This window comes from Streptomyces sp. NPDC042100, from assembly GCF_055582325.1.
On sequence record NZ_JBVJDK010000019.1, the window covers coordinates 1 to 57,671 of the forward strand.

44 protein-coding genes (1 of these 44 running past the window's edge) are annotated in these 57,671 nt (G+C 75.0%); 20 read left to right on the forward strand and 24 right to left on the reverse strand.

Going from position 1 to position 57,671, the window contains the following annotated elements; all coding sequences use genetic code 11:
• A partial coding sequence (locus ACZ6J5_RS31930; protein ID WP_469397287.1) for an HSP90 family protein occupies positions 1-1,143 on the forward strand: 1,143 nt, incomplete at its 5' end.
• Complete coding sequence (locus ACZ6J5_RS31935) at positions 1,140-4,283, forward strand: tetratricopeptide repeat protein (RefSeq protein WP_469397288.1); 3,144 nt, start codon at positions 1,140-1,142, stop codon at positions 4,281-4,283. The genes ACZ6J5_RS31930 and ACZ6J5_RS31935, both read left to right, overlap by 4 nt.
• Positions 4,284-4,566: 283 nt before the next feature.
• Here ACZ6J5_RS31935 and ACZ6J5_RS31940 read toward each other — a convergent pair whose 3' ends face one another.
• The 5 genes from ACZ6J5_RS31940 to ACZ6J5_RS31960 all read right to left on the reverse strand — a co-directional run bounded on the left by ACZ6J5_RS31940 (position 4,567) and on the right by ACZ6J5_RS31960 (position 12,893).
• Entirely contained in the window at positions 4,567-5,772 is a 1,206-nt protein-coding gene (locus tag ACZ6J5_RS31940) for a hypothetical protein (RefSeq protein WP_469397289.1), read from the reverse strand.
• A 41-nt stretch (positions 5,773-5,813) separates the two neighbouring features.
• Positions 5,814-7,097: an ATP-grasp domain-containing protein gene (locus ACZ6J5_RS31945; RefSeq protein ID WP_469397291.1), complete on the reverse strand. Its 1,284-nt coding sequence runs from the start codon at positions 7,095-7,097 to the stop codon at positions 5,814-5,816.
• Between the two features lie 189 nt (positions 7,098-7,286).
• A complete protein-coding gene (locus ACZ6J5_RS31950; protein WP_469397292.1) occupies positions 7,287-10,685 on the reverse strand; it encodes a helix-turn-helix transcriptional regulator in 3,399 nt (1,132 codons plus the stop codon).
• Positions 10,686-10,764: 79 nt separating this feature from the next.
• Positions 10,765-11,592: a phosphoenolpyruvate hydrolase family protein gene (locus tag ACZ6J5_RS31955; protein ID WP_469397294.1), complete on the reverse strand. Its 828-nt coding sequence runs from the start codon at positions 11,590-11,592 to the stop codon at positions 10,765-10,767.
• Between the two features lie 32 nt (positions 11,593-11,624).
• A complete protein-coding gene (locus ACZ6J5_RS31960) occupies positions 11,625-12,893 on the reverse strand; it encodes a Tm-1-like ATP-binding domain-containing protein (RefSeq protein WP_469397407.1) in 1,269 nt (422 codons plus the stop codon).
• 119 nt (positions 12,894-13,012) lie between these two features.
• On the opposite strand from ACZ6J5_RS31960, the gene ACZ6J5_RS31965 reads away from it, so the two are divergent.
• Positions 13,013-14,479, forward strand: coding sequence for an aminotransferase-like domain-containing protein (locus ACZ6J5_RS31965; RefSeq protein ID WP_469397296.1), 1,467 nt, complete (start codon positions 13,013-13,015; stop codon positions 14,477-14,479).
• Between the two features lie 178 nt (positions 14,480-14,657).
• Here the strand turns inward: ACZ6J5_RS31965 and ACZ6J5_RS31970 are convergent, their stop codons facing one another.
• Entirely contained in the window at positions 14,658-15,359 is a 702-nt protein-coding gene (locus tag ACZ6J5_RS31970) for a VC0807 family protein (RefSeq protein ID WP_469397297.1), read from the reverse strand.
• Positions 15,360-15,664: 305 nt separating this feature from the next.
• Here ACZ6J5_RS31970 and ACZ6J5_RS31975 point away from each other — a divergent pair, with 305 nt between their 5' ends.
• From ACZ6J5_RS31975 to ACZ6J5_RS31990, 4 genes are all read left to right on the forward strand, one after another.
• Positions 15,665-17,308, forward strand: a complete 1,644-nt coding sequence (locus ACZ6J5_RS31975; protein WP_469397298.1) for an FAD-dependent monooxygenase — start codon at positions 15,665-15,667, stop codon at positions 17,306-17,308.
• A gap of 244 nt (positions 17,309-17,552) precedes the next feature.
• On the forward strand, positions 17,553-18,350 hold the full coding sequence (locus tag ACZ6J5_RS31980) for an SGNH/GDSL hydrolase family protein (RefSeq protein ID WP_469397300.1): 798 nt from the start codon (positions 17,553-17,555) through the stop codon (positions 18,348-18,350).
• 36 nt (positions 18,351-18,386) lie between these two features.
• Entirely contained in the window at positions 18,387-19,016 is a 630-nt protein-coding gene (locus ACZ6J5_RS31985; protein ID WP_469397301.1) for a GNAT family N-acetyltransferase, read from the forward strand.
• The gene (locus ACZ6J5_RS31990) at positions 19,013-19,918 is read left to right on the forward strand and encodes a PaaX family transcriptional regulator C-terminal domain-containing protein (protein ID WP_469397303.1); all 906 of its coding nucleotides are present in this window, start codon (positions 19,013-19,015) and stop codon (positions 19,916-19,918) included. Before ACZ6J5_RS31985 ends, ACZ6J5_RS31990 begins: the two co-directional genes overlap by 4 nt.
• 33 nt (positions 19,919-19,951) lie before the next feature.
• Here ACZ6J5_RS31990 and ACZ6J5_RS31995 read toward each other — a convergent pair whose 3' ends face one another.
• Genes ACZ6J5_RS31995 through ACZ6J5_RS32015 form a run of 5 tightly spaced genes read right to left on the reverse strand, consistent with a single transcriptional unit; the run spans position 19,952 to position 25,240 of the window.
• A complete protein-coding gene (locus tag ACZ6J5_RS31995) occupies positions 19,952-20,755 on the reverse strand; it encodes an ABC transporter ATP-binding protein (protein WP_469397409.1) in 804 nt (267 codons plus the stop codon).
• 11 nt (positions 20,756-20,766) lie between these two features.
• Positions 20,767-21,759, reverse strand: a complete 993-nt coding sequence (locus ACZ6J5_RS32000) for an ABC transporter ATP-binding protein (RefSeq protein ID WP_469397304.1) — start codon at positions 21,757-21,759, stop codon at positions 20,767-20,769.
• 3 nt (positions 21,760-21,762) lie between these two features.
• A complete protein-coding gene (locus ACZ6J5_RS32005) occupies positions 21,763-22,653 on the reverse strand; it encodes an ABC transporter permease (protein ID WP_469397306.1) in 891 nt (296 codons plus the stop codon).
• On the reverse strand, positions 22,650-23,603 hold the full coding sequence (locus tag ACZ6J5_RS32010; RefSeq protein ID WP_469397411.1) for an ABC transporter permease: 954 nt from the start codon (positions 23,601-23,603) through the stop codon (positions 22,650-22,652). Before ACZ6J5_RS32010 ends, ACZ6J5_RS32005 begins: the two co-directional genes overlap by 4 nt.
• An 8-nt stretch (positions 23,604-23,611) precedes the next feature.
• Positions 23,612-25,240 carry an ABC transporter substrate-binding protein gene (locus tag ACZ6J5_RS32015; RefSeq protein WP_469397307.1) on the reverse strand — a complete coding sequence of 543 codons (1,629 nt, stop codon included), beginning with the start codon at positions 25,238-25,240 and terminating at the stop codon, positions 23,612-23,614.
• A 227-nt stretch (positions 25,241-25,467) separates the two neighbouring features.
• Here ACZ6J5_RS32015 and ACZ6J5_RS32020 point away from each other — a divergent pair, with 227 nt between their 5' ends.
• The gene (locus ACZ6J5_RS32020; protein ID WP_469397309.1) at positions 25,468-26,556 is read left to right on the forward strand and encodes a LacI family DNA-binding transcriptional regulator; all 1,089 of its coding nucleotides are present in this window, start codon (positions 25,468-25,470) and stop codon (positions 26,554-26,556) included.
• A gap of 154 nt (positions 26,557-26,710) precedes the next feature.
• Here ACZ6J5_RS32020 and ACZ6J5_RS32025 read toward each other — a convergent pair whose 3' ends face one another.
• A complete protein-coding gene (locus ACZ6J5_RS32025) occupies positions 26,711-28,345 on the reverse strand; it encodes an amidohydrolase (RefSeq protein ID WP_469397310.1) in 1,635 nt (544 codons plus the stop codon).
• Between the two features lie 143 nt (positions 28,346-28,488).
• Here ACZ6J5_RS32025 and ACZ6J5_RS32030 point away from each other — a divergent pair, with 143 nt between their 5' ends.
• Together ACZ6J5_RS32030 and ACZ6J5_RS32035 are read left to right on the forward strand one after the other, a co-directional pair.
• Entirely contained in the window at positions 28,489-29,202 is a 714-nt protein-coding gene (locus tag ACZ6J5_RS32030; protein ID WP_469397311.1) for a TetR/AcrR family transcriptional regulator, read from the forward strand.
• A 132-nt stretch (positions 29,203-29,334) separates the two neighbouring features.
• Complete coding sequence (locus ACZ6J5_RS32035) at positions 29,335-30,723, forward strand: NAD(P)/FAD-dependent oxidoreductase (RefSeq protein ID WP_469397313.1); 1,389 nt, start codon at positions 29,335-29,337, stop codon at positions 30,721-30,723.
• Between the two features lie 50 nt (positions 30,724-30,773).
• On the opposite strand, the gene ACZ6J5_RS32040 is transcribed toward ACZ6J5_RS32035, so the two are convergent.
• Positions 30,774-32,045, reverse strand: a complete 1,272-nt coding sequence (locus ACZ6J5_RS32040) for a glycoside hydrolase family 6 protein (RefSeq protein ID WP_469397315.1) — start codon at positions 32,043-32,045, stop codon at positions 30,774-30,776.
• An 80-nt stretch (positions 32,046-32,125) separates the two neighbouring features.
• Complete coding sequence (locus ACZ6J5_RS32045) at positions 32,126-33,001, reverse strand: glycosyltransferase family 2 protein (RefSeq protein ID WP_469397317.1); 876 nt, start codon at positions 32,999-33,001, stop codon at positions 32,126-32,128.
• A 614-nt stretch (positions 33,002-33,615) separates the two neighbouring features.
• On the opposite strand from ACZ6J5_RS32045, the gene ACZ6J5_RS32050 reads away from it, so the two are divergent.
• From ACZ6J5_RS32050 to ACZ6J5_RS32085, 8 genes are all read left to right on the forward strand, one after another.
• A complete protein-coding gene (locus ACZ6J5_RS32050; protein ID WP_469397319.1) occupies positions 33,616-35,001 on the forward strand; it encodes a sugar transferase in 1,386 nt (461 codons plus the stop codon).
• A gap of 17 nt (positions 35,002-35,018) precedes the next feature.
• Positions 35,019-36,137, forward strand: coding sequence for a Gfo/Idh/MocA family protein (locus ACZ6J5_RS32055; RefSeq protein ID WP_469397321.1), 1,119 nt, complete (start codon positions 35,019-35,021; stop codon positions 36,135-36,137).
• Positions 36,134-38,272: an aminotransferase class I/II-fold pyridoxal phosphate-dependent enzyme gene (locus ACZ6J5_RS32060; protein WP_469397322.1), complete on the forward strand. Its 2,139-nt coding sequence runs from the start codon at positions 36,134-36,136 to the stop codon at positions 38,270-38,272. Before ACZ6J5_RS32055 ends, ACZ6J5_RS32060 begins: the two co-directional genes overlap by 4 nt.
• Complete coding sequence (locus tag ACZ6J5_RS32065; RefSeq protein ID WP_469397324.1) at positions 38,269-38,985, forward strand: acetyltransferase; 717 nt, start codon at positions 38,269-38,271, stop codon at positions 38,983-38,985. The genes ACZ6J5_RS32060 and ACZ6J5_RS32065 overlap by 4 nt, the downstream gene beginning before the upstream one ends.
• Positions 38,982-40,097: a DegT/DnrJ/EryC1/StrS family aminotransferase gene (locus ACZ6J5_RS32070; protein ID WP_469397325.1), complete on the forward strand. Its 1,116-nt coding sequence runs from the start codon at positions 38,982-38,984 to the stop codon at positions 40,095-40,097. The genes ACZ6J5_RS32065 and ACZ6J5_RS32070 overlap by 4 nt, the downstream gene beginning before the upstream one ends.
• A 129-nt stretch (positions 40,098-40,226) precedes the next feature.
• The gene (locus tag ACZ6J5_RS32075) at positions 40,227-43,409 is read left to right on the forward strand and encodes a DUF4082 domain-containing protein (protein WP_469397326.1); all 3,183 of its coding nucleotides are present in this window, start codon (positions 40,227-40,229) and stop codon (positions 43,407-43,409) included.
• A 66-nt stretch (positions 43,410-43,475) separates the two neighbouring features.
• Positions 43,476-44,522 carry a glycosyltransferase family 2 protein gene (locus ACZ6J5_RS32080; protein ID WP_469397328.1) on the forward strand — a complete coding sequence of 349 codons (1,047 nt, stop codon included), beginning with the start codon at positions 43,476-43,478 and terminating at the stop codon, positions 44,520-44,522.
• Between the two features lie 66 nt (positions 44,523-44,588).
• Complete coding sequence (locus ACZ6J5_RS32085) at positions 44,589-45,197, forward strand: acyltransferase (protein ID WP_362471383.1); 609 nt, start codon at positions 44,589-44,591, stop codon at positions 45,195-45,197.
• Here the strand turns inward: ACZ6J5_RS32085 and ACZ6J5_RS32090 are convergent.
• Positions 45,172-45,819 carry a YveK family protein gene (locus tag ACZ6J5_RS32090; RefSeq protein WP_469397329.1) on the reverse strand — a complete coding sequence of 216 codons (648 nt, stop codon included), beginning with the start codon at positions 45,817-45,819 and terminating at the stop codon, positions 45,172-45,174. The two genes, ACZ6J5_RS32085 and ACZ6J5_RS32090, sit on opposite strands and share 26 nt — an antisense overlap.
• Positions 45,820-45,875: 56 nt before the next feature.
• Between ACZ6J5_RS32090 and ACZ6J5_RS32095 the strand changes: the two genes are divergently transcribed.
• Positions 45,876-47,900 carry an O-antigen ligase family protein gene (locus tag ACZ6J5_RS32095; protein WP_469397331.1) on the forward strand — a complete coding sequence of 675 codons (2,025 nt, stop codon included), beginning with the start codon at positions 45,876-45,878 and terminating at the stop codon, positions 47,898-47,900.
• Positions 47,900-48,892 carry a glycosyltransferase family 2 protein gene (locus ACZ6J5_RS32100; protein WP_469397333.1) on the forward strand — a complete coding sequence of 331 codons (993 nt, stop codon included), beginning with the start codon at positions 47,900-47,902 and terminating at the stop codon, positions 48,890-48,892. Before ACZ6J5_RS32095 ends, ACZ6J5_RS32100 begins: the two co-directional genes overlap by 1 nt.
• Here the strand turns inward: ACZ6J5_RS32100 and ACZ6J5_RS32105 are convergent.
• The 9 genes from ACZ6J5_RS32105 to ACZ6J5_RS32145 form a co-directional block, all read right to left on the reverse strand.
• Positions 48,877-49,662: a glycosyltransferase family 2 protein gene (locus ACZ6J5_RS32105; protein ID WP_469397335.1), complete on the reverse strand. Its 786-nt coding sequence runs from the start codon at positions 49,660-49,662 to the stop codon at positions 48,877-48,879. The two genes, ACZ6J5_RS32100 and ACZ6J5_RS32105, sit on opposite strands and share 16 nt — an antisense overlap.
• Positions 49,662-50,324, reverse strand: coding sequence for a class I SAM-dependent methyltransferase (locus tag ACZ6J5_RS32110; RefSeq protein ID WP_469397337.1), 663 nt, complete (start codon positions 50,322-50,324; stop codon positions 49,662-49,664). Before ACZ6J5_RS32110 ends, ACZ6J5_RS32105 begins: the two co-directional genes overlap by 1 nt.
• 96 nt (positions 50,325-50,420) lie before the next feature.
• On the reverse strand, positions 50,421-51,599 hold the full coding sequence (locus ACZ6J5_RS32115) for a right-handed parallel beta-helix repeat-containing protein (RefSeq protein ID WP_469397339.1): 1,179 nt from the start codon (positions 51,597-51,599) through the stop codon (positions 50,421-50,423).
• Positions 51,589-53,148, reverse strand: a complete 1,560-nt coding sequence (locus tag ACZ6J5_RS32120; RefSeq protein WP_469397340.1) for a lipopolysaccharide biosynthesis protein — start codon at positions 53,146-53,148, stop codon at positions 51,589-51,591. The genes ACZ6J5_RS32115 and ACZ6J5_RS32120 overlap by 11 nt, the downstream gene beginning before the upstream one ends.
• A 16-nt stretch (positions 53,149-53,164) precedes the next feature.
• A complete protein-coding gene (locus tag ACZ6J5_RS32125) occupies positions 53,165-54,046 on the reverse strand; it encodes a YveK family protein (RefSeq protein ID WP_469397342.1) in 882 nt (293 codons plus the stop codon).
• Between the two features lie 111 nt (positions 54,047-54,157).
• Positions 54,158-55,297, reverse strand: coding sequence for a non-hydrolyzing UDP-N-acetylglucosamine 2-epimerase (wecB, locus tag ACZ6J5_RS32130; RefSeq protein ID WP_469397343.1), 1,140 nt, complete (start codon positions 55,295-55,297; stop codon positions 54,158-54,160).
• Between the two features lie 59 nt (positions 55,298-55,356).
• Positions 55,357-56,616 (reverse strand): nucleotide sugar dehydrogenase, encoded by a 1,260-nt coding sequence (locus tag ACZ6J5_RS32135; protein WP_469397345.1) that lies wholly within the window; start codon positions 56,614-56,616, stop codon positions 55,357-55,359.
• Positions 56,616-57,425: a WecB/TagA/CpsF family glycosyltransferase gene (locus ACZ6J5_RS32140; protein WP_469397347.1), complete on the reverse strand. Its 810-nt coding sequence runs from the start codon at positions 57,423-57,425 to the stop codon at positions 56,616-56,618. Before ACZ6J5_RS32140 ends, ACZ6J5_RS32135 begins: the two co-directional genes overlap by 1 nt.
• Positions 57,422-57,671, reverse strand: the end of a protein-coding gene (locus tag ACZ6J5_RS32145; RefSeq protein WP_469397349.1) for a hypothetical protein. It continues 899 nt past the right edge of the window; the window shows 250 of its 1,149 coding nt (coding positions 900-1,149); the start codon falls outside the window, past its right edge; the stop codon is at positions 57,422-57,424. The genes ACZ6J5_RS32140 and ACZ6J5_RS32145 overlap by 4 nt, the downstream gene beginning before the upstream one ends.

Here is a 57,671-nt window from a genome sequence, read left to right on the forward strand (position 1 = left end):
GACGCGATCGACCTGGACCTCCCGCTGGCGGGCGTACGGGGCGTGGCGTACGTCCTGCCGTCGGCGGTGAGCCCGGCCCACCGCGCGGGCCACCGGGTACACCTGAAGGGGATGCTGCTCACCGAGAAGGCCGACGGGCTCCTCCCCGACTGGGCCTTCTTCGTCCGCTGCGTCCTGGACACCGACACCCTCCGCCCCACCGCCTCCCGCGAGGCGCTGTACGAGGACGAGGCCCTGGCGGGCGTGCGAGACGCGCTCGGCCGGGAGATACGGGACTGGCTCGCGCGGCTCGCGGCGAGCGAGCCGGAGCGCCTGCGCGCCCTGCTCGCCGTCCACCACCTCGGCGTGAAGTCGCTGGCGCGGCACGACGACGGGATCCTCGCGGCGATGCTGCCCTGGCTGCCGTTCGAGACCACCGACGGGCAGCTCCCCCTCGACGCCTTCGCCCGCCGTCACCCCGTCGTCCACTTCACCCGCACCGTCGAGGAGTTCCGCCAGGTCGCCGCCATCGCCGCCGCCCAGGGCATCGGCGTCGTCAACGGCGGCTACACCTACGACAGCGCCCTCGTGGAACGCCTCCCCCTCGTGCTCCCCGGCGCCCGTGTGGCCGAACTCGACGCCGCCGCCGTCATCGACCGGCTCGACCCCGCCGACCCCGGGCAGGAGCTCGCCCTCAGCGGCTTCCTCTCCCTCGCGCGCGCCGCCCTCGACCCCCTCGGCTGCGACGTCGTCCTGCGCGCCTACCGGCCGCTCACCCTGCCCGGACTCCTCCTGGACGACCGGGCGGCCCGGCACGAGCAGGCCCGCGCGGAGGCCGAGGAACAGGCCGACTCCCTCTGGGCCGGCATCCTCGGCTCCCTGCGCGGCAGCACCCCCCGCGCCCGCCTCGTCCTCAACCACCACAGCCCCCTCGTCCGCCGCATCGCCACCCTCGACGACCCCCACCTCACCACCACCGCCGTCGAAGCCCTCTACGGACAAGCCCTCCTCATGGCCCAACGCCCCCTCCGCCCCGCCGACAACGCCCTCCTCAACCGCACCTTCCTCGGCCTCCTCGACCGGTCCGTGCGGCCGGACCACCCCGGAGGGCCGTCCCGTACGGCGGATCCGGCCCCCGAACACCCCTCCGGAGAAGACCGATGAGCCGCCGCTCACGCGACGAGATCCGTAACGACGTCTACCGCAACGGCGCGGAACCGTACGGCTCCGCCCGCAACGCCCGCGCCGAGCGGCTGGTCGCCGAGGCGGAGGCGACCGGCGACCGGCCGCTCCTGGTGGAGGCCCTGACCGGCCTCACCGTCGCCTACACCTCCAGCGCCGAGGGCGACAAGATGCTGGTGCCGTTCGCGCGGCTGCTGCGGATGTGGGACCAGAATCCGGGCGACTTCGACGAGGACGACATCCACGAGCTCTTCTGGATGTTCAAGTGGGTCAGCGGCAGCGCGCTCGACCAGCCGGACGTCCCGCTCGCCTCCATCGAGGGCTGGCTGGACGAGATGCGGCACCGCTACCGGCTCGCCGGCCACTCCGAACGCGCCGTGCACTCGCGGGACTTCGAGGTGGCCCGGCACCTGGGCGACACCCCGCGCGCCCAGCGCGCGCTGGCCGCGATGCTCGCCGCCGAGCGGGACGAGATGGCCGACTGCCCGGCCTGCGAGCTGCACGAGCGGGGCCGTTGGGAGACCGAGCGCGGCGAGGACGCCCGCGCGCTCGACGTCTGGCGGCCCGTGCTCGACGGGCGGGCCGGCTGCCTGCACGAACCCCACTCGGTCCTCGCCCTCTCGCTGCTGCCCCTGGTCCGCCTCGGACGGCTCGACGAGGCCCGCGCCCACCACCTGCGCGGCTACCGCATGGCGCGGGCCGAGGAGGGCCTGACCGTCGCGGTCGCCGGGCACGTCGAGTTCTGCGCGCTCACCGGGAACGAGCCGCGCGGCCTGGAGATCCTGGCCGAGCAGACGGCCCGCTGGGGGCTGCGCGGAGACGTCGGCCCCTACCTGCAATGGCTGTCCTGCGCGGCCCTGCTCACCGGTCGGCTCGTCGCCCTCGGCCGGGGCGGCGAGCCGGTGCCGGGACCGGGACTGGGACTGGGACCGGGTCTGGGACCAGAGCCGGAGCCGGGGCCGGGGCTCGGGCCGGGACCGGTGGGCACGCGGTGGACGGCGGCGGCGCTGCACGCGTACGCGACGGAGGAGGCCCTCACCCACGCGGCCCGTTTCGACGCCCGCAACGGCAACACCCGCGTGTCCGCGCTCGTACGGTCCCGGATGACGGCGACCCCGCTCGTCGCCGCCCTCCCGCTGGGACTCGGCCGGTCGGCCGAGGTGACGGCGGACGCGGGGGCGGGCCGGCCGGCGGCCGACGCCGTCACCCCCGCCGGGGAGCCGCTCGACGCGCTCCTGGCGCGCGCCCGCGCGCTGACGGCCGGCGGGCACCCGGCGGCTCGGGCGGCCTGGCAGCGCGCGCGGGCCGCCGCCGGGGCGCACGGCGCGGCGCCGACGCCCGCCGACGCCGCCGACGCGCTGGACGCCGAGGCCCTCGACCTCCAGCGCGCTGGGCAGGGCGGCCCCTCGGCGGCCGGCCTGTTCGCCCGCGCCGCGGAACTGCACGCGCGCGCGGGCCGGGAGGGCCGGGCCCTGGTGTCCCGCGCCCGCTCCCTCGTCGTCGGCGCGGACTGCGCTCCGGACGGGCCTGACGGCCCTGACGGCCCTGACGGCCTGGACGCGCTGTGCGTGCGGGCCGGTGAGCTCCACGCGGCCGGGCGCGCCACCGCCGCCGAGACGGTGACCGTCCTGCTGCTCCGCTGCCGGTCCCTGGTGGCGGGCCTGGGAGCGGAACTCGCACCGGCCGAGGGGGTCGGTCCGGGGCCGGGCCGCGCGTCGGACGACGGGGGGCGCGGGGACGGCGACGCCGGGCCGGCCGGAACGCACGGCCCCCGCCCCTCCGAGGGCGTCCGGCGGGCCCGGGCGGAGATCCACCGGCTGCTCGCCTTCGCCGAGGAGGCCCGGCAGGGGCGGGAGCGGCGGGAGGACCCGGAGCTGCTGAGCCGGATCGCGTCCGCCGTGGAGCTGCTCGCGCGGCTCACCGCGCCGGAGGACCCGCGCGCCGCCGCGCGGCTCGCGACGGCCGCAGTCGCCGACCATCGCGAGGCGGGGCGGCCCTGGCTCGCCACCCCCGCCGAACTGCTCCTCGCCAGCCTGCTGTCGGCCGTCGCGGACCACGCGGGGGCGGCGGCCGTGGCGCGGGGCGTGCTCGACGACGGCGCGCGCGTGGAGCTGCTGGGGCCGGGCGACCGGGCCCGGTTCTCGCTGGCGCTCGCGCAGGCGGTGACCGGTCTCGAAGGGCCCGGCCCGGAAGCGGAGGCGCTGCTGGTGGACGCCGACCACTTCGCCGGGGCCGCCGGCGAGGGTGCCGGGCTCGGCGCCCTGGTGCGGCTCCGGCTCGGCGGCCACTACTGTGCCCTCGGCCGCTTCGAGGAGGCCGCCACCGTCCTGGAGGCCGTGCTGCCGGAGCTGCGCGCCGGGCACGACCCGGCTGACCTGGTGCAGGCCCGGGTCTGGCTGGCGCACGCGCTGCGGGGGCTCGGCGAACCGCGCCAGGCCGCCGAGCAGTTCGCGCGGGCCGCGGCCGCGACGCGCGACTGGGCGGACGGGCGGCATCACGCCGTGCTGTCGCAGCAGTCGGCGGAGGCGCTGGCCGGGGCCGGGCTGACGGAGGAGTCGGCGCGCGCCTACGAGCGGGCCGCCGACCTGTGGCGGGCGCGCGGGGACCACTTGGGCGCGGTGCGGGCGCTGCGGGCGCGGGCCTGGGAGGCGCTGTACGCGTGGGGCCCGGCCGAGGGCGAGGTCGTCATGGAGGAGGCGCTGCGCGAGTGCGCGCGGGCGCTGGACTCGGCCCGTACACCGGAGGAGCTGCGGCTGGGCACGCTCGAACTCGGCCAGACGCAGCAGCAGTTCGCGCATCTTCTGGTGGAGAGGACGGAGGCGGCGCCGTTCGAGGAGGTGGAGTCCGCCGAGCGGTACGCGGAGCTCGTCGCGCTCTTCGAGCGGGCGCTGCGGCAGGCGGAGCGGGCGATCGGCACCCTGCGCTCCTGCGGAGAGCCCGCCCGCTCGGACCTGTGGCTGTGCGAACTCCTCGCCATACGTCTGGAATGGGGCCTGGGGCGGCCGGGCGCGGCCACCGGGCGGGCGCGGCGGGTGCACGCCGGGGTGCAGGACCTGCCCGACCCGGACGGCACCCTCGCCGAGGTCGCCGCCGAGTGCGAGGCCCTGCTCGGCGCCTTCTGAACCCTGGTACGGGCCAGGCTCCGGGTGGAGGGACCCGGGGCCTGGTCGACGCGGCCGAGGGGCGGGGTCCGCCCGGTGCGGGCCTGGGCCGGTGGGACCTGTCGGGCATCGCGGCCGTCGCCGGCGGGGTCCGCCCGGTGCGGGGTCGGCCGCTGCCGCCCGCCGCCCGGATGGCCGGCCTTCCCCGCCCAGGGCACCTCGCCCGCCGAGGAAGGCGAACGCCGCGGCCGGGGCGCGTCCTGGTGCGCCACCGGCGGCGGCCTCCTCTTCGAGGCCGCCCGTCTCACCCCGGCGCGGTGGTGACGCCCGGCGCGGGAGTCCGGGGCCTCGGCACCGGGAACGTCGCGTGGGAGTGCCGGACGAGTTCCCGCCGGACCCTGAGCAGCCGCTCCACGGAGCCGTGCAACAGCTCGGCCGCCGGGTGGCCTCCCGTACCCCGGAAGCCGCCGCTCCCCCCGTCCTCGTCGCCGACGGCCTCGGGGAGGCGGGACCGCACGATGGACAGGTGGGCGCGGCGGAACCCGAGGAAGCGGTCGAGCACCGGCAGCAGGGCGCGGGCCGCCTGGTAGGGGAGCAGGCCCGCGTCCAGCCGGTCGAGGAGGGTGATCCCGCGTTCGGCCGCCGCCCTGCGGGCCGCCACCAGGGGCCTGCCCTTCCTGGGGAAGGAGGGCAGGGCGGCGTCGAGGAACGCGGTGTGCTCGGGGTCGGGGCGGGCCCAGGCCAGGTCCAGGAGGGCCACGGCGGTCATGGCCGAGCCGCCCGCTCCGTACCCGCCGGTGTCGTAGCCGGCGAGATGCCGGCGGAGGTGGGCGAACGCCGGGGCGGGCAGGGCGTGGTAGCGGGTCATGAGGGCGCGGAAGGTGTCGAGGCGCCGGGCGGCCTCGTCCGTGGTGGCGGTCAGGTGGCGGCGGGCCTCGGCGGGGTGGGCGGCGAGGCCGTGGAGGAGGTCGGCGGCGACGCGGGCGTGGGGTTCGGCGAGGTGGTGGCCGAGGAGGAAGTCGCGTTCGTGACGGCCGTCGGCTCCGGGGGAGAAGACGCGCATCCCGGCGCCCGCGAGGTGGAGTCGGCTGTTGAGGTCGACGAGGGGTTCGTAGGCGAGGTGGGTGTCGACGTGGGGGTGGGCGCGGGCGCGGTCATGGACGAGGTCCAGCAGCCGGTGCACGGTGTCGCCGGGGGTGATGCGGTCGGCGGGGTGGTGCGGGGCGTGGGCGTGCAGGAGGAACAGCAGGTCGAGTTGGTGGACGGCGACCGTGTGGGGGTCGGAGGAGGAGCGGAGCAGGGGGGTGATCCGGTCGAGGAGGCGGGCGTGTTCGTCGAGCAGGGCGCGGTGGGTTCGCCCGCCGTGGTGGATCTCCCGTAATCGGTCGGGAAGTTCGTCGAGCACGTGGGCCGCGAGCCGGTCGGGACGGGGGCCGCTGGTGGCGTGCGGGTCGGGGGCGCCGGTGAAGAGGCTGCGGACGTCGAGCGCGCGTAAGGGAGGTCGTGGCATGACGGGCGTGGTCTCCGGGGGGGGTGGGACGGGGCGGGGAATCAGTGAGGTAACGGTTCTTCGGAGAAGGCGTACATGCCGGGTCCGTCGAGCCGCCGGACGGTGGCGAGGTCGCGCAGCAGCACGTCCTCCTCGGAGTGGGCGAGGGTGAGGACGGCGGGGTATCCGGAGTCGTCGACGGTGCGCGCGATCGGCTGCCCGGGGCTGACGTGCGGGGTGAGGTCCCGGAAGGCGGCGAGGGCGCGGATCGCGTCGAGGTGCCGGTAGTGGTCGAGCCGGCCGTCCCCCGGGCTGACGAGGGCCGCCCAGGCGATGGCCGTGCGGCGCCGGTAGGGGCGACCCGCGCGGGCGTGGAAGCGTTCGGGGCGCAGGAGGGCGTCGACGGTCCACTCGATCTGCCCTTCGCCGATCGCCTCGCGGGCGAGCAGCGGCAGTCCGCCGCCGGAGAGCCGGATCCCGGCCTCGATCAGCCGGGGGCCGCCGGGGGTGGCCCGCAGTTCCAGGTGGGCCGGGCCATGGCGGACGGCGAGGGCGTCCAGGACCCGGCGCGCATGGTGGAGCAAGGGCGGCAGGCAGGGGTCGGCCGCGTCGAGGAGCACGTGGGCGACGCACAGTTCCCGCACCCCGTTGGCGGCGATCCGCTCGGTGCGCCACGCGTCGGTGAGGTGGTGGACGCCGTCCCGGCTGACGGTGTTGAGGACGTACTCGGTGCCGACGAGGAACTCCTGGGCGAGGACGGGCCCGTGCGGGTCCTCGGTGACCAGGGGCAGCCGGCGCAGCTCCCGGAAGGCGGCCACGGCCGATTCCAGGTCCGGGCAGTACCGCACGCCCTGCCCGCCGGCGCCCCGCACCGGTTTGAGGATGGCCGGGCCGCCCAGGGATCGGTACCGGCGGCGCAGTTCCCGCTCGCCGGTGACGAGGAACTCCCGTGCGACGGGCAGCCCGTGCGCGCGCAGCCGCGTGGACTGGGCGTGCTTGTCCCGGCGCGCCGTGCTCGCCGCCGTGCCGTTGCCCGTGGGCAGGTCGAGCGCCCCGGCGAGGGCGTCGGCGAGTTCCACGCCGACCTCGGACCCGGCCACGACGGCGACGGTGCCGAGCCGGCGCAGCGTCCCGACGAGCCGGGCCCGGGCCGCCGGGTCCGCGTCGGCGTGCCCGAGGTCGTGAGCGTAGGGGTACGGGTCGGGGCTGTCGGAGAACGCGGCGAGCGGCGCGGGCGTGGACCGCACCCTGGCCACCTGGGCACCGGCCGCCTCCAGCGCCTCCGGCAGTCCCCGGGAGGCGGTGTACGGATCGACCAGGAGGACCGAGGGGCGGGCGGCGGGCACGAGTCGTCCTTCCGACGAACGAGGGGAACCTGGCCGGGCGGTGCTCCGGCACCACGGGCCCCGAGGCGTTTCCTTCCTGCCCCCGCATGCGCGCCGCCAACCCCCGCGAGCGCGCGAAACCGGCGGTCTGCCGAGGTCTGTTCAGCGGGGGGCTCACGGGGCGGCCCGGGTGCGCCGGCCGGCTCGTGATCAATACACCTGGGAGGTGGCGCGGGCCACCAGGGAGGCGAGGCCCGCGCGGGTGACGACGCCGGTCTTGCGGTAGACGCGGGCCACATGGCTCTCGACCGTGCGGGGGCTCAGGCAGAGGCGGTCGGCGACGGCCTGGTTGGTGAGGCCCTCGGCGACGAGGGCGGATATCTCGCGCTCGCGCGGGGTGAGCCCGGCGAGCGGTCCGCGCGGGTCGGTCGCCGTGGCGCCGGGGCCCGCCGGGTCGGGGCCGAGGGCCGCGGTCCTGGTGCGGTCGGCGAGGTCGGTGAGGAGCCGGGCGCCGCCCGCGGTGGCGAGGCCTCGGGCCCGGCGCCACATCGCGGCGGCCTCGGCGCCGTCCCCGGCGGCGCGGGCCACGGGGGCGCCGAGCAGCAGGGTGTGGGCCTCGCGCAGGCCGATGCCGGTGCGGGCGTACGCGTCGGCCGACTCGGCGAACAGCGCCGCCGCCGCGGCCTGTTCCCCGGCGTGCAGGAGCAGCCGGGCGCGGGCGCGCAGGGCGGCGGCGCGCTGGACGGGCAGGTCGAGGCGGGCGGCCTCGGTCTCGGCGAGGCCGGCCGCGCGGTCGGCCCCGGCGGTGTCGCCGGTGGCGAGGCGGGCGGCGACGAGGAGTTCGAGGAAGCCGGGGCGCACGGAGGGCTGGATCCGGGGCAGTCCCGGGCCGCCGCCCGCGGCGACGAGGACGTCCCGCACCCGGTGCGGGTCGGTGGCGAGGGGGATCGCGTGGGCGAGCAGGGCGCGGGCGAGGGTGGCCCACCAGCCGTCGGCGGCGCCGACGGTGGCGGCGGCCTCCTCGGCGGCGGCGAGGGCCTCGGGGTCGCCGAGGGGGCGGGCCTGGAGCAGGATCGTGGCCCTGATGGCCCGGGTGAAGCCGGCGACCTCGGCGCCGCCGAGCGTACGGGCGAGGGCCAGGGCCTCGTCGGCGAGGACGAGGGAGGTGTCGACACGCCCGGTGAGGGACTGCACGTACCCGGCGCACAGCAGCAGTTGGGAGAGGGCGAAGGGGCGTCCGGCGCGGCGGGCGAGGGCGATGCCACGGGTGGTGTGGCGCTCGGCGGCGGCGGGGTCGTCGAGGAAGAGCTCGCTCCAGCCGAGCCGGACCAGGGCCTCGAAGCTCCGGGAGAGCTCGCCGTCGGTCATCGAGTCGACGAGGACGGCGGCCTCGTCGGCGTGCGCCCGGGCGGCGCGGGTCTCGCCCTCGTACGCCTCGCCGAGGGCGCCGAGGGTGAGGGCGGAGAGGGTGCCGGTCTCGTCGCCGCGCGCGCGGGCGGCGGCCAGCGCGGCGGCGAGCTCGGCGCGGACCTCGGGGTAGCGGGCCTCGAAGAGCGCGCGGCAGCCCCATTCGACGACGAGCCGCAGGCGCAGGGCGGGGCGGGGGCCGGGGCCCCGGCGCAGCTCGCGGCGGATCAGGGCGTCGGCCTCCCGGTAGCGGCCGAGGTGCCGCTCCATGAAGGCGCACAGGAGCACGGCGGCGGAGCGGGGCTCCTCCTCCCCCGGGCTCGCGGGGCAGCGGGCACCCGTGCGGCGGCCCGGGGCGTCCTCGCGGCAGAGGGTGAGCAGCCGGTGGAGCAGGTCGCGGCTCTCCTCGACCCGGCCGGCGAGGCCGAGCGCGCGGGCGCGGCGCAGCTTGAGCTCCACGCGGGCCTGGCGGTGCTCCGGTGCGTCGGGCAGGACGTCGAGGACGGCGGCGAGCCGGCGGGCGGCGAGCGCCGGGTCGGTGGCCTCGGTGAGCTCGGCGGCCCGGACCAGGGCGGCGGCGGCCCCGGGCTCCCAGCGGGTCAGATAGCGCTCGATGTGCCGCGCGCGGCTGGTGGCGGGCGCCCCGGCGCGGGCGAGGCCCTCGGCCGCTCGGCGGTGGTACTCGCGGCGGCGCAGCGGGTCCATGGCGCGGCGGACCAGGCGCCCGAGGGCCGGGTGGCGCAGCTCCAGGGTGTGCCCGTCGGGGCGCGCGCGGACGAGGTCGAGCCGGACGAGCTCGCGGACGGCGTGGACGAGCTCGTCGCGGCCGGCGCCGGTCACGGCGGGCAGCAGGTCGGTGCGGGCGTCCTCGTCGAGCAGGGCGACGGCGTCGACGACCGCGCGGGCGGCGGGGCCGAGCGGCGCCAGTTCGCCGAGGAGCGCGGCAAGCGCGCCGCCACCCGCGCGCCCGTCGGCGAGGGCCAGGAAGTAGCCGGGGTTTCCGCCGCTGGCCGCGTGGAGTTCGGCCGCGCGGGCCGGGGACAGTCCGGGGGCGAGCCCTTCGGCGCACTCGGCCTCGGCGAGGGGGCCGAGCGCGATCCGGGTGAGCGCGCCGCTCTCGGCGGCGCGCGCGAGCACGGCGGCGAGGTCCGGCGGGGTGCGCCGCTCGCGGCGGGCCATGACCAGGAGCACGGGGGCGGGGACGGGGTGCCGGAGCAGGTGGTCGATCAGGTCGAGGGAGGCGCGGTCGGCGCGGTGCACGTCGTCGAGGACGAGGAGCAGTGCGGGCTGGGCCCGCCGCGCGAGGGCGTCCGCGACGCGCCGGAACACCCCGTACGGCTCGGGCCGGAGCTGCGGCGGGAGGCCCGTCACGGAACCAGCCGGGTGTCCGGGGGCCGGGTGCCCGGGGGCCGGGTGCCCGGGGGCCGGGTATCCGGCAGTCGGGTGCCCGGGAGCCGGGTATCCAGGGGTCGGGTATCCAGGGGTCGGATGTCCGGGAGCCGGGTACCCGGGGGGCGGGTGCCAGCCGGTCGCACCGTCCCAGCCGTCCCAACCGCTCGCCCCGTCCCAACCGCCCGCGCCGTCCCAGCCGCTCGCGCCGTCCCAGCCGGTGCCGCCGTCCCAGCCGTGTCCGACGGGGTCCGGCCAGGCTCCCGGGGCGACGGGGGCCCCGGCCTCCGCCGCGTACCGCAGCAGCCCGTACGCGGGCGGGAGGCCGGGGCCGGGGTGGTCGTCGCGCGCTGAAGGGGCGCCGGGCTCCTGGGTCGGGGGCGGGCTCGGGGCGGGGCGCTCGGGGCAGGGGGCCGCGGTGAGGTCGGGAGGTGTCCACGGCGGCCGGGGGCGGCCGCGGGCGGCCCTGCGGGGCGGGGTGCGGGCGGCGCCGCAGGGGACGGGGGCGGGGTCCTCGGCGGTGGCGGCGAGGTCCGCGAAGGCGTCCGCGAACACCTCGTAGGGCAGCGGCCGCTCACGCGCCGGGGCGCGGCCGTGCAGCACCGTGACACCGGCCCGGCGGGCCCGGGCGGTGAGCTCGGCGAGGAGGCGGCTCTTGCCGATGCCGGGCTCGCCGGTGACGTCGACGGCGCGCGGGGCGTCGGACCCGCACCGACCCGGCGCGCCCAGCAGCTCTTCCAGACGGGCGAGTTCGGCCCGCCGTCCGGCGAAGGGCGCGCGGTCGACGCTCCCCTCCCCTGTGATCCTGTTCATGACCGGTCCCCCACGGGCTTCGTTCCCCGGCATCCGTTGTACGGCACGCCTCTGACAGCCGTGCCGTCGCCCCTGGGGTTCAGTGGCCGGGCGACAGCGCCTTGAAGGCCCTCGTCTGCTCGGTGATCGCTCGCTCGGTGGGCAGCCGTTCCACCGAGGAGGCGCCGAAGAAGCCGACGACGCCCGTGGTGTGGGCCAGCACGTAGGCGGCGTCCTCCGGCTCGGCGATGGGCCCGCCGTGACAGAGGACCAGCACGTCGGGGTTGACCCGCTTGGCGGCGTCGTGCATCTCCTGCACCGCCTCGGCGGCGCCCTCCAGGGTGAGGGCGGTCCCGGCGCCGATGGCGCCCTTGGTGGTGAGGCCGACGTGCGGGACGAGGATGTCGGCGCCCGCGCGGGTCATGTCGGCGGCCTGCTCCGGGTCGAAGACGTACGGTGCGGTGACCAGGTCGCGTGCGCGGGCCGCGCGGACCATGTCGACCTCCAGGCCGTAGCCCATGCCGGTCTCTTCCAGGTTGACCCGGAAGGTGCCGTCGTAGAGGCCGACGGTGGGGAAGTTCTGCACTCCGGCGAAGCCCATGGCCTTGAGCTCGTCGAGGAAGAGGTCCATGCGACGGAAGGGGTCCGTGCCGCACACCCCGGCGAGCACGGGGGTGTCGCGGACGACGGGCAGCACCTCGCGGGCCATGTCCTTGACGATGGCGTTGGCGTCGCCGTAGGGGAGCAGTCCGGCGAGGGAGCCTCGGCCGGCCATCCGGTAGCGGCCGGAGTTGTAGATGATCAGCAGGTCGACGCCGCCGGCCTCGGCGCATTTGGCGGAGAGACCGGTGCCGGCGCCCGCGCCGACGATGGGGCGGCCCTGGGCGATCTGGGCGCGGAGCCGGGCGAGTACGTCCTGACGGTTCATGGGGTTCCTCCGGGGCGCGGTCGGGGCCGCGGTCACGGTCGGTGCGGGTAGGGGGCGGGCGCCGGCCGGGTGTGGCCGCCGATGAGCTGGTGCAGCCGGTCGGCCATGGCGACGGCGAAGGAGGCGTCGTTGACGTGGACGTCGAGCTCGTGGATGCGGACGGAGCTGCCGGTGACGGCGCCGCGCAGGGCGTCGAGTCCGGCGGCGTCGGCGGCCGGGTCGGCGAAGGGGCCGTCGGCGACGTCGACGGCCGAGATGCCTCGGCGGGGCCAGAACACCTCGGCGGGGCCCCGGGCGGCGACGAGCTTGCGGCCCATCGAGGCGCCGAGTTCGGCCATCTCGGCGGCGGTGGTCCGCATAAGGGTGACGGTCGCGTTGTGGACGAGGAGGCGGCGGCCGGCGAACCGCTCGGGGACACTGGCCTCGGGCCCGAAGTTGACCATGTCGAGGGCGCCGGGGGCGACGACCTGCGGGATCCCGGCGGCGCCCGCGGCGGTGAGGCGGCGCGGTCCGGCGCTGAGCACCCCGCCGACGAGCTCGTCGGCGAGTTCGGTGGTGGTCAGGTCGAGGACGCCGTCGAGGAGGCCGTCGCGGGCCAGCTTCTCCACGGCCCGTCCGCCGGCGCCGGTGGCGTGGAAGACGAGGACCTCGTAGCCGTGTTCGGCGAGCCGCGCGCGGGCGGTGTCCACGGCGGGTGTGGTGACGCCGAACATGGTGGCGGCCACGACCTTGCGGCCGAGACCGGCGGACCGGTCCTGGTTGCGTTCGTGGCGGCGGGCCATCCCGGCGGCGGCCGCGGCGGCGTTGCCGAGGACCTGGCGGGAGACGGAGTTGAGCCCGGCGATGTCGACGACGCTGTACATCATCGTGAGGTCGCTGCTGTCCACGTACGGCGAGACGTCGCCGCCGGCCATGGTGCTGACGAGGACCTTCGGGACGCCGATGGGCAGGGCGCGCATGGCCTGGGCGGCGATGGAGGAGCCGCCGCTGCCCGCCGCGGCGAGCACGGCGTGCGCGCGGCCGGTGCGGTGCAGGTCCAGGACGACGCGGGTGAGGCCGTCGGCCATGGCGGCGACGGCGGCGCCCCGGTCGCCGGAGGCGCGCAGGGCGGCGAGCTCGTGTCCGCCCGCGCGGGCGACGAGTTCGGCGGGGATGTCGGGGACCGGGGTGTGGACGGGGTGCGGCAGCACGCCCGTGTCGACGAGCAGGACGTCGGCCCCGTACTCGCGCAGCCGCTCGCGCAGCCAGGCGTACTCCTCCCCCTTGGTGTCCAGCGTCCCGACCAGCACCACCGTGGCCAATGCCCTCACGCTCCCTTTCTGTGGCGGTGTCATCGATCCTCGGCGGCGCGCGCGGTCGCGGCAACGACCAGTCGGGGCCGATTGGCCTGCGCGGACGCCGGGTGTCCAAGATGGGAGGCATGGCCAGGATTCCCTCGACGCGTTTGTCCCGACTGCTGACCGGATGGGCGTCGGAGGGGCCGGGGCCGCTGCCCCGGCGTCTCGCGGACGCGCTGCGGGAGCTCGCCGAGCGGGGGGACGTGCCGGCGGGCACGGTGCTGCCCTCGCAGCGGGAGCTGGCGACGGTGCTGGGGGTGAGCCGGTCGACGGTGACGGCGGCGTACGGCCTGCTGGAGGACGAGGGGCGGCTGGAGAGCGTGCGGGGCAGCGGCTCGCGGCTGCGGGGCGCGGGGGTGCTGGACCGGCATCCGATGGAGGGACGGCTGGCCAGTTTCGACGCCCGCGCGGGGACGGCCTCGGGCCTGACGGCCGATCTGTCGAGCGGGGCGCTGCCGGGGCTCGGCGACGTGGCGGCGGCGGTGGGGGCGCTCACCGCGCGGGACATGGCGCCGCTGCTCGGGGCGGACGGCTACCACCCGTACGGGCTGCCGGAGCTGCGGGAGGGGGTCGCCGCGTACTACCGGGCGGCGGGCGTGCCGACGGACGCCGAGGAGATCCTGGTGACGGCCGGCTCCCAGCAGGCGGTGTGGCTGGTGGCGCAGGCGCTGGTGGATCCGGGCGACACGGTGGTGGTCGAGGACCCCACGTACCGGGGCGCCTTGGAGGCGCTGCGGGCGCGCGGGGCGCGGCTGGTGCCGGTGGGCGGGGACGGCGGCGGGATCGGCGTGGCGGGGCTGCGGCGGCTGTGCGGTCCGGTGCGGCCCCGGCTGGTGTACCTCCAGCCGACCGCGCACAACCCGACGGGGCGGAGCCTGGACGAGCCGGCGCGCCGGGAGTGGCGGGCGGTGCTGGGCGAGCTGGGCCTGTTCACGGTGGAGGACACGGCGTGCGCGGAGCTGTCGCTGGACGGCGACGAGGCGGTGGTGCCTCTGGTGGCGGGGCTGCCGAGCGGTTCGACGGTGACGGTGGGCACCTTGTCGAAGCTGTTCTGGGGCGGGCTCCGGGTGGGCTGGGTGCGGTCGTCGCCGCAGGTGGTGGCACGGCTCGCGAAGATCAAGACCTCGGTCGACCTGTCGTGCTCGGTGGTGGACCAGCTGGTGGCGGTCCGGCTGCTCGCGGAGCTGCCGGGGGCGCGGGCGCGGCGGCGCGCGGTGCTGCGGGAGCGGCTGACGGCGGCGGAGGAGCTGCTGCGCGCGCGGGCGCCCGGCTGGGAGTGGACGCGGCCCGCGGGCGGTCCCGCGCTGTGGGTGCGGCTGCCGGGGGCGGACACGGAGGCGACGGCGCAGTTGGCGCGGCGGCGGGGCGTGTCGGTGGTGCCGGGTTCGGCGTTCTCGCCGGTGGACGGCTTCCGCGACCGGCTGCGGCTGCCGTACGCGCACGGGGTGGAGGCACTGGCGGCGGCGCTGCCGACGCTGCTGGACTGCGCCGCGAGGAGCGGGGCGGGTGGGGCGGGTCCGGCGGCGGGCGGAGGCGGCCCCGCGCGCTGAGGCGCGGGACCGCCCGGCGGGACCGCCCGGCGGGACCGCCCGGCGGGACCGACTGTCCCGGGACCGGCTGTCCCGGGATCAGCCACGGTGGGAGCGGCCGGCCAGGGCTTCGGACGCCTCGGGACCTCAGGGGTCTCGGGGACCTCAAGGGTCTCGGGGACCTCGGGGGCGCAGGGCCTCAGGCCTGTGCCCCGGCCTCGCGGGCGGCGGCTTCGGCCCGGTCGGCGGCGTGGGCGCGGCCGCGCCTGGCGGTGCGCATGGTCCACAGGACGAGCAGGCCGAGGGTGCCGTAGATGAGGACCGGGTTGACGACGACCATGGCCTCGACGGAGAACGTGTACGAGAGACCGACGCGGGCGGCGGCCTCCACCAGGTAGGCGGCGCCCCAGACGACGGTCATGCGGCGCATCACCGTGCGGAATCCCTCGAACTGCCAGAGGCCGTTCCACCAGGCGTGGCTCTCGGCGGTGCCGTCGGTGGAGAAGCGGCGCCCGAAGTAGAACATCAGGGGCCTGGGCGCGAGGAGCGTGGCCAGGCAGAGGGCGCCGAAGAGGCCCGTGACGAAGGAGTCCTTGACGAGCAGCGCGCGGGCGGAGTGGGTGCCGACGAGCGAGACGACCGCGGTGAGGACGAGGAAGAAGACCGTGACGACGGCGAACTCGTCCGTCTTGCGGTGCCACACGAGGTGGACGACGGTGTCGAGAACCGGCCAGACGCCGCTGAGGAGCAGCGCGGAGAAGTCGCTCCAGCCCCGGTCGGTGAGGGCTCCGAAGGTGAGGACGGGCGCGACGACGTTGAGTCCGATGGTGAGCGTCCAGCCGATGGCGGTGGCCGCCGCCGAGCGGGCGGGTGGGCCTGGGCGCGCGTCTGCCGTGGACATGATTCCCCCTGGATGAATGGCCTGTTCGATGCGGTTTCGCACGCTAGGGGGCGCGTCGGGTGCGGACAAGGCGACGGCACCCAAAATGATCTTCAAGTCTTATTGCGGCGTTCTTTATACGGCGTTCGTCACCCAAACCGATGACCTGATGCACAGGGAGTCATATTCGCAGGTCGAATGCTTCCTACGCCCTGCCGCACGCCCTGGCGAGAGGTGATCACCGCGCGCACTCTGGAGGGACATGCCGGACCGGCCGTTTCCGGCGATCGGCGCGGGACGACGGGGAGTTCGGGGACGGGGGCCGCATGGCGGGCGTGGACGTGTGTGTGATCGGGGCGGGACCGGTCGGGCTGACCCTGGCGATCGCGCTGCGCCGGCTCGGCCTGGGCGTCCGGGTGGTCGACCGCGCGCCCGCCGCCGGGCGCGGGGCCCGGGCGCTCGTGGTGTGGCCGCGCGCCGCCGAGGCCCTGGAGTCGCTCGGCGTCCTCGGCGCGCTCCGGGACCGGGCGGTGGAGCTCGGCGGGGTGACCGTGCACGGCCTCGGCCGGCGCCTCGGCGAGCTGGTCACCGGCTGGCACCGCTCCGCACACCGCCGCCCGCTCGCCATCGAACAGCACGACGTCGTGCGCCTGCTGGGCGGGGAGCTGGCCCGGCTCGGCACGAAGGTCGAGTGGGGCACGGAGGTCACGGACGTCGTGGTGCGCGACGACCGGGCCGAGTTCACCCTGCGCCGGCCCGACGCCTCGGCCGAATCCGGCACCGCCGGGTGGATCGTGAGCTGCGAAGGCACCGACGGCGTGGTCCGCGACCGGCTCGGCATCCCCCTGGAGCGGCGGCGCGGGGCCGGGACGCAGCTCGTCCAGGGGAACGCGGAGGCCGACTGGCCGCACGGCCGCCGCCCGGGGCACGGGCACGTCTTCCTCGCCCCCCGGCGCTCGCTGCTCGCCCTGCCGCTGCCCGGCGGGGGATACCGCTTCCTCTGCCTCCGCGACGACCCCGACCCCGCGCGGACCGAGCCGCCCACCCTCGACGAATTGCGGGACCTCGTCGCCGACACCGCGCGGGTGCCCGGTCTGCGGCTCTTCCCCACGGAGCCGCTCTGGCTGGACCGCGCGCGGTTCGGCGACCGGGTCGCCGCCCGGCTGCGCCACGGGCGGGGGCTGCTCGCCGGGGACGCCGCGCGCACCTGGGCGACGGCCGGCGGGCACGGGATGAGCCTGGGGATACTGGGCGCCCACAACCTCGCCTGGAAGCTGGCCGCGGTCCACTTGGGCCAGGCCGACGACTCGCTCCTGGACACCTACGACACCGAACAGCGCACGCTGGCGCGGAGATACGTCCGCGCGGCGCGCCGCGCCTTCCTGGAGCGGCCGCTGCCGTCGCTCGGCTACCGGGCCCTGGCCACCGCCCTGCCGCTCGCCCTCGCCGTCAGCCGCGTCCAGCAGCGCGTCGACCTGCGGTCGAGCGGCCTCGGGCACGACCACCGGCGCAGCGCGCTCTCCTGGCAGCAGGCGCCCCGGTCGCGGCGGGGCCGGGGGGCCAGGGCCGGCGACCGGATGCCCGACGCCCGCGTCACCACCGGGATCCCGGGCTCCCCCGGGGCGGCGGGCGGCGAGCCCGTACGGCTGCACTCCCTTCTCTCGTACGCGCGCTGGACCCTGCTCCTGGACGCGGCGCGGGCCGCCGACCCTGGTGTGCGCACGGCCCTGGAGGAGGCGTGCACGCGGGCCTCGGTGCCGCTGCTGGTCCTGCCGGTGAGCCCAGCGGAGCCCGCGGAGGCCCGGCTCCTCGGGCCGCCGGGCGAGCTGCGCCTGGTGCGCCCCGACGGCTACGTGGGCCTGGTCGCCCCCGTCGACCGGCCGGGACTCCTCGCCGCCTACCTGTCCGCCCTCGCCCCCGATCCCCCTTCGGGCGGGGCACCGGCCACGAGCCCGGGGGTGAGGCCGTAAGGGCACGGATGAGGCCGCGAGGGAGCGGGGGACGTCGCGGCCAGGGCGAGGTGGCCCTGGCCACGCGAGGTCCTGCGCGAGGCCGAACCGGACCGCGCCCGCCGGCCGTACGTCCACGTGGGCTGACCCCCTTCGGCCCTCCACCCCCTCCTCCTATACTCAACAAAGCGAATACACCCATTCGCGAGTATCAGAGTATTCGAGTACGCGAGGCGCGCCAGCGCCGAGGAAGGCGGTCGGTCGCATGGCGGCTCAGCCGGGCTCCCCCTATCTGCGGTACGTCGCCCTCGGGGACAGTCAGACGGAGGGCGTCGGGGACGGCGACGACACCCGGGGACTGCGCGGCTGGGCGGACCGCCTCGCCGCACTCGCCGGGCAGCACAGCCCGGACCTCCACTACGCGAACCTGGCCGTACGGGGACGGCTGGCCGGGCAGGTGCGGGCGGAGCAGCTCGGCCCCGCGCTCGCCCTGCGGCCCGATCTGGCCAGCGTGGTCGCGGGGGTCAACGACCTGCTCCGGCCGCGCTTCGACGCCGACGAGGTGGCCGGACACCTGGAGGCGATGTTCGCCGCGCTGACCGCCCAGGGCGCCCACGTCGTCACGCTCACCTTCCCCGACCTGACCCGGCTGATCCCGGCGGCCCGGCCGGTCGCGCCGCGCATCGCCGCCGTCAACGCCCGCATCCGCGAGGCCGCCCGCCCGCTCGGCGTCACCGTCGTCGAGACCGGGCACCATCCGGTGGTCACCGACCCGCGCCTGTGGAGCCCCGACCGGCTGCACGCCTCCCCGCTCGGCCACGCCCGGATCGCCGCCGCCGTCGCCCAGGCCCTCGCGCTCCCCGGCAGCGACGACTCCTGGACGCGCCCCCTGCCGCCACCGGCGGTCCGCCCGCCCACCGGCCCCCGCGCGGCCGTCGCCGAACTCGCCTGGCTCGGCTCCTTCCTGGCCCCGTGGATCGGCCGCCGGCTCCGGGGCCGCTCCTCGGGCGACGGCCGCGCCGCCAAGCGTCCGGACCTGAAGCCGGTCCGTTCGACTGATTAACGCTCGCTTTAGATACGAGCGTTTTACCATCGATAGATGAAACGCGATGCCGTCATCCGCAGAGGGGTCCCGCGCGGGGCCGAGGCCCGGGTCGCCGCGCTGTACTGGGAGGCGTTCGGCCGCAAGCTCGGGTCCGCGCTCGGGCCGCCCGACCGGGGGCGGGCCTTCCTCGCCGCCCACCTCCACCACGACCGCGGGCTCGTCGCCCTCGCCGACGGCACGGTGGCCGGGGTCGCGGGCTACGCGCTCGGCGGGCGCGGGCTCACCGGCGGCGGGGCGCGGGACGTGCTCACGGCGTACGGGTCGCTGCGCGGGCTGCCCCGGCTCGCGCTGCTGGCCCTCCTGGAGCGGCGGCCCGCGCCGGGCGAGCTGGTCATGGACGGGATCGCCGTGGACGCCGGGCGGCGCGGGCTCGGCATCGGCGGGCTGCTCCTCCGCGAGGTCGTGGCCGTCGCCGCCGAGCACGGATGCCGACGCGTCCGGCTCGACGTCATCGACGTCAACCCCCGCGCCCGCGCGCTGTACGAGCGGCACGGCTTCGTCGCCGTGCGGACCGAGAGCACCCCGTTCCTGCGGGAGCTGATGGGCTTCGGCGCCGTCACCACCATGCACCGGCCGGTCACCGCCGGGGACCGGCCCCAGCACGGCCCCGGAGGAGCGCGATGAGCACGCCGCCCGTCCCCACCCGGATGCTCGTCCACGCCCTCGTACGCGAGGACGGCACCGTGGACGCCGGAGAGCTGTACGAGGTCGGCGGGCTGCTCGGCATGAGCGACCAGCAGGTGCGGCTCTGCGTCAAACGCCTGGTCGCCGAGGGCCGGTTCACCCACGAGGGGCGCGGCCGCAAGGCCCTGCTGCGCGCGGTGGCGGACCCGGACGGCGAGCTCGCCCCGGACCTGGCGTTCATCCGCCTCGCCTACGCCCAGGACCGGGGCGCCGCGCCCTGGGACGGCACCTGGCACCTGTTCGGCTTCGCCGTGCCGGAGTCGGACCGGGCCGCCCGCGACTCCCTGCGCGCGTTCCTCGTACGGCTCGGCGCCGCGCCGCTGCAGAGCGGGCTGTACGTCAGCCCGCACGCGATCGGTCCGCTGGTCGGGGCCGAGGCCGAGCGCCTCGGCGTGGCCGCCGCGCTCACCCGGCTGACCAGCACCGACCTGCGGCGCGGCGAGCTCGCGGACCCGGCCGGGCTGGCCGCCGCGCTGTGGCCGCCGGAGCCGGCCGCCGAGCGGTACGGGCGGCTCGCCGCGCTCGCCCGGGAGGTGCTGGACCGGCTGGCCGGGGCCCGGCCGCTCCCCCGTGCGGAGCGGCTGGGGCTCAGCGTCCGGCTGGCGGCGGCCTTCGGCGAGGCGCTGGAGCCCGACCCGCTGCTCCCGCCCGAGCTGCTGCCCCGCCCCTGGCCGGGCGCCGGGGCCCGCGCGCTCGCGGCGGAGTGCTGGCACGTGCTGGCCCGCGCCGCCGAGGAGGAGGCGGAGGAGGAGTCGGCCGTGGAGGGCGGGGGCCCGGGGCCGTCCGGACGGGCGGGCGCGCCCCGGCTGTTCGCGCTCTACCGGGGCCTCCTCGACGAGTGACCCCCTCAGCCCCCCGCTGCCCCCTCAGCCCCCTCAGCCCACCGCCGCCCGCGCGTCCGCGATGCGGGCCGGGTCCCAGCCCCGGCGGGGCACCGAGTCCAGGAGCAGCCGGGTGTAGGGGTGTTCGGGGGCGGTGAGGACGCGGGCGGTCGGGCCGGACTCCACGATGCGGCCCGAGCGGAGCACGACCAGGTCGTCGGTGACGTGCCGCACGACGGCCAGGTCGTGGGTGACGAAGAGGTAGCCGACGCCGGCCTCACGCCTGATCCTGGCGAGGAGTTCGAGGATCTGGGCCTGGATGGAGACGTCCAGGGCCGCGACCGCCTCGTCCAGGACGAGGACGCGGGGCTCGGCCGCCAGGGCGCGGGCGATCGCGACGCGCTGGCGCTGGCCGCCGGAGAGGCGGCGGGGCAGCGCCTCGGCCTCGCGGGGGCCGAGGCCGACCTGGTCGAGGAGTTCGGCGACGCGGGCCCGGCGGGCCGCCGGGTCGAGCCGGAAGTGCAGCCGCAGCACCTCGTCGACGCACTCCCCGGCGGTGATCCGGGGGTCGAGGGAGAGGTAGGGGTCCTGGAAGACCATCTGTATCTCGCGGGCCCTGGCGAGGCGTTCGGCCCGGCCGCGGGGGCGGGCGGAGCGGTCCCGGCCGTCCAGGGTGACGGTGCCGGCGTCGGCGCGTTCGAGGCCGACGAGCATCCGGACGGTGGTGGTCTTGCCGCTGCCCGACTCGCCGACGATGCCGAGGGAGGAGCCGGGGGCGAGGGTGAAGGACACGTCGTCGACGGCGGTGTGGTCGCCGTACTCCTTGCGGAGACCGGTGACGACCAGGCCCTCTCCCATGATGGTGCCGGTCACAGCAGGATCCCTTCGTCGGCGCGGTGGCAGGCGGCGAGGCCCTCGCCGTGCGGGGCGAGCGCGGGCACCGTCTCCTCGCAGCGGGGCAGGGCGTGCGGGCAGCGGGCCGCGAAGTGGCAGCCGGGCGGGGCCTCCGAGACGGAGACCGGGCGTCCGTGGATGGGCCGGGGGGCGGGGGCGCCGGGTTCGATGCGCGGGGTGCAGGAGAGCAGGCCGGCGGTATAGGGGTGGCGGGGCGCGTCGAAGAGCTCGCCGGCGGCGCGGGTCTCGACGATGCGCCCGGCGTACATCACGTACACCCGGTCGCAGATGGCGGAGGCCAGTTCGAGGTCGTGGGTGACGAAGAGGAGGCCGGTGCCGCGTTCGGCCTGGAGGCGGGTGAGGATCGCGATGATCTCGGCCTGGGTGGTGACGTCGAGGGCGGTGGTCGGTTCGTCGGCGACGATCAGGGCGGGGTCGCCGGCGAGGGCCGCGGCGATGACGACGCGCTGGAGCATCCCGCCGGAGAACTCGTGCGGGCGGCGGCGCAGGGCGCCGCGCGGGTCGCGGATGCCGACGGCGGCCAGGAGTTCCTCCGCGCGGGCGGTGGCCTTCGCGGCGGGGACTCCGGCGGCGCGCAGGCCCTCGGTGACGAAGTCGCCGACGCGGCGCAGCGGGTTGACGGAGGCGCGGGGGTCCTGGAAGACCATGGCGGCCTCGCGGGCGCGGACGGCGGCGAGCCCGGCCCGGTCCAGGCCGAGGACGTCGCGGCCCGCGACGCGGACCTCGCCGGTGGTGCGGGCGCCTCGGGGCAGCAGGCCGAGGACGCTGCGGCAGGCGACGGACTTGCCGGAGCCGGATTCGCCGACGAGGCCGACGGTCTCGCCGGGGGCGACGGTGAGGGAGACGCCGTCGAGGAGGGGCCGGGCGGCCTGCCCCTCGGGCAGGCTCAGGGTCAGCCGGTCGATCTCCAGGACGGGCCGGGGGCCCTGGGGGGTGGTGGTGCTCATGGCTCAGCGCTCCCGCTTCGCGATCCGGTCGGCGATGCCCTCGCCGACGATGCCGAACGCCACGACGGCGAGGACGATGCAGACGGAAGGCGCGAGCGCGGGCAGCATCGCGCCCTGCTGGAGCGCCGACTGGCCCTCGTTGATCATGGCGCCCCAGTCGGCGGTGGGCGGCTGGACGCCGAAGCCGAGGTAGGACAGGGCGGCCAGGTCCATGAGGGCGTAGCCGAAGTTCATGGCCGACTGGGCGAGCAGGGTGGGGGTGATGTTGGGCAGCAGGTGGCGCAGGCAGATCGTCCCGCCGGACCAGCCCTGCACCCGGTACGACTCGATGTACGGGCGGGCCTTCTCCTGGCGGGCGATGCCCCGGACGAGGCGGCCGACGTACGGGGTGTAGGCGACGGCCATGGCGATCACGGGCGCGGTCATGCCGGAGCCGACGACCGCGACCAGCATGATCGCGAGGAGCAGGCCGGGGATGGCGAAGACGAGGTCCATGGACCGGGAGAGGAAGGCGTCCGCCCAGCCGCCGCGCCAGCCCGCGACGACGCCGAGGACGGTGCCGAGGAGCGTGGAGACGGCGACGACGAGCAGCGGGCCGAGGAGTCCGGTGCGGGCGCCGTACATGAGGCGGGACAGGATGTCGCGGCCGGACTGGTCGGTGCCGAGGAGGTGGTCGCCGCCGGTGCCGACGAGGCTGGCGGTGAGGTCCATGGCCTCGGGGTCGTGCGGGGCGAGCAGCGGGGCGAGGGCGGTGACGAGCACGAGGGCGGCGAGGAGCAGCACGGCCGCGGTGAACATCGGGCCCTGGCCGAGGACCCGCAGGCCGCGCAGGCCGGGGCGGCGGCGCAGCGCGTCGGCGGGACCGGCCGCCTCGGTGCGTGCGGTGAGGGTCATGAGGTGCCTTCCCCGTGGAGGGTGAGCCGGGGGTCGATGAGGGGGGCGCAGAGGTCGACGACGAGGTTGACGAGGACGAAGGCCGCGACGCTGATGAGGGTGACGGCCTGGACGACGGCGAAGTCCTTGGCGCTGACGGACTGCACGAGGAGGGAGCCGATGCCGGGGACGTCGAAGGCGGTCTCGACGACGGAGGTGGTGACGAGGAGTCCGGCGAGCATGGTGCCGCCGACGGTGACGACGGGTCCGAGGCTGTTGCGGAGCACGTGCCGCCGGACGACGGTGGCGCCGGCGACGCCGCGCGCGCGGGAGACGTCGACGTGTTCGCGGCCGAGTTCGTCGAGCATCGCCGAGCGGGTGACGCGGGCGAGGAGTCCGGCGAAGGTGGTGGCGAGGGCGAAGGCCGGGAGGGTCAGGTAGTAGAGGCGTTCGCCGAGGCCCTCGGGGGTGCCGCCGGGGCCGGGGAACCAGCCGAGCTGCACGGAGAAGAGGGAGACCAGCGCGATGGCGCTGACGAAGGACGGGGTGGCGGTGGCGACGCCGGTGGCGATGAGCACGAACCGGTCGAGGAAGCCGGGGCGCAGCGCGGCGAGCACGCCCGCCGCCACGCCGCCGACGGCGACGAGGACGGCGGAGTAGCCGACGAGGAGCACGGTGCCGGTGAGGCGGGAGCCGAGCAGCGCCGAGACGTCCTGGTGGTACTGGGCGGAGCGCCCGAAGTCGCCGTGCAGGGCGCCGCCGAGCCACTTGGCGTACTGCACGAGCAGCGGGTCGTCGAGGTGGTACTCGGCGCGGAGCGCGGCGACGGTCTCGGGGGTGGCGGGGCGGCCGTGCAGCAGGAAGGAGACCGGGTCGCCGGGGGCGAGGTGGACGCTGGCGAAGACCACGAAGGAGGTCACGAGCAGGACCGCGAGGAGTCCGGCGAGCCGGCCGAGGAAGTAGCGGAGCAGTCCGTTCATCAGTTCGCGGCACCGATCGTCGCGGCCCAGGGGTAGTAGAGCTGGGCGATGCCGGTGGGGGCGCCGGTGACGCGCTTGCCGAGGAACACCGTGTAGGGGGCTTCGTACAGCGGGATGGTGGGCAGTTCGCGGACGGCGATCTTCTGGAGTTCGGCGGTGAGGTCCGAGCGGGCGCCGGGGTCGACGGCGGTGTTGGCGCGGTCGAAGGCGGCGTCGTAGCTCGGGTCGGACCACTCGCCGTAGTTGCCGAAGTCGCCGGTGCGGAAGTACTGGTAGAACTCCAGCGGGTCCGGGGTGTTGTCGTAGCCGTTGGTGATGACGAGGTCGAGGCCCTTGCGGGCGTTCTTGTCGACGAAGATGCTGCTGTACGCCTCCGGGGAGACGGACTTGAGCTGGACGTCGAGGCCGATCTGGCGGCCGGCGGCCTGGACGGCGTTGGCGACGACGCTGATCTCGGGGGCGAGGGTGCTGGTCGCGAGCGTGACCTTCTTGCCGCCCGCGCCCGCCTCCTCGACGAGCCGCTTGGCGGCGGCCACGTCGTACACGGGCTCGGGCAGGTCCTTGAAGTAGCCCTCGGTGCGCTCGGGGAGGAGCGACCAGGCGCCGCGCGCGGTGGGGGCCTTGGCGGGGACGCCGACGCCGCCGGCGGCGGCCTTGATGATGTTCTTGCGGTCGAGCGCCATGGACAGCGCCCGGCGGACCTTGAGGTCGCCGAGGGTGCCCTTGAAGTCGAGGACGGCGAGGTTGGCGGCGGCGGTGTTGGGGCCGTAGTACAGCTTGCCCTTGTTCGACGCCTGGAGCTGGGCGAGGGAGGACGAGGGGACCATGTAGCCGCCGTCGGCGGTGCCGGTGAGGAAGGTGTTGGTGCGGGCCGAGGGGTCCTCGACGAAGGTGAAGCGGACGGCGTCGTTCTTGGGCGCCAGCTTGGGGTCCCAGTACCCGGGGAACTTCTTGAGGGAGATCGACTCGCCCTGCCGCCAGGCGTCCAGGGCGTAGGGCCCGGTGCAGTTGACCTTGCCGCCGGGGACGCCGTACTCCTTGCCGGTCTTCTTGAGGAAGGCGGCGCTCTCGATGGTGCCGGGCGAGGCGGCCATCAGCTCGTTGAGGAGGACGTCGGGGCGGCTGAGGCGGAAGGTGACCTGGAGGGGGCCGGTCTTCTCGATCGCCTTGACGTTCTTGAAGGCGGAGCCCCAGGGCGAGCCGGTGGCCGGGTCCATCTGGCGCTTGAGGGAGGCGACCACGTCGTCGGCGGTCATGGTGGTGCCGTCGTGGAACTTCACGCCGGGGCGCAGGGTGTAGACCCAGACCAGGGGTTCGGGGTTCTCCCACTTCACGGCGAGGCCGGGCTCGATCTTCAGGTCGGGGGTGACCCGCAGGAGCTGCTCGCAGACGTTGGCGAGGACGGTGTTCGGCGGGTAGTCGAAGGCCTGGGCGTAGTCGAGGGTGTACGGCTCGGCGTACAGCGACCAGGTGAGGGAGGCCAGCCGGCCCTTCGCCGCGGGGGAGGTCGGCGTGACGGTGTAGGCGGCGTTGCCGCCGCCCGGCTTGGTGGCGCCGGAGCAGCCCGCCGTCGTGGCGGCGAGGGCCGCCGTACAGACGAGGGCGGCGAGGAGTCTGGGCGTGCGCAAGGAGACCCACCCCTTCACGGGTGTAGAGACGTGCACTGGGGAAGCCGGAGAGCTCGGGGGCTTGGGGAGCTGGGGAGGCTCGGGGGGCTTGGGGAGCTCGGGGAGCCCGGGGAGCCCGGGGAGCCCGGGGATCTGGGCGATGCAGCGAGTATTGATGCGGGAACGTTCCCGCACAAGACTTTGCGGGAACGGTTTTGCAGAGGTCAGGGAGGTGGCAGCATCGGATCGTGACCATTTCTGAACAGCTCGGAGGGCATGACGGGGACCGGCCCGGCGGACCCGTCCGCAAGCCGTCGGAACCGCCGGCGGCACCGGCACCGCCGGGACCCCGGGTGCGGCTCGTCGACGTGGCCCGTGAGGCCGGGCTCTCGAAGACGACCGTCTCCGCCGCGCTCAACGGCACCGGACGCCTCTCCCCCGCCGTGCGGGAGCGGGCCCGCGAGACCGCGCGGCGGATGGGCTACCGGCCCAACGCCACCGCCCGGCAGCTGCGCGCCGGGCGGGCCCGGCTGATCGGCTACGTCGTCGGCGAGTTCGCCGGCGCGCCCTGGACGTACCTGGACTCGCCGTACTTCGCCCAGCTGACGAGCGCCACCGCGGCGGCGGCCCTGCGGCACGGCTACGCGCTGGTGATGCTGCCCGCGGGGACGCTCCAGCGGGAGTGGGCCGACCTGCCCCTGGAGGCGGTGATCGTCGCCGATCCGGTCGAGGACGACCCCCTGGTGGAGGACTTCCTCACCGCCCGGATCCCCGTCTTCAGCGACGCGTCGGTGGCGGACCGCCCCGGCGCGTACTGGGTCGACGTGGACACGGAGGCCGCGGTACGGGACTCCCTGGACCATCTGCGCGAGCGCGGGTCCCGGCGGACCGCGCTCGTCCTGCCCGACAGCACGACCCGCTTCCACCGCGAGGTCCGCGCCGCCTACCGCGCCTGGTGCGCGCGGCACGGCGCCGAGGAGCTGGTCACCCTGGTCCCGCTGCCCGGCAACGGACCGGTGGTCCGTGCCGTCGAGGAGGCCCTGGGCGCGGAGTCCCGGCCCGACGGGCTGTTCGTCGTGGCGGAGGCCAGCCCGCCGCTGGTCCTGGACGCCGCCCGGCGGCTCGGCCTCGCGGTGCCCGGGGAGCTGCGGGTGGTGTGCGTGAGCGAGGACGGCTCCGCCGCCCACGCGGACCCGCCGGTCACCACGCTGAGCCTGCGCCCGGCCGAGGTCGCGGAGGCCGGCGTCGGACTGCTCGTGTCGGCCCTGGAGGGCGGAGGCAGCGCCCCCCCGGGTGTGCTGCTCTCCGCCCGGCTCAGGGTGCGGGCCTCGTCCTGACGGCCCGGAACGCCCAGACAGCCCGGATCGCGCGGGCGGTGCGGTGGTCACCGGGACCGGTCCCGGTCCGGTTTCCGTCCCGGTCCCGGTCCCGGTGACCACGCCGAAGCGCGGGCACACGCTCCTGTCCGGCGTGGTCGGCATTCCGTCCCCCTCAGCCCGCGAAGACGCGGGTGCCGCCGACGAAGGTCTGCTCCACACGCGCCTCGGCGATCTCCTCGGCCGGGGCCGTGAAGATGTCGCGGTCGAGGACGACGAGGTCGGCGAGGTGCCCGGCGCGCAGGCTGCCGGCCTCGTCGTGGCCGCCGACATGGGCGGAGCCCGCCGTGTACGCGGCCAGCGCGGTCGCCAGGTCCAGGCGCTGCTCGGGCAGGAAGACCCGCCCGTCGGTGGCGCCCGGCTCGGCGCGGTTGACGGCCACGTGCAGGCCGGCCAGCGGGTCGGGGCTGCTCACCGGCCAGTCGCTGCCCGCGACGAGGGTGGCGCCGGCCCGGACCAGGTCGCCGAAGGGGTACTGCCAGGCGGCGCGTTCGGGGCCGAGGAAGGGGATCGTGAGCTCGTCCATCTGCGGCTCGTGCGCGGCCCACAGCGGCTGGATGTTGGCGAGCGCGCCGAGCCGCGCGAAGCGGGCGATGTCGTCGGGGTGCACGACCTGGAGGTGCGCCAGGTGGTGCCGGTTCCCGCGCCGCCCGTTGGCCTCGACCGCCGCTTCGACCGCGTCCAGCGCCTCGCGGACGGCGCGGTCGCCGAGCGCGTGGAAGTGCACCTGGAAGTCGAGGGCGTCGAGCGCGGTCACATGATCGCGCAGCGCCTCGGGATCGACGAAGCTGAGCCCGCTGTTGGCCGTGGCGCAGCCGCAGGCGTCGAGGTAGGGGCTGGTCATGGCGGCGGTGAAGTTCTCGGCGACGCCGTCCTGCATGATCTTCACCGAGCCGGCCCGGAAGCGCCCGTGGTGCGAGACCGCCCGGCGCTCGACGAGTTCGGGGATCTGTTCGGCGCCGCGCGCCCGGTCCCACCACAGCGCTCCGCTGACCCGCGCGGTGAGGGTGCCGTTCCGGGCGGCCGCCAGATAGGCGTCGGCGGGGTCGGCCATCCCGTTGAAGGAGCCCAGCAGGGCGTCCTGCCAGCCGGTGATGCCGAGCGAGTGCAGCAGGTCCTGGGCGCGCAGCAGTCCGGCCAGCCGGTCGGCGGCGGTGGTCGGCGGCAGCAGCCGCTGGACCAGCGAGACCGCGCCCTCCTGGAGGACGCCGCTCGGGGTCCCGTCGGCCTCGCGCTCGATGCGCCCGTCGTCCGGGTCGGGGGTGCCGGCGGTGATCCCGGCGAGCTCCAGGGCACGGGAGTTGGCCCAGGCGCCGTGGTGGTCGCGGTTGACCAGGAGCACCGGCCGGTCGGCGACCACGCCGTCGAGCAGCCGCCGGGAGGGCAGTCCGCCCTCGAAGCTCTCCATGGACCAGCCGCCGCCGGTGATCCACGGGCGGTCGGGGTGCGCGGCGGCGTACGCGCCGATGATGCGCAGGTAGTCGTCGACGCCGGTGGTGCCGCTCAGGTCGCACTCGGCCATCTCCACGCCGCCGGAGACGGCGTGGATGTGGGCGTCCTGGAAGCCCGGGATCAGCAGCCGGCCCGCCAGGTCGACGATCTCGGTCTTCGGACCGATCAGGGCGCGGACCTCGTCGTGGCCGACGGCGATGATCCGTTCGCCGACGACGGCGAGGGAGGTGGCCCGGGTCCGGGCGGGGTCGCCCGTGAAGACGGGGCCACCGGTGAAGACCAGGTCGGCCGTGCTCATGTACGTACTCCTGGAGGGTAGGGGCCGGGGCCGTTGCCGCCCGGGGGCCCGCCGGACCGGTCCCGAGGGGGCCGGTGCGAGGGGCGTCATGCAACCGTCGCGACGGTTTACACGTCAAGGGTGTTGTCATAAGGTCCGGCGGCATGGCCGAACGAGTGGTGCCGGAGAACCGGCGACAGCGCAGGCGCCCCACCAAGCAGGGCACCGTCCTTTCCGAGCGGGTCATCGTCGAGACGGCGCTGCGGCTGGTCGCCCAGCACGGTGCGGAGGCGCTCTCGGTGCGGCGGCTCGGGGCCGCCCTGGGCGCCGATCCCAGCGCGATCTACCGCTACTTCCGCAACACCGACGACCTGTTGCTGGCCCTCGCCGACGAGCTGATCGGAGTGGCGCAGCGGAGCTGGCGGGCCACCGGGGACTGGCGGGCCGACCTGCGGGACATCGCGCTGCGCATCCACGCGGCCTATCTGGCGAACCCGCAGGCGGCGGCGCTGTCCGCGCACCGCACGACGGGCCGCGAGAACGAGACCCGGGCGGTGGAGGCGATCCTCTCGGTGCTGCGCGGGGCGGGCTTCCCGGACGCGGAGGCGGTGCGGATCTACCACGCGTTCGTGGACCAGGCGCTCGCGTTCGCGGCGCTGGACGCGGCGGCGTTCGCGCTGCCGGAGCCGGCCCGGGCGGCCGACGAGCAGGTCTGGCACGAGGCGTACGGGAAGCTCTCGGCGGCCACCCATCCGCATGTGGCGGCGACCTTCCCGCTGCTCGCGGCGGACATGCGGGACAGCGGGCACCCGTTCGCGCTGGAGCTGATGCTGGACGCGGTGGGGGCGCGTCTGGAGGCCCACCGGCGGCGCGGCTGACGGCGCCGGTGCGTCCGTCCCCACCCCTGGCCGGCGGCCTTACGACAACACCATTGACGCAAAACCGCATGGCCGGTTCTCATGGCGGCACTTCGGAGGCCCGTACCTCCGCGATCCGAAGGAGCCCCGCCCATGGACCCCGTGCACGCCCTGCGCGACGCCTCGCCCACCCCGTTCTGGCTGGACGCCCCGGACCGCCCGGCGGCCGCCCCCGCCCTCGTCGGCCCCACCGACTGCGACCTGCTGGTGGTCGGCGGCGGCTACACCGGGCTGTGGACGGCGCTCATCGCCAAGGAGCGCGATCCCTCCGCCGACGTGGTCGTGATCGAGGCGGACCAGGCGGGCGGCGCCGCCTCCGGCCGCAACGGCGGCTTCTGCGAATCGAGCCTCACCCACGGGCTGGGCAACGGACTGGCGCGCTGGCCGCACGAGATCGGGCGGCTGGAACGCCTCGGCCGGGAGAACCTCCAGGCCATGGAGGACACCCTCACCCGCTACGGCATCGACTGCGCCTGGGAGCGCACCGGTTCACTCGTCGTGGCCACCGAGCCGTACCAGCTCGCCGGGCTCGACGAGGAGGCCGAGACGGCCGCGCGGTACGGGGCCGAGGTCAGGCTGCTAGACGAGGCCGGGGTCCGCGCCGAGATCGACTCCCCCACCTTCCTCGGCGGGCTGTGGAACACCTCCGACACCGCCATGCTCGACCCGGCCCGGCTGGCCTGGGGCCTGAAGCGGGCCTGCCAGGAGCTGGACGTCCGCGTCTACGAGCACACCCCCGGCACCGGTCTCGCCGAGGACGGCGCCCGGGTCGCCGTCACCACCCCGTACGGCCGGGTGCGCGCCCGGCGGGTCGCGCTCGCCACCAACGCCTTCCCCTCGCTGCTGCGCCGGCACCGCCCGTACACCGTCCCGGTCTACGACTACGCGCTGATGACCGAGCCGCTGACGGAGGCCCAACTGGCCTCCGTGGGCTGGCGGAACCGGCAGGGCTGGGCCGACTGCGCCAACAGCTTCCACTATGTGCGGCTCTCCGCCGACAACCGGATCCTGTGGGGCGGTTACGACGCCGTGCACCGCCGTTCCGTGCGCGCCGAGCACGACCGGCGGCCCGCCTCCTTCGCCACCCTGGCCCGGCATTTCGCCGCGACCTTCCCGCAGCTCGCCGGGGTCCGGTTCAGCCACGCCTGGGGCGGTGCCATCGACACCAGCACGCGCTTCTGCGTCTTCTTCGACACCAGCCACCGGGGCAAGGTCGCCTACGCGGCGGGCTATACGGGGCTGGGCGTCGGCGCCACCCGCTTCGGCGCCGAGGTGATGCTGGACCTGCTGGCCGGTGAGCGCACCGAGCGCACCGCCCTGGACCTGGTGCGGCGCAAGCCGCTGCCGTTCCCGCCGGAGCCGGTGCGCTCGCTGGGCATCGGGATCACCCAGTGGTCGATGGCGCGCGCCGACGCGCACGAGGGGCGCCGCAACCTGTGGCTGCGGTCCCTGGACCGGGCCGGGCTCGGCTTCGGCTCCTGACCGGCGGCGCCCGGGGGGGCAAGCGCTCAGCGGGTCACGGGGCCGGCGGGTCACGGGGCCAGGGGCGGCACGGCCTCGCGGGCCAGCCCGTGGGCCAGTTCGGCCCACCAGGCGCCGGCGGGCGGGTCGACGGTCCCGTACACGGGATCGGCCGGGCCGCCGGTGCCCCGGGTGCAGCTCCCGTCGGACTCGCCGACCGTCTTCACGTACAGGTACGCGTCGGCCAGCGGGACCCCGGTGTCGGCGGTGGGGCGGGGGCCGAGGCCCCGGCCCGGCGGGTTGCACCAGGTCTCCGGGTCGGGGTAGGTCCCGGTGGGCGGGGTCCAGGGGCCTCGGCCGTTGCGGCTGGTGTCCACGACGAAGTGCGGCAGCTCGGCGGCGGGCGCGCCGCCGGTGGTCTGGGCGTACCAGGCGTCGGTCCAGTGCCAGGTGGCCGGGTCGGCGGCCGAGACCGCGTTGCCGGAGGTGCCGTCGTTGGGGGCGGCGGGCGAGTAGTACTGGCTCGCGCACCACTCGGTGTGGCCGCGCGCCCAGTCGGGGCCCCGGGTGGCGAACCAGACGCAGCGGGAGACCCAGCCGCCGTAGCGGGTGAGCTGGTCGGTGGGCTGGAAGTTGGAGACGTTCAGCGAGAAGCCGTCGGCCTTGGCCACGCCCGCGCTGATCAGCCGTTCCGCGATGTCGTCGACGGACTTCCACTGGCTGTTGCCCGCGTCCAGGTAGACGCTCGTACCGGCGCTCCGTTTGAGGACGGTGACGGCGAAGTCCAGGTCGGCGAGGCGGGCGGCGGTCAGCTCGCCCGTCGGGTCCACGTTCCCGGCGCAGTCGCGGGGCAGCGCGGCCAGCCCGTCGGGCTCCAGGACCACCAGCGCGGGGCCGGCGCCGACGCCCTCGGCGAGGGCGCCGATCCAGGCGCGGTAGGCGGCCGAGTCGGCGGCGCCGCCGCCCGAGTAGTGGCCGCAGTCACGGCCGGGGACGTTGTACGCGACGAGGACGGGGAGCTGGTGCGCGGCGCGCGCCCGCGTGATCAGGGCGCTCGCTCCGGCGCGCGCGCTGTCCGGGGTGCCGCCGGTGAACCAGGCGGCCTGCGGCAGCGCGGCGAGCCGGCGCATGCGCTTCGCGTCCGTCGCGTTCCCGGCCGCCGCGTCGGCGACGGCCTGGCGGGCGGCGCCGCTGTCGGGGTCGACGTAGAAGCGGGTGGCGGCGGTGAGCGGCCCGCCGGGTGCCTCGGCCGACACCGCGGGGGCGAGGCCGGTCCAGGCGGCGCAGACGGCGAGCACCGTCGTGAGGACGGCGGAACGCCGCCCGGGCATCCGGAGCGTCATGACGGGCCTTCCTGTGGTGCGGTCACCGGCAGCCTAGGCGGCCGGTGATCACTGGGGGCCCTGACGCTCCGATCGGGCGGTCAGTCGTCCTGGCGGCTGCTCTCGTCCCTGAGCCAGGTGTCGAAGTCGCGCGCCTTGACGGCCTTCCGCGCCCCCCTGCGCGCCGCGAGCGCGGCGGAGAGGAAGACGAGGACGGCGGGCAGCAGGGCGGGCTCGGCCCGGACCAGGGCCCGCAGGTCGGAGACGCCGGTACGGGCCGAGGGCGGCGCGGCGGGCTCCGTGTCCGTGTCGGCCGACGTCCGCTGGTGCTCCTCCAGTTGCGCGGTGGAGGTGGCCGCCCTGACCCGGCGGCGGATCAGGTCCCGCCAGGTGCGCGGCGGCCGGACGACCACCCGGGCGGTCCGGACCACGCCGCGCTCGGCGGGCCCGAAGGCGAGCGAGGCGGCCAGGTCGTCGGCCATCAGCGGGGGCAGCGCGGCGATCCGGGCGTGGCCCTCGCCGGACATGGCGATCACCCCGCGCCCGAACAGCCCCTCGCGGACGGCGGGCAGCCGCTGCCAGACCCGGTAGTAGGCGCGCACCCGCCAGGAGCAGCCGGTCATCGGCAGCTCCCGCTCGGGCGCCGCCGCGAGCACGCCGCCGGGCCCGTCGAGCGCGGCGGCCAGGGCGCGCACGTCTCCGGCGCCGAGCACCACGTCGGCGTCCACGTAGATCCGGGGGAAGCCGTGGGCGTGCTCGTCGCCGAGGCGCAGGGCCTCGTGCTTGGAGGGCACGGGCGTCTCGACGACCCGGACACCGGGACCGTGGCCCGCGGCGACGCGGGCGGTGTCGTCCGTACAGCCGTTGCACACCACGACGATGTCGAACTCGTCACTCCGGGCGCCGTCCAGGAGGGCGTCCAGGAGCCGGCCGAGGGTGCGTTCCTCGTTGTGGGCGGGGATCACGATGCTGGGCACGGGGACAGTATGACCAAGGCGCCCCGCCCACACCGTTCGTTCACGGATTTTCCCCGCACCGCCATGACCTGCGCCGATGCGCGGGTACGGCCCCGGCCGCCGTGTCCGCCCCGCCACCACCGCACCGGAGGCGGCCGCTCCCGTGCGTGTCCGCGCCCGCCGGGCCGCGTACGGACCTGAGCCGATGCGTCCCACTCTTACAGTTCCTTCAAGTATCGGTAGGAGTTTCACACAACTCCTGGATGGCCTGCCCCAGTTGGTCTAGATTGAGCGCTGCCGGATCCGCTGGGGCACGAACACGACTCGTCCCGGGCGGATTCTGCGTCCTGTGCGGGCTCGGTGGTGGCTGGGGAGGCTCACCGCCGGTTCGCAGCGTTCAGTCAGGCGGAAGAGCCGCGCATCCTCGTCGCACCACCGCTGCCTTTCCCCTGCCCGCGAGCCGCTCTCGCAGGCGTCCCCGGGGGAAACGGCGCGCGTGGATCGGCAGGCTGCGCGGGAAGCGCCCTTGGGGGGAATGGATGACCGTCCTGCCGGTCACGCATGAGCGGCATCGAGTCGAATCCACACACTTCGATGTCCACCGCCTGTGGTGGCGGAGAAGACACCAGACCATAGTGCTGGCCGCGGACGCCGTCGCGGCCGTCGTCGCCGCGGTGAGCGTCCTCGGCGCGGTGGGCCACTGGGCCGTCGTCCTCGGCCTGCCGCCGGCCTGGGTCGCCCTGATGTACGCCCACCGGGCCTACGAGCGCGCCGTGTTCGGCTCCGGCGGCGAGGTCTACCGCCGGGTGCTGCGCGGTGCCCTGGTGCTGCCGGCGCTGGCCGCGGTGGTCGGCTGGGGTGTGGTGGGCGACCTCGACCTGCTGCACGAGATGATCCTGGCGGCCCCGACCGTGGCCGCCCTCAGTCTGGCGGCCCGCTTCCTGCTCCGGCGCTGGCTGCGCCGGAACTGGGCGCAGGGCCGCAACCGCACCACGGCGATCCTCGTCGGCCCCTCGGCCGGCGTCGCCGAGCTGCTCTCGGCGCTGTGGAACGGCGGCCCGGAGCGCTCGCCGTCCCGGGTCGGCCTCCAGGGCATGGACATCGCCGGCGTCTGCCTCACCGACCCCGGGAACACCCGGGGCCGCGCCCCGCTCGACAAGCTGGGCGTGCCGGTGCTCGGCGGCGTCGACGAAGTCCCCGGCGCGATACGCGGGTTCGGCGGCTCGACCACCGTCGTCGTGCTGCCGTCGCCGGAGATCGACGCGACCCTGCTGCGCGCGCTGTCCTGGAGCACCGCCGCCGCCGGCGGCGACTTCCTGCTGGCGCCCGCCTTCGGCGACGTGGCCGCCGCGCGGCTGGCCGTGCGGCCGGTCGGCGGGGTCCCGCTGATCCACCTGCGGGCCCCGAAGCTGTCCCGCTGGGCCCGGCTCCCCAAGGAGCTCGCCGAGCGGCTGGTCGCCGCGGTGCTGCTGCTGGTGCTCGCCCCGCTGATGTGCGTGGTCGCCCTGGCCGTACGCCTCGGCAGCCGCGGCCCGGCGCTGTTCCGGCAGGTCCGGGTGGGCCTGCACGGCAAGCAGTTCACCATGTTCAAGTTCCGCACGATGCGGCCGGACGCCGAGGCCGTCAGGGACGAGCTGGCACACGCCAACCACAACAGCGACGGCCTGCTCTTCAAGGTCCGCGACGACCCCCGGGTCACCCGGGTCGGGGCCACCCTGCGGCGCTACTCGATCGACGAGCTCCCCCAGCTGCTGAACGTGCTGAACGGGCGCATGTCGCTGATCGGGCCGCGTCCGCCGCTGCCCGAGGAGGTCGCCGGCTACAGCCACGAGGTCCGGCGCCGGCTGCTCGTGAAACCGGGCCTCACCGGCCTGTGGCAGGTCAGCGGTCGCTCCGACCTGCCCTGGGACGAAGCCGTACGCCTCGACCTGGCGTACGTGGACAACTGGTCGCTCGGCCTGGACGCGCTGATCCTGCTGCGCACCGGCCCGGCCGTCCTGCGCGGGACGGGGGCCTACTGACGATGAAGGGAACACACGTGAGCGACGCGAACGACTCCGGGCGGCCGGACGGGCGGCTGGGGGTCGCCGTCATCGGCGCCGGCTACTGGGGCCCGAACCTGGTGCGCAACTTCCAGGCCAGCGACCGGTTCCGGCTGCGCTGGCTCTGCGACCTCGACGTCACCCGCGCCCAGCGGGTCCTCGGCGGCTACTCCACCGTCCAGGCCACCGACGACTACGCGGCGGTGCTCGCCGACCCGGAGGTGCGCGCGGTCGCCGTCGCCACCCCGGCCGGCACCCACCTCGACGTGGCCCTCGCGGCACTGCGCGCGGGCAAGCACGTCCTGGTCGAGAAGCCGCTGGCCACCACCTACGCCGACGGGGCGCGGCTGGTCGCCGAGGCCGAGGAGCGCGGCCTGACCCTGATGTGCGACCACACCTACTGCTACACCCCGGCCGTGGCGAAGATCCGCGAGCTGGTCCGCGAGGGCGCGCTCGGCGAGATCCACTACGTGGACTCGGTGCGGATCAACCTGGGCCTGGTCCAGAAGGACATCGACGTGCTGTGGGACCTGGCCCCGCACGACCTGTCGATCCTGGACTTCATCCTGCCCGAGCACGTGGCGCCGGTCGCGGTCGCCGCGCACGGCGCCGATCCGATCGGCGCGGGCCAGGACTGCATCACGTACCTGACGCTCCAGCTGAACACGGGCGCCATCGCCCATGTGCACGTGAACTGGCTGTCCCCGACCAAGGTGCGCACCACCATGGTCGGCGGCTCCAAGCGCACGCTGGTCTGGGACGACCTCAACCCCGCGCAGCGCGTCGCGCTGTTCGACCGGGGCGTCGATCTGGCCACGCCCCAGGAGCTGGGCGCGGACGAGCGCCGCGAGGCCCTCATCTCGTACCGCAGCGGCGACATGGTCGCCCCGGCGATCGGCGAGAAGGAGGCGCTGCGCAGCATGGTCGACGAGTTCGCGGCGGCGATCACCGAGGACCGGCCGGCGCTGACCGACGGGCGGGCCGGGCTGCGGGTGCTGGACATCCTGGAGGCGGCCTCGCGGAGCCTGGAGTTCCGCGGGGCGGTCGTCGGGCTGCGGACCGGCTCGGACCGGTCCGTCACGAACGGGAACGAACTTCTGGGAGAACGGCGTTGAGCGATATCGCGGGCAAGCGGGTCCTGGTCACCGGCGGTGCCGGCACCATCGGCTCCCATGTGACGGACCTCCTGGTGGAGGGGGGCGCGAGCCAGGTCGTCGTGCTCGACAACTTCGTGCGCGGCCGGCGGGCGAACCTCGCCAAGGCCCTGGCGAGCGGCCGGGTCGAGCTGGTCGAGGGCGACATCCGGGACGCGGCGACCGTGCACCGGGTGACCGAGGGCGCCGACCTCGTCTACCACCTGGCGGCGATCCGCATCACCCAGTGCGCGGAGGAGCCCCGGCTGGCCAACGAGGTCATGGTGAACGGCACGTTCAACGTGCTGGAGGCCGCCGCGGCGGCCGGGGTGGGCAAGGTCATCGCCTCCTCCTCGGCCTCCGTCTACGGCCTGGCCGAGTCCTTCCCGACCACCGAGCGCCACCACCCGTACAACAACGACACCTTCTACGGCGCCGCCAAGGCGTTCAACGAGGGGATGCTGCGCAGCTTCCACGCCATGTACGGCCTGGACTACGTGGCGCTGCGCTACTTCAACGTGTACGGGCCCCGGATGGACATCCACGGCCTGTACACGGAGGTGCTGATCCGCTGGATGGAGCGGATCGAGGCCGGCGAGCCGCCGCTGATCCTCGGCGACGGCACCCAGACCATGGACTTCGTCGACGTCCGGGACATCGCCCGCGCCAACATCCTGGCGGCCCGCGAGGGGCTGACCGACGAGGTGTTCAACGTGGCGAGCGCCACCGAGACCTCGCTGCGGGAGCTGGCCGACGGGCTGCTGGACGTGATGGGCTCCGGTCTGGAGCCGGTGCACGGCCCGGCCCGCGCGGTCAACGGGGTGACCCGGCGGCTCGCGGACACCACGCTCGCCGAGCAACGGCTGGGCTTCAAGGCCGAGATCGACCTGCGGACCGGCCTCAGGGACCTGGTCGAGTGGTGGCGGTCCGAGAAGGGCGCCACCGGGACGGACGCCGACAACGCCGCCTCGGCCGGGGCTCCCGTGCGGATCCCCGTCATGGTGCCGTGGCTCGGCGAGGAGGAGGCCAAGGCGGCCTCCGACACCGTGCTGTCCGGCTGGGTCGCGCAGGGTCCGAAGACCGCCGCGTTCGAGCGGGCCTTCGCGGAGCGGGTCGGCGCCGCGCACGGCGTCGCCGTCAGCTCCTGCACCACCGCCCTGCACCTGGCCCTGGTCGCGCTGGACCTCGGCCCGGGCGACGAGGTCGTGGTCCCCTCGCTGTCCTTCATCGCCACCGCCAACGCCGTACGGTACGTCGGCGCCGAACCGGTCTTCGCGGACGTGGACCTCGCCACCGGCAACCTCACCGCCGCCACCGTGGACGCGGTCCGCACCCCCCGTACCAAGGCCGTCCTCCTGGTCCACCAGGGCGGCGTGCCCGCCGACGTGTCCGCGCTGCGGGCCGCCTGCGAGGGCTGGGGGCTGCCGCTGGTCGAGGACGCGGCCTGCGCGATCGGCTCCACCGTCGACGGCGGCCCCGTCGGGCGCGGCGCGCTGCTCGCCGCCTGGTCCTTCCACCCGCGCAAGCTGCTCACCACCGGCGAGGGCGGCATGGTCACCACCGACGACGCCGACTGGGCGGCGCGGCTGCGGCGGCTGCGCGAGCACGGCATGAACGTGTCGGCGGCCGAGCGGCACGCGAGCGGCAAGCCGGTCCTGGAGAGCTATCTGGAGACCGGGTTCAACTACCGGATGACCGACATCCAGGCGGCGGTCGGCCTGGTCCAGCTCGGCAAGCTGGACGCGCTGGTGGCCCGCCGCCGGGAGCTCGCCGCCCGCTACGCGGAGCTGCTGCGCCCGGTGCCCGGCCTGACGCCGGTGACCGACCCGGCGCACGGCGCGTCCAACTTCCAGTCGTACTGGGTACTGCTCGCGGAGGACTTCCCGGTCGGCCGCGACGCGCTGCTGGCCCGGCTCGCCGAGGCCGGGGTGTCGGCCCGCCGCGGCATCATGGCGAGCCACCTGGAGCCGGCCTACGCGGGCCACCCGGCCGGGCCGCTGCCGGCCACCGAGCGGATCGCCCGCGACTCGCTGATCCTGCCGCTGTTCCACACCCTGACCGAGGAGCAGCAGGACCACGTGGCCGCCGTGCTCACGGAAGCGGCGGCGCGTCCGTGACCCGGCTCGTCCTCATCGGCGCCGGCGGCTTCGCGCGGGAGACCGCGCAGGCCGTCCGGGCCGCCGGGCTGCCGCTCGCGGGCCACCTCGACGACGATCCGGCGCTGCACGGCGTCGCGGTCGACGGGGTGCCCGTGCTCGGCGGCAGCGCCCTGGTCCACGAGCTGCCGGACGCGTCCTTCGTGGTCTGCGTCGGCAGCCCGCGCGACTATGCCTCCCGCGCCCGGGTGGTGGAGCGCCTCGGGCTGCCCGAGGACCGCTACGCCACCGTGGTCCACCCGACCGCGGTGGTCTCGGCGAGCTCGGTCCTCGGCCCCGGCACGGTCCTCCTCGCGCACACGGTCCTGACGGCCTCGGTGCGGGTGGGGCGGCACGTGGCGGTGATGCCGCACACCGTGCTCACCCACGACGACGAGGTGGCCGACTTCGCCACCCTCGCCTCCGGGGTGCGCCTGGGCGGCACCGTCCGGGTCGGCCGGGGCGCCTACCTCGGCGCGGGTGCGCTGGTCCGCGAGGGCACCGCGATCGGCGCCTGGTCCCTGGTCGGCATGGGCAGCACGGTCCTGGCCGACGTCCCGGCCGGCGAGGTGTGGGCCGGTTCGCCGGCCCGGCGGCTGCGCGCCGCCGCGCCCCCGGCCCTGGCACAGCTCACGGCGGACGGCTCCGGCCCCGCCGCCGAACCCGTCCCCGCACGAGGAGTGAACGGCACATGAACCAGATCCCCCTGGTCGACCTGAAGGCGGCGCACGCCGAGGTCGCCGAGGAGATACGCGCCGGCTTCGACCGGGTGCTGGCCGGCACCGCCTTCATCGGCGGCGAGGAGGTCCGGGAGTTCGAGCGGGAGTACGCCGCGTTCGGCCGTGTCGAGCACGTCGTCGGCGTGGCCAACGGCACCGACGCCCTGGAGCTGGCGCTGCGCGCGAGCGGCGTCGGGGCCGGCGACGAGGTGGTCCTGCCCGCGAACACCTTCATCGCCACGGCGGGCGCGGTCGCCCGCGCCGGGGCCCGGCCGGTGCTGGTGGACTGCGAGCCGGAGACGCTGCTGATCGACCCCGGGGCGGCCGCCGCCGCCGTCGGTCCGGGCACCCGGGCCGTGGTGCCGGTCCACCTGTACGGGCAGAGCGCGGACGTGGCGGCGCTCGCGGCGGCGCTGCCGGAGCGCGTGCGGATCGTCGAGGACGCCGCCCAGAGCCAGGGCGCCAGCCGGGACGGACGCACGCCGGGCAGCGGGGGCATCGCCGCCACCAGCTTCTACCCGGGCAAGAACCTCGGCGCGTACGGCGACGCCGGGGCGGTGCTGACCGACGACCCCGAGGCGGCGGCCCTGGTCCGGGCGATCGCCAACCACGGCGGAGTCGAGAAGTACCGGCACGACGTGCCCGGCTTCAACAGCCGGCTCGACGGGCTCCAGGCCGTGGTGCTGCGGGCCAAGCTGCGCCGCCTCGCGGCGGGCAACGCGGCCCGGCGGGCGGCGGCGGCCCGCTACGACGAGCTGCTGGCCCCGCTCGCCGGGGCCGGGCGGCTGGTGCTCCCGGCCACCGCCGAGGGCAACGAGCACGTCTGGCACCTGTACGTGGTGCGGGTGCCCGGCGCCGACCGGGACGCCGTGGTGGGCAAGCTCAACGCGAGCGGCATCGGCGCCGGGGTGCACTACCCGGACCCGGTACACCTGACGCCCGCCTACGCGCACCTCGGGTACGACCGCGGGGCCTTCCCGCACGCGGAGCGGGCCGCCGGAGAGATCCTCTCCCTCCCGCTCTTCCCGCAGATCTCCGCCGACCAGCAGCAGCAGGTGGCGGACGCACTGGTGAACGCCCTGAACTAGGGCCCGCTCCCCCTCCCCGGCCGGAAGGCCAGGACTGTACTGCCCGTGAAAGGTACAGCGATGCAAAACCGATTCCGCCGGGCCAGAGGCGCCTTGTTCGCCCTGGCCGCGGCGCTGACAGCGATATTCTTGCCGCCGGTCGGAGAGGCGAGCGCGCTCGCCGATCCATGCGGAACGGGCAGCAATGCCATCGTCTGCGAGAACGCCAAGCCGGGCACGCCGATGTCCGACTGGTTCGCGGGCAGCTCCTGGGGCGACATCGCGGGATTCCCCACCAAGATGAGCCTCCAGGCCGGGGAGACCCTCCAGTTCAAGGTCCAGTCCCCGTCCTCGTACCGGGTCAAGATCTACCGGCTGGGCTGGTACGGGGGTGACGGCGCGCGCCTGGTCTCCACCCAGGCGCAGGCCGACCAGACCTATCCGGCCACCTATCTGACCCAGCGGCCGGCGTGCCTCAAGGACGCGCCGACGGGCCTGATGGACTGCGGCAACTGGCCCGCCACGGCGAGCTGGACGGTGCCCGCCGACGCGGTGTCCGGGCTGTACGTGGCCAACTTCGACCAGGCCGACGGCAACGGGCTGATGCCCTACCCGTTCGTGGTCCGCAACGACGCCAGCCGCTCCGAGATCCTCGTGCAGACCTCGGACCAGACCTGGCAGGCGTACAACGACTGGGGCGGCACCAACCTCTACGACGGGCAGGGCCCGGCGCCCGACGGGCGGGCGTACAAGGTCAGTTACAACCGTCCGATGGACATCGGCGGCGAGAACGGCATCTACGGCTCCGAGTTCGAGATGATCTCGTGGCTGGAGCGCAACGGCTACGACCTCAGCTACGTCTCGGGCCTGGACACGGCCACCCGGGGCGCCGCGCTCCTCGCGAACCACAAGATGTTCATGTCGCAGGGCCACGACGAGTACTGGACGCAGGAGCAGTTCACCAACGTCCTCAACGCGCGCAAGGCGGGCCAGCACCAGACGTACTTCTCGGGCAACGAGATCTTCTGGAAGACCCGCCTGGAGCCGAGCATCGACGGCAGCGGCACCGCCAACCGCACCCTGGTCTGCTACAAGGAGACCAAGCTCAAGTTCCCGACGCCGAACGGCGTCCCGGACCCGAGCAACGTGTGGACGGGCACCTGGATGGACCCGGACAGCACCAAGGAGGGCGAGCCCTACCGGCCGCAGAACATCCTCACCGGCTCGCTGTTCCAGGTGAACGGCCCCCGCAACGACGCCATCACGGTCCCCGCCACGTACGCGAAGATGCGGCTGTGGCGGAACACCTCGGTCGCCGGCCTGACCGGCAGCCAGGTCGCCACCTTCCCGCAGGGCACGCTCGGCTACGAGTGGGACAGCGACGTCGAGAACGCCTCCCGGCCGGCCGGGCAGATCCGGATGTCCTCCACCACCGTGGACGTCAACGACGGCAACTACCTGCTGGACTGGGGCAACTACTACGGGAACGGCACGGCCACCCACAGCCTGGTGGCCTTCCGCGACCAGACCTCCAAGGCCCTGGTGTTCGGCACCGGGACCGTCCAGTGGTCCTGGGGCCTGACCAACGTCCCGACGGCCGACCCCGCCGGCGGCGTGGTCACGGTGGACAAGCGGATGCAGCAGGCGACCGTGAACATCCTGGCCGACATGGGCATCCAGCCCAAGTCCCGGCAGGACGACCTGGTCAAGGCCGACGCGTCCGAGGACGTCACCGGCCCCACCGTCACCGTGAACGCCCCCACCGCGAACGCCTCCGTCCCGGCGCTGCGCCAGGTCACCGTCACCGGCACCGCCGCCGACTCCGGCGGCGTGGTCGCCCGGGTGGAGGTCTCCACCGACGGCGGCACCACCTGGAAGGCGGCCGACGGTACCGGCAGCTGGAGCTACAAGTGGACCCCGCTCACCGAGGGCCCGCTCCAGCTCAAGGTCCGCGCCGTCGACGACAGCGTCAACCTCGGCAACGTCACCACCGTCCCGCTGACCGTCACCCAGCAGCAGTGCCCCTGCACGGTCTGGCCGGCCACGGCCGCGCCGACCAAGGCGAACAGCGGCGACGGCAGCTCCGTCGAGCTCGGCGTGAAGGTCCGCAGCTCGGTGCCCGGCACGATCACCGGCGTCCGCTTCTACAAGTCGGCCGCCAACGTCGGCACCCACAAGGGCAGCCTGTGGTCCGCCTCCGGCCAGCTCCTGGCCACCGGCACCTTCACCAACGAGACCGCGTCCGGCTGGCAGGAGCTGAAGTTCGCCAGTCCGGTCCCGGTCAAGGCCAACACCACGTACGTCGCCTCGTACTTCGCCCCCAGCGGCGGCTACTCCTACGACGCGCACTACTTCACCGACAAGGCTTCCGGGCTCGCCCCGCTGACCGCCCTCCAGTCCGGCACCGACGGCGGCAACGGCGTCTACCGGTACGGGGCCACGAGCGGCTTCCCGAACCAGCAGTCCGCGGGCAGCAACTACTGGGTGGACGCCATCCTGGAGACGGGCTCGGCCAGCACCGTGCCGCCGACCGTCACCGCCCGCACCCCGGCCCCCGGGGCGACCGGCGTGTCGATCACGGCGCCGCTGACCGCCACCTTCAACCAGAGCGTCGACAGCGGCACCCTGGTGTTCAGCGTGCAGGGCCCCGGCGGCGCCGCCGTACCGGGCCGGGCCACACTGGACGGGGACGGCAAGACGGCCGCGTTCACGTTCAACAGCCAGCTCGCCCTCGGCACCACGTACACGGTCTCGGTCCAGGCCGCCGACCTGTGGGGCAACGCGATGACGGACCCGGTCAGCTGGTCCTTCACCACCTCCTCGACCCCGCCGCCGGCCGCCTGCCCCTGCACCCTGTGGAGCGCGCAGACGGTCCCCGCGAAGACGGCGGAGACCAGTGACGCCAACTCCCTGGAGCTGGGCACCCGCTTCCAGTCCGCGCTGGGCGGCAAGGTCACCGGCATCACCTTCTACAAGGGGGCGACCAACACCGGCAGCCACACCGGCAGCCTGTGGGCCGCCGACGGCACCCTCCTCGCCACCGGCACCTTCACCGGCGAGACGGCCTCCGGCTGGCAGCGGCTGACCTTCGCCGCCCCGGTCGCCATCACGGCGAACACCACCTACGTCGCCTCGTACCACGCGCCGAACGGCAACTACGCCTCCGACGCGGGCTTCTTCGCCGGTGCCCACCTCAACTACCCGCTGTCGGCGCCCGCCGACGCGAGCGGAGCCGCCAACGGCCTCTACAAGTACGGGGCCACGACCGCCTTCCCGACCAACTCCTACAACTCGACCAACTACTGGGTCGGCCCGGTCTTCACGACCAACTGACCCGAAGGCCGCACCGACCTGACCGACCGGACCGACCTGACCCACCGAAATCGGGGAACGCACCACATGAGCTCAGTCAGCGTCGTCATCCCCTGCTACAAATACGGCCACTTCCTGGCCGACTGCGTACGCAGCGTGCTCGACGAACAGCCCGGCCTCGACGTGCGGGTGCTCATCATCGACGACGCGTCCCCCGACGACTCGGCGGAGGCGGCCAGGAAGCTGGCCGCCTCCGACCCGAGGATCGAGGTACGGGTCCACGAGACCAACAAGGGCCACATCGCCACCTACAACGAGGGCCTGCTGGAGTGGGCGGACGGCGACTACGTCGTGCTGCTGTCCGCCGACGACCGGCTCGTCCCCGGGGCGCTCGTGCGGGCCGTGGCCCTGCTCGACGCCCACCCGGAGGCCGGCTTCGCCTACGGCAGGCCGCTGCGCTTCCAGCACGGCGGGCCGCTCCCCGCGGCCCGCACCGCCGCCACCGGCGCCGTGGTCTACCCCGGCCACTGGTGGCTGGAGCGGCGCTTCCGCGAGGGCACCGGCTGCATCACCTCGCCCGAGGTGGTCGTCCGCACCAGCCTCCAGCGGCAGGTCGGCGGCTACGACCCGGAGCTCCCGCACGCCGGGGACATCGAGATGTGGATGCGGCTCGCCGCCCACGCCGACGTCGGCTACGTCGCCGGCGCCGACCAGGCCTACTACCGGGTCCACGGCGGCAACATGTCCACCACCGACTTCGGCGGCCAGCTCGACGACCTCCGGCAGCGCCGGGCCGCCTTCACGGCCGTCCTCGACAAGTGCGCCGACCGGCTGCCGCAGGCCGAACGGCTGGCCGGGCTCGTCGACACCCGCCTCGCCCGCCAGGCGCTGCGCCGGGCCTACCGGGCCTACGACCGGGGCCGCACCGACGTCGTCCCGGTCGAGGAGCTGGTTCGACTCGCCAAGGAGTGGCGCCCGGACGCCGAGTCGCTGCCCGAGTACCGGGCGCTGCGGCTGCGCCGCCGGATCGGGGCGCGGATCATGCCGTACCTCCAGCCGCTGGTGCTGTCGGCGGTCGTCGACCGGGGCCGCGAATGGCTCTGGTGGCGCTCCTGGAAGCGCCGGGGCATCTAGCCGGGGCATCCGGCCCCCTCCCCTCCCTCCTCTCTGCCTCCTCTCCACGGAACGAAAGGCACATCCGTGAACTACCGCGTCCAGCCCACCGCCCAGGTCGACGAGAAGGCCGTCGTCGGCGCCGGCAGCAGCGTGTGGGAGCTCGCGCAGATCCGCGAGGACGCCCGGCTCGGCGAGAACTGCGTGGTCGGGCGCGGCGCGTACGTCGGCCCCGGGGTGACCATGGGCGACAACTGCAAGCTGCAGAACTACGCCCTCGTCTACGAGCCGGCCGTGCTCGGCGACGGCGTCTTCATCGGCCCGTCGGTGGTCCTCACCAACGACCACAACCCGCGTGCCGTGGACCCCGACGGGCGGCTCAAGCGCGGTGGCGACTGGGAGCCCGTCGCGGTCGTCATCGGCGACGGCGCGGCCGTCGGCGCCCGCTCGGTCTGCGTGGCGCCGGTGACCATCGGGCGCTGGGCGCTGGTCGCGGCCGGTTCGGTGGTCACCGCCGACGTGCCCGACTTCGCGCTGGTGATGGGCGTCCCGGCGCGCCGGGCGGGCTGGGTCGGCAAGGCCGGCGTCCGGCTGGCCGAGGAGCCCGGGGCGCCGGGCCTGTGGCGCTGCCCGGAGACCGGGGAGCGCTACGAGGAGCGGGACGGGCGGCTCACGGAGTACGGTGCCGCTCACTGAGCCGCCGGCCGCGCCGCGCCGTCGCGATCCGGTCCGCCCACAGCGCCGCCATCACCCCGGCGAGGGTGCCGAGCGCGCCCGCGCCGGCCACCGCACGGGTGCGGTTGGGGGGCAGCGCGACGGTGCCGGGGCGGTTCAGCAGGTCGACGGTGAGCAGGGTCGTGGACGGCACGTGCTGCTCGGCCTGGAGGGCGTTCAGGTGCTTGCCGTACACCCCGATGATCAACTGGACCTGCCGGTCGGCCTCTTCGGGCCGGGTCTGCTCGGACTCCACCTGGAGGGTGGGGATCGAGTAGTAAGGGGTGGCGCTGGTGCCGCTGTTGCGGGGGGTGAGCCGGAAGGTGCCGTGCACCCCGGCCGCCTTCAGCTCGGCCTGCCCGGCGGGCGACTGGAGCTGCTGCACGACGGCGTAGGAGACCAGGGCCAGCGAGGGCCGGAGGTTGGTCAGCTGGTTGGGCTGGTTGCCGGTGCGCGGCGGCTTCACCACGAGCACCGCGGAGCTCTGGTAGCGCGGCGCCGGCCGCAGGGCCGGGTAGCAGGCGGCGCCGGTGACGAGCACGGCGAGGGCCAGGACGTACCAGCGGCGCAGCAGCACGCGGGCGAGTCCTTCGGGAGTCAGCACGTCTCTTTCCATCAGCATCGATACTGGCACCACGAAGAGGAACCGGGGGAGGGTTCGTGAGCATCGCCGAGATCTTCCGCGTCCTGGCCGGGCGTTGGTACGTCATGGTGCCGCTGACTCTGCTCAGCGTGCTGGCGGGCGGATACCTGTACACGACCGTGCCGGTGACGTACGAGTCGCAGAGCCAGCTCGCGCTGCTGAACTCCAGCAAGGTGGCGAAGCCCGCGCCGAGTTACGGCAATCCGCTGGCGTACGCGAGCGGTTCGCTGATCGGCACGGCCGACGTGCTGATCCGGGCGCTCCAGTCGCCCGAGACGGCCCGTTTACTCCAAGGCCGGGGGATCACCGACGAGTACGGGGTGGACTTCGCCGCGCAGGCGGAGGGGCCGCTGCTGACGCTGACGGTGAAGGGCGAGGACAAGGACAAGGTCCTGGAGGAGACCCGGAAGATCACCGACTACGCCTCCGAGCAGCTCCAGGTGCTCCAGGAGCAGGCCCGGGTGCCGGAGGGCTACTACGTGGGCTCGGCGCGGATCGTGCCGCCGCAGAAGCCGGTCTCCCAGCCCAAGTCGCGCTACCAGAAGGTGGCGGCGGTGGTGGTCTTCGGCGTCACGGCCGCCTTCCTGCTGTCGTTCGTGATCGAGACCTGGGCCGCGGCCCGCCGCCGCTCCCGAGGGCTGCCGGAGCCGCCCGGCCCGCCCGCGCCGGGGCCGGGCGCGGGGCGGCTGCGCAGGCTGCTGAGCCGGCCGCTGGACGCCACCGCCGTCCTCACCGGCTATCTGGCGCTCGCCCTGTTCCTGCCGTCGAACCTGGCGCTGCCGGCCCTCGGCGGCGCGGGCACCCCGGCCAACGTCTTCGCGCTGCTGGGCCTGTTCTGGTATCTGGCGACCTGGTGCCGGGGACGGATCGCGCCCGCGCCGGGGACCCGCACCATGCGGACGGTGATGCTGCTCCTCGCCATCGCGGTCCTCCTGTCGTACGTGGCGAACCAGGACCGGATCAGCTCGCAGAAGGAGATACTGGCCGCGGACCGGGGCCTGATCGTGCTCCTCGTGTGGGTGTCCCTGGTGGTGCTGACCTCGGCCGGGATCCAGGACCGGGCGCGGCTGGACGTGCTGCTGCGGCGGCTCGTGGTGATGGGCTCGATCGTCGCGCTGCTGGGCCTGTACGACTTCTTCACCGGCACCAACATCGCCGACTCGCTGCGCATCCCGGGCCTCAACTCCAGTGTGGCGAACGTGGCCGTGCTCGACCGAGGCTCCTTCACCCGGCCGCGCTCGCTGACCGCCCATCCGCTGGAGTTCAGCGGGATGCTGGCGATCCTGCTGCCGTTCGCGATCGCCCAGGCCTTCGACCCGGCGCGGGCGCACCTGAAGAAGTGGCGGCTGTGGGCGCCGGTGGTGCTGCTGGGCGGTGGGCTGCCGCTGACGGTCTCCCGGACCTCGATCATCGGCCTGCTGGTGGTCGTGCTGATCATGGTGCCGCGCTGGAAGCCGGTGCGGCGCTGGACCGCGATCGGGATCCTGATCGGCGCGGTGGCGGTGTTCAAGGTGCTGGTGCCGGGGCTCATCGGCACGATCACGACGCTGTTCTCCGGCAGCCTCAACAACGCGGACAGCAGCACCCAGGCCCGCACCATCAAGTACCCGAAGATCGCGGAGTACTTCGCGCAGGACCCGGTGTTCGGCCGAGGCTTCGGCACCTTCACGCCCGAGCGCTACTTCTTCACCGACAACCAGTACCTGCTGACCCTGGCGGAGCTGGGCGCGCTCGGCGTCCTCATGCTGCTCGTGCTCGGGCTGACCGGCGTCCACAACGGCGGGGCGATCCGGCGGCTGGCCCGGCACGAGGCGGACCGGGAGCTGGGGCAGGCGTTCTTCGCCTCCGCGCTGGTCGCCCTGGTCATCAGCGCCACCTTCGACACCCTGAGCTTCCCCATGTTCGCCGGCGTCTTCTTCCTGCTCCTCGGCGCGGGGGGCTCCTGCCTCGGCTTCGTGCGGCGCGAGGCGGAGGGCGTCCGCACCGCCGACCGGGTGCCGCGGCAGCGGACGCCCGACTCATCGCACCTCGTGGAGATCTGATGCCCGCTCAGCAGCCGCGCTCCGGCCCGGTCGCCGTCCTCGTCGTCACCTGGAACAGCGCGGGGGTGCTGCCCGGTTTCCTGGACTCGCTGCCGGCCGGGATGGCGGGTCTGGACTGGCGGCTGGTCGTCGCGGACAACGACTCGTCCGACGACACGGTCGCCGTGGTCCGCAAGCACGCCCCGGACGCCACCGTCGTGGAGACCGGCCGCAACGGCGGCTACTCCTTCGGGATCAACGCCGCCCTGCGCGCCGCGGGGTCCTGGGAGGAGGGCTTCGGCGCGGTGCTGATCTGCAATCCCGACATCCGGATGGCCGAGGGCTGTGCCGCGACCCTGGTGGAGGCGCTGGACACCTCGCTGCCGGACGGCGGTCGGGTCGGGATCACCGCCCCGCTGCTGCACGAGGAGGACGGCCGGCTGATCCACTCGCTGCGCCGCGAGTCCAGCGTGACCCGGGCGCTCGGCGAGGCGGTGCTGGGCAACCGCAGGGCGGGCCGCTTCCCGCGCTGGAGCGAGCTGGTCACCGCGCCGTCCGCGTACGCCGGGCGGACCGTGGCGGACTGGGTGACGGGGGCGCTGCTGGCGCTGTCCCCGGAGTGCGTGGCGGCCTGCGGGGAGTGGGACGAGTCGTTCTTCCTCTACTCGGAGGAGACGGAGTACTGCCTGCGCGCCCGCGACCTCGGGCTGGTCACCCGCCTGGAGCCGGCGGCGCGCGCCACCCACCTGGGCGGCGACTCCCGGGTCTCCCCCGCGCTGTGGTCGCTGCTGGTGGTGAACCGGGTGCGGCTGTTCCGGCGCCGCCACGGGTTTCCGGCGACGGTGGCGTTCCGCGCGGCGGTGCTGCTGCGGGAGCTGTCCCGGGCGGCGCTCGGCCGGGCGCCGGCCCGGGCGGCGGTGCGCGCCCTGCTCGGCGCGCCCGGGGCGGCGCGTCCGGAGCACCGCGCGCAGCACGGTCCGGGGCGCCGTCCGGGGGCTCACCAGGAGGTGTAGAAGCTGCCCGGGTTGACGAGGTAGCGCACGGTGGGCCGGGCGAGGTGCGCGACGCGCCGGCCACGGCTGTAGCGGCGGATCAGCTCCCAGTCCTCCCGGGGCAGCACCTCGGGGGTGCGGCGCAGCCTGCTGAAGCGCAGCGCGGGGGCCCGCCGGGCCACGAAGGCGTTGGTGTCCAGGAAGGCCTGGTGGGCGGACCTGCGCCGGTCGAACGGCACCGACAGGACGTCCATGTCGGTGCCGTCCGGGCGTACCCTGCGCAGCGCCGTGTAGACGCCGTCGGGTCCGCCGGGGGCGCACAGGGCGGCGAGCGCGATCTGGAGGTGCTCGGGCTCCCACAGGTTGTCGTCGTCGAGGAAGGCGACGTACCGCGAGTGGGTCAGCCGGATCCCGACGTTGCGCACCACCCCGGCCACGCCGGTGTTCCGGCTCAGTGAGACGGCGAAGAGGCGTGGGTCGGCGGGGAGTTCGGGGAGTCCCGCGCCGTCGTCGACGACGATGACGACGTGTTCCTGGACGGTCTGCGCCAGGGCCGAGCGGACGGCCCGCAGCAGCGCCTCGGGCCGCCGGTGGGTGGCGATGACGGTGGCGACCCTGGCCGTGGGCCGCCGCCCGAGGACGCGGGTGAGACGGGCGGTCTCGGCGTCCTCGAAGCGGCGCAGGCGTACGGCCGTGGGGGCGAGGAGGACCTTGTTGCGCAGCTCGTACAGGACCAGCCAGCCGAAGGTCCGCTTCAGCAGCTCCCACGGCCCCCTGAGGACCTCGCGCATCAGACCCGGGTGCGGACGGCGGTCAGGGACTTGGTGAGCCCGGCGACCCGCTCGCTGAGGATCACGGAGCGGGGGAAGAGGTAGCTCATCTCGGCGCGGGTCAGCAGCTCGATGTTGATGACCGCGTCCATGCCCTCCTCGGGGGTGCCGGGGCGGCTGTGGGTGAGCGGCCAGTGCCGGACCAGCTTGGCCTGGGCGGCCAGCGGGAGGAACTGGAAGCCGGGGGCGAGGAAGTGCGGCTCCACCGGGAAGTAGCGGTAGGGGGTCTGCACCCAGTGCAGCGGGGCCAGTTGCTCGATGGCGGCGACGAAGCGGCGGCGCTGGCTGGGCCCGCCGACGTGCTCGATGGTGGAGTTGGAGACGACCAGGTCGAAGTCGCCGAGCTTGGCCGGGATCTCGGGGTCGGTGACGTCGGCGATCTCGGCGGTGATCCAGTCGGGCAGTTCGGCCGGGTGGTCCTCCAGGTTCACCAGGTGGACGTGCCGGGGCCGCAGCGGGGAGCGGGTCCAGTTGCTCGCGGTGCCGCCGAGGTCGACGACGCGCAGGTCGGCGATGTTCGGGAAGCAGTTGCGGAACCGCTCCCAACGGGCCGCGCGGAACCGTTCGCCGAGGGAGTCGGGCGCGTCGACGAAACGATTGCGGAGGGCTCGGAGGCCGGACATCGCATCAACCACCTGATGTTCGAGGTCGGGGTGGGGTCGGTTCCAACCCTATGCGGACAGTGGGTATTTATCTGCTGATCTGTTGATCTCGTCCGGTCACTGCGGGGTGGGCACGACGGGGGTGCCGTCGGCCATCCGGTTGCCGCGCCAGATGTTGCCCTGCCCGGTCGGGTTCCAGTAGGCGACGGCCCCGTACCGGCCGCCCGAGGGGTAGATCTCGGGCGAGAAGACGTTGTCGGTGACCTCGATGTGGGTGGAGCCCTCACCGCCCGCGTAGAGCGTGTAGGCGCCGCCGGCCAGCCAGTTGTCGTCCACGACGGTGTGGGTGACGGGGGCGGAGTCGGCGAACAGGCCGACGGCCGCCGAGGCGCCCTGGTCGACAGGGGTCGCGTTGATCAGGGTGTTGTGCCGGATGATCAGCTTGCCCTTGCCGCCGCCGTTGCTGATGACGGCGTTGGTGTGCTGCCACTGGCCGTCCAGGTTCTTGAACGGCACGATGCCGTGCACGTAGTTGTCGTGCAGGTTGCCCTGGCCCATGGAGAGGGCGTCGCCGAAGCCGGTGATGTCGCAGTGGGCGACCTCGACGGAGCTGGTGCTCATGTTGGAGACGGCGTAGTCGGAACCGCCGTTGTTGGGGCCCTTGCCGGGGACGGCGTTGATCTCGGTGTACAGGATCCGCAGTCCGGAGAAGCCCGGACGCAGGTTGATCCCCCACCAGTTGGTGGAGGTGATCCGGCTGTCGATGACCGTCACGTTGTTGGCGTAGATGTCCAGCGAGCCGGTGATGTCCCAGCCCCGGATGACGGTGCCGTCGGTGCGGATGCTCGCGTTCCCGGTGCTCTGCGGGGTGAGCGTGGCGACCCGCGGCCCGGTGCTGCCCGCGTCCGGGTAGCCGCAGGCCCGGGGGCTGGCGCAGCCCTTCGCGGCGGGCGGTCTGGCGTCGCGCGGGTCCGGCGACCGGGACAGGCTCGCCGAGGGCGCCGGGCCGCCGCTCGGGGTGGGGCGCGGCGCCGGGGCGGGGCTCGCGGAGGACGAGGGGCCGCCGGCGGGCGGGGTCGGCGCGCCGGTGCCCGCCCCGGGGGCGGTGATCGCCCGGGGGTCGCAGAGCGCCGCGCCGCCCAGGCAGACCGAGCTGCCGCCGAGTCCGGTGAAGGTGAGCAGGGAGAAGAGCAGGACGGCGGCCAGCACCGCCGATCCGAGGAGCGTGCGGCGGCCGGTGCGGCCCGAGTGCTTGTGACGGCCGGTGCGGGCCAGGGGACTCACCTCATCGTTCACGTGCCGGAGTGGCCGGCTGCTTCTGCGCCGGTACGGCGGGGGCGGCGCCCTCGCCGTGGGCCGCCAGGGCGCGCCCGGACCGCGCCCGCGCGACGCGCACCAGTGTGCGCCCGGGCACCACGCACAGCGCGTAGGCCACGAGGCCGGCCGCACAGGTGGCGGACAGCGCGAGCAGGCCCTCGCCCAGCTCCCGGCGCAGCAGCACCAGGACGGCGCCCATCAGCGCCCCGCCGAGGACCGGCCGGACGCAGACGCGGGCGACGGCGCGGGCGGCGATCCCGCCGCGCCGCAGGGCCAGCAGGAAGGCGGGGAGCACGACGGCGCCCGCGACCAGGACGTGCCCGGCGGCGACGGTCTCGATGCCCCCGGCGCGGGCGGCCAGGATCAGCACCGGGACGAGGGTGACCAGCCAGAGCCCCTGGATCAGCAGCAGCGAGCGGCGGCGGCCGATGGCGACGAGGCAGTCGTACGTGAGCTCGGCGGCGATCCGGGCCAGGCCGAGGGCCATCAGCCAGGGCAGCGCCTGGGCGGCCGGGAGCCACTTGGCGCCGTAGACGAGCTCCACGGCCGGTCCGGCGAGCGCGGCGAGCAGGACGCAGGCGGGCACGGTGGCGGTCATCAGCACCCGCAGGGCGCTGCCGAAGCCCTGGGAGAGGGCCTTGGGGTCGTCGGCCAGGCGGGAGAAGCCGGCGAAGGAGACCCGGCGGGCGGTCTCGGAGATGACCCGGACGGGCCAGCCCGCCATGTTGAAGGCGAGGATGTAGAAGCCGAGCGAGACGTTGCCGAGGACGGCGCCGACGATCATGGCGTCGGCGTTGACGACGGCCAGCGCGAGCATGCTGGCGCCGGCGAGCGGCAGCCCGAACCGGAGCAGCGCGCGGGCCTGGACCGGGTCCCAGCCGAAGCGGAGCATCCCGGGGGCGGCGAGGGCGCAGCCGGCCAGGGCGACGACGTTGCCCGCGACGGCGCCGCAGGCGAAGCTCATGGCGCCCCAGCCGTGCAGGGCGAGGGCGAGGGTGACGGAGGTACTGACGACGAAGTTGAGCGCGTCGATGATCATCCGGCGGCCCTGGGCGAACTCCCGGGTGAGGACCCCGGCGGGAACCTGGGAGAGCCCGTCGAGCACCAGGCAGACGCACATGACCCGCAGGACGGCGGTGGCCTCGTCGGAGCCGAGGAGTCCGGCGACGGCGGGCGCGGCGGCGAACAGGGACAGGTAGAGCAGGCCGCTGGAGACGGCGCTGAGGGTGAGGACGGTCGGCGCGAACCGGCGCACGTCCCCCTCCCAGCGCACGATCGCCAGCGAGACGCCGAGCTCGTTGGCGGAGAGCAGGACCATGAGGACGGTCTGGGCGACCCCGTACACGCCCCAGGCGGCCGGGTCGAGGACGTACCGGACGAGCACGATGCCGGTGGCGAAGTTGCCGAGCCGCATCACCATGGTGTTGATGAGGCTCCACCGGGTCGCCGAGCGGACCTTGGTCCCCAGGGACACCTGGTCCCCGGGGGCGGCGGGCGCGGCGGCGGACCCGGCGGGGGCTGTTTCCATCGGAGAGGGCTCCTCGTCACTTCACCCAGGACGGTGGGCGCTTGGCCGAGCGGCGCTCGGCGGCGGGCAGCACGGGCAGCTGGACGGTGGGCTGGTCGAGGGGCTGGCCGGACTGCCCGGCCGACACCTCGGGATCCACGAACGGCCCGGCCTGACCGGGCTGACCGGGCTGACCCGGCTGACCGGGCTGGCCCGGCCGGCCCGGTCCGGTGGCCGCCGCGGGCGCCGGCTCGCCCGCGGGCTCCGGCGCGGCTTCCCGGGACGCGCCGGCGGGCTCGGTCTGGCGGTGCTTCGCCGGGCTGTCGTGGCGGCGCCGGGCCTCGACGAAGAAGGTGGCCACGAGGCTGAGCACGAAGCCGAGTCCGGCGGCCATGATCAGGTACTGGACCTTCGACTTCAGCTGGGCCTGGGGGTCCTGCGGCGGCACGATCGTGGTCAGCCGGATCATGGAGTCCGGCTGGACCTTCTGGTCCGCCTGCAGCTCCTTCAGGCGCTGCTCGGTGTAGGCCATGAGCGTCTTGTTGCCCTGGAGCACCGCGTCCGGGTCGTCACCGGTCACGGTGAGCCAGAGCAGCGGCCCCTGGGCGTTGTCCGCGATCTTCGCCTCGTACTTCCCGGTGAGGCCCTTCGCCTTGAGGTCGGCGACCGAGGCGTCGGAGTTCACGTTGCGGGCGAGGCTGTCCGCCATGCCCGTCAGCGAGGGCTCCATGCTCAGGAACGGGTTGCCGTCGGCCGCCGCCCCCTTGCGGGAGTTGAGCAGCGCGACGGTGCTCTGCGAGTCGTACGAGGTGGGGACGAGGAACCACGCCCCCACGGTCAGCCCGGCCGTGAGCAGCAGCCCGGGCACGAGGACGTACCACCGCCTGCACATGACCCGGAAGATCTCTGCGAGGTCCATGGCGTTCCCCCCTGCGCCCCCGATGTGGCGACTGCTCAACTGCCGTACCGCTGAAGAGGATAGGTGGGATCGCGACAGCTTGTGAGCCCTTCGCGATCACCACGTCTGCGGTCAACGGTGGTCGGTGGGCCGCGGACGGGTGTCCGCGGTCCCGCCTTCCAGCAGGACCCGGGCGATCCGGTCCCCCGCGTGCCCGTCCCACAGGGCGGGGCGGCGGGGTGGCGGGGGTGTCTCCAGGAGACGCACGGCGGTGGCCAGAATTCGCTGTGGATCGCGGCCGGCGAGGACGTTGGTGCCCTCCTCGACGGTGATCGGGCGCTCGGTGTTGTCCCGCAGGGTCACACAGGGCACGCCGAGCGCGGTGGTCTCCTCCTGGACCCCGCCGGAATCGGTCAGCACGATCCGGGCCCCGGCCTGGAGGGCGATGAAGTCGAGGTAGCCGGCGGGCGGGACGAGCCGGATGCCGCCGGGCACGCCGAGGGCGGTCAGCCGGTCGGCCGCCCTGGGGTGGACGGGCAGCACCAGCGGGAGGTGCGCGGCGACCTCGCCGAGCCCCTTGAGGAGCCCGGCGAGCACCTCGGGGTCGTCGACGTTGGCCGGCCGGTGCAGGGTGACCAGGCCGTACGCGCCGGGGGCGACGCCGTGCCGGTCGAGGGCGTCGGAGGCGAGCGCCCGGTCCCGGTTGGCGAAGAGGGTGTCGATCATGACGTTGCCGACGACGTGGATCTGGTCCTCGTGGTAGCCCTCGGCCCGCAGGTTTTCGGCCGCGTCGTGCGAGGGGGCGAGGAGGTAGTCGCTGAGCCGGTCGGTGGCGAGCCGGTTGACCTCCTCGGGCATCGACCAGTCGCGGCTGCGCAGCCCGGCCTCCACGTGGGCGAGCAGCGGGCCCGCCTTGGCGGTGACCAGGGAGCAGGCGAGGGTGGAGTTGACGTCGCCGACCACCACGACGACGTCCGGGGCGAGTTCGGCCACGAGCGGTTCGAAGGCGGCCATGACCTTGCCCGTCTGGACCGCGTGGCTGCCGGAGCCGACGCCGAGGAAGCGGTCGGGCGGGCGCAGGCCGAGGTCGCGGAAGAAGACGTCGTTCATGGCCGGGTCGTAGTGCTGTCCGGTGTGGACGAGGAAGACCTCGGCGCCCCGGGCCTCCAGGGCGTCCATCACCGGCTTGATCTTCATGTAGTTGGGGCGCGCGCCGGCGACGCAGACGACCCTTCTGACGTTCCCGTCGTGCCTGTCGTGCGTGTCGTGCATCGCGCGCTTTCCCTGTGTTCCGTCCGTGAGATCCGTGGCATCCCTGTCGGCCATGCGGTTCAGAGCACCTCGATCCTGGTCGAGCCGCTCAGCCGGCGCCGGCAGTCGAGGACGTAGTCGGCGTGGCTCTCGACGAGGCCGTAGTCGAAGGCGTCGTGGTCGGTGAGGAGGACCACGGCGTCGGCGGCCTCCAGCTCCTCCTTGGTGAGCTCGACCCGGACCAGCCGGTTGTCGACCCGGTGGCCCTCGACCACGTGCGGGTCGGCGGCCCGAACCTCGGCGCCCATGTCGAGCAGGAGCTGGGAGATGCGCAGGGCGGGCGATTCGCGGGCGTCGCCGGTGTTCTTCTTGTAGGCGAGGCCGAGCAGCAGGATCCGGGAGCCGTTGACGGCCCGCTTGCGCGCGTTGAAGGCGTTGACCAGGCGCCGGGTCACGTAGTCCGGCATGTGGTTGTTGATGTCGTTGGCGAGCTCCACGAAGCGGAAGCTCTGGCCGAGTTCGCGCTGCACGTGCCAGGAGAGGTACGAGGGGTCGATGGGCAGGCAGTGGCCGCCGACGCCGGGTCCCGGGGTGAAGCGCATGAAGCCGAAGGGCTTGCTGGAGGCGGCGTCGATGGCCTGCCACACGTCGATGTCGAGGTGGCGGGCGAACATCGCTATCTCGTTGACCAGCGCGATGTTGACGTGCCGGAAGGTGTTCTCCAGGAGCTTGGCGAGCTCGGCCTCCTTGGGCGAGCTCACCGGCACGGTGGTCTCGACCAGGCCGTCGTAGAACTTCCGGACGGCCTTGAGGGAGGCCTTGTCCACGCCGGAGACCACCTTGGGGGTCTGCTCGAAGCCCCAGACCGGGTTGCCCGGGTCGATGCGCTCCGGGCTGTAGCCGAGGTGGAAGTCGGCCCCGGCGACGAGCCCGGAGCCCTCCTCCAGGAGCGGGCCGAACAGCTCCTGGGTGGTGCCGGGGTACGTGGTGGACTCCAGGATGACGGTGGCGCCCGGCCGCAGGTAGCGGGCGAGGTCCCGGGCCGACTCCTCGATGTAGCGCAGGTCGGGGGTGCCCTCGTGCAGCGGGGTCGGCACGGTGACGACGGCGACGTCGAAGCCGCCGCAGTCCCGCACCGCGTCGCTGGCCCGGTAGGTGCCCGCGTCCAGGGCGGCGCGCAGCCGCTCGGAGGACACGTCCTCCACGTACGACTCGCCCGCGGCGAGGCTCTTCACCCGCTCGGTGTCCACGTCGTAGCCGATCACCTCGTGACCGGTCTCGGCGGCCCGGATGGCGAGCGGCAGGCCGACATAGCCCTGTCCAACCACGACGACGCGCATCATGACTCCCTGCTGGCGGTGCGGACCTGGGGGACCTGGGTGGGGCGGAGCATCTCGCGGCCCGTCATCAGGGCGAAGGAGACGTTGGTGGTGAGGTAGCGGCGGCCGAGCCTGCGCGGCTCCTGGAGCGCGCGGTAGAGCCATTCGAGGCCGAGCCGCTGCCAGCGCACGGGGGCGCGGCGGGTGACGCCGGCGAGGACGTCGAAGGAGCCGCCGACCCCGTGCACGAGCGCCACCTTGCTGCGCTCGCCGTAACCGGCGGTGAAGATCTCCTTCTTGGGGGAGGTCATGCCGAGGAACAGCATGTGCGCGCCGCTCTCGGCGATCGCGTCGGCGATGGCGGGCTGGTCGGCGTCGTCGAAGTAGCCGTGCCGGCTGCCGGCCACCCGCAGTCCGGGGTGGCGGACGGCGATCCGGCGGAGCATCTCGTCGAGGACGTGCTGCTTGGCGCCGAGCAGGTAGACGGAGTGTCCGGCGGCCTCGGCCTCGGCGAGCAGCCGGGTGAAGAGGTCGATTCCCGCGACGCGTTCGGGCAGCGGGCGGCGCAGCAGGCGGCTGGCCCAGACGACGGCCTGGCCGTCGGCGACTATCAGGTCGCAGCCGGTGACGGCCCGCGCGAGGGCGGCGTCGCGGCGCATGTTGACGAGCTTGGCGGCGTTGACGACGCCGATCTCCAGGCGTTCGCCGGCGCGGACGGCCGCGAGGCAGCGGGCGACGGTCTCGTCCATGGTGAGCGCGTCGAGCGGGACCCCGAAGAGAGTCCGCCGCTCGGCGGGCCGGGCCGGCGACGGGGGCGGGGACGGCGTCATCGGGGCATCCCTCCCAGCCAGGCGTGCAGCATCCAGCCGAACTCGTACGGGCGGCACTCGCGGTCCACAGCGGTCGGCCGGAACACCCCGTCGAGGGCGCCGAGCCGGAGCCCGGGGGCGACGCGGGTGGTGAGGCCCCGGGCGGCGCGGACGGCCTTCTTGGGGTCGCCTCGGTAGACCTTGCGCCAGGTGACGCCGAGGTCGTCCAGGATCATCGGTTCGCTCGCGCCGGCCTCGGCGAGCTCG

Bases quoted from the DNA above. Each gene is read 5' to 3' on its own strand.
- ACZ6J5_RS31935 (WP_469397288.1), top strand. From the start codon at position 1,140: ATGAGCCGCCGCTCACGCGACGAGATCCGTAACGACGTCTACCGCAAC.
- ACZ6J5_RS31940 (WP_469397289.1), bottom strand. From the start codon at position 5,772: ATGCCACGACCTCCCTTACGCGCGCTCGACGTCCGCAGCCTCTTCACC.
- ACZ6J5_RS31950 (WP_469397292.1), bottom strand. From the start codon at position 10,685: ATGAACAGGATCACAGGGGAGGGGAGCGTCGACCGCGCGCCCTTCGCC.
- ACZ6J5_RS31955 (WP_469397294.1), bottom strand. From the start codon at position 11,592: ATGAACCGTCAGGACGTACTCGCCCGGCTCCGCGCCCAGATCGCCCAG.
- ACZ6J5_RS31965 (WP_469397296.1), top strand. From the start codon at position 13,013: ATGGCCAGGATTCCCTCGACGCGTTTGTCCCGACTGCTGACCGGATGG.
- ACZ6J5_RS31970 (WP_469397297.1), bottom strand. From the start codon at position 15,359: ATGTCCACGGCAGACGCGCGCCCAGGCCCACCCGCCCGCTCGGCGGCG.
- ACZ6J5_RS31975 (WP_469397298.1), top strand. From the start codon at position 15,665: ATGGCGGGCGTGGACGTGTGTGTGATCGGGGCGGGACCGGTCGGGCTG.
- ACZ6J5_RS31980 (WP_469397300.1), top strand. From the start codon at position 17,553: ATGGCGGCTCAGCCGGGCTCCCCCTATCTGCGGTACGTCGCCCTCGGG.
- ACZ6J5_RS31985 (WP_469397301.1), top strand. From the start codon at position 18,387: ATGAAACGCGATGCCGTCATCCGCAGAGGGGTCCCGCGCGGGGCCGAG.
- ACZ6J5_RS31990 (WP_469397303.1), top strand. From the start codon at position 19,013: ATGAGCACGCCGCCCGTCCCCACCCGGATGCTCGTCCACGCCCTCGTA.
- ACZ6J5_RS31995 (WP_469397409.1), bottom strand. From the start codon at position 20,755: ATGGGAGAGGGCCTGGTCGTCACCGGTCTCCGCAAGGAGTACGGCGAC.
- ACZ6J5_RS32000 (WP_469397304.1), bottom strand. From the start codon at position 21,759: ATGAGCACCACCACCCCCCAGGGCCCCCGGCCCGTCCTGGAGATCGAC.
- ACZ6J5_RS32005 (WP_469397306.1), bottom strand. From the start codon at position 22,653: ATGACCCTCACCGCACGCACCGAGGCGGCCGGTCCCGCCGACGCGCTG.
- ACZ6J5_RS32025 (WP_469397310.1), bottom strand. From the start codon at position 28,345: ATGAGCACGGCCGACCTGGTCTTCACCGGTGGCCCCGTCTTCACGGGC.
- ACZ6J5_RS32030 (WP_469397311.1), top strand. From the start codon at position 28,489: ATGGCCGAACGAGTGGTGCCGGAGAACCGGCGACAGCGCAGGCGCCCC.
- ACZ6J5_RS32035 (WP_469397313.1), top strand. From the start codon at position 29,335: ATGGACCCCGTGCACGCCCTGCGCGACGCCTCGCCCACCCCGTTCTGG.
- ACZ6J5_RS32040 (WP_469397315.1), bottom strand. From the start codon at position 32,045: ATGACGCTCCGGATGCCCGGGCGGCGTTCCGCCGTCCTCACGACGGTG.
- ACZ6J5_RS32070 (WP_469397325.1), top strand. From the start codon at position 38,982: ATGAACCAGATCCCCCTGGTCGACCTGAAGGCGGCGCACGCCGAGGTC.
- ACZ6J5_RS32080 (WP_469397328.1), top strand. From the start codon at position 43,476: ATGAGCTCAGTCAGCGTCGTCATCCCCTGCTACAAATACGGCCACTTC.
- ACZ6J5_RS32100 (WP_469397333.1), top strand. From the start codon at position 47,900: ATGCCCGCTCAGCAGCCGCGCTCCGGCCCGGTCGCCGTCCTCGTCGTC.
- ACZ6J5_RS32105 (WP_469397335.1), bottom strand. From the start codon at position 49,662: ATGCGCGAGGTCCTCAGGGGGCCGTGGGAGCTGCTGAAGCGGACCTTC.
- ACZ6J5_RS32110 (WP_469397337.1), bottom strand. From the start codon at position 50,324: ATGTCCGGCCTCCGAGCCCTCCGCAATCGTTTCGTCGACGCGCCCGAC.
- ACZ6J5_RS32120 (WP_469397340.1), bottom strand. From the start codon at position 53,148: ATGGAAACAGCCCCCGCCGGGTCCGCCGCCGCGCCCGCCGCCCCCGGG.
- ACZ6J5_RS32125 (WP_469397342.1), bottom strand. From the start codon at position 54,046: ATGGACCTCGCAGAGATCTTCCGGGTCATGTGCAGGCGGTGGTACGTC.
- wecB (WP_469397343.1), bottom strand. From the start codon at position 55,297: ATGCACGACACGCACGACAGGCACGACGGGAACGTCAGAAGGGTCGTC.
- ACZ6J5_RS32135 (WP_469397345.1), bottom strand. From the start codon at position 56,616: ATGCGCGTCGTCGTGGTTGGACAGGGCTATGTCGGCCTGCCGCTCGCC.
- ACZ6J5_RS32140 (WP_469397347.1), bottom strand. From the start codon at position 57,425: ATGACGCCGTCCCCGCCCCCGTCGCCGGCCCGGCCCGCCGAGCGGCGG.